Annotated in this window: 48 protein-coding genes (2 of these 48 cut by a window edge); 35 read left to right on the top strand and 13 right to left on the bottom strand. The window is 45.5% G+C overall.

The window, feature by feature from the left end; all coding sequences use genetic code 11:
• Together RIG27_RS26485 and RIG27_RS26490 are read left to right on the top strand one after the other, a co-directional pair.
• Window positions 1-465 carry the end of a methyl-accepting chemotaxis protein gene (locus RIG27_RS26485; RefSeq protein WP_446350166.1) on the top strand. The gene continues 2394 nt to the left of window position 1, outside the view, so the window shows 465 of its 2859 coding nt (coding positions 2395-2859); the start codon falls outside the window, past its left edge; the stop codon is at window positions 463-465.
• 24 nt (window positions 466-489) lie between these two features.
• Complete coding sequence (locus RIG27_RS26490; protein ID WP_446350167.1) at window positions 490-666, top strand: hypothetical protein; 177 nt, start codon at window positions 490-492, stop codon at window positions 664-666.
• Here RIG27_RS26490 and RIG27_RS26495 read toward each other — a convergent pair.
• Window positions 663-842 (bottom strand): hypothetical protein, encoded by a 180-nt coding sequence (locus RIG27_RS26495; RefSeq protein WP_446350168.1) that lies wholly within the window; start codon window positions 840-842, stop codon window positions 663-665. The two genes, RIG27_RS26490 and RIG27_RS26495, sit on opposite strands and share 4 nt — an antisense overlap.
• Between RIG27_RS26495 and RIG27_RS26500 the strand changes: the two genes are divergently transcribed.
• The 3 genes from RIG27_RS26500 (at window position 836) to RIG27_RS26510 (ending at window position 5455) form a co-directional block, all read left to right on the top strand.
• Window positions 836-4240, top strand: a complete 3405-nt coding sequence (locus RIG27_RS26500) for a response regulator (protein WP_446350169.1) — start codon at window positions 836-838, stop codon at window positions 4238-4240. The genes RIG27_RS26495 and RIG27_RS26500 overlap by 7 nt on opposite strands.
• Window positions 4241-4363: 123 nt before the next feature.
• Window positions 4364-4894, top strand: a complete 531-nt coding sequence (locus RIG27_RS26505; protein ID WP_446345334.1) for a chemotaxis protein CheW — start codon at window positions 4364-4366, stop codon at window positions 4892-4894.
• A gap of 204 nt (window positions 4895-5098) precedes the next feature.
• Window positions 5099-5455 carry a hypothetical protein gene (locus RIG27_RS26510; RefSeq protein ID WP_446350170.1) on the top strand — a complete coding sequence of 119 codons (357 nt, stop codon included), beginning with the start codon at window positions 5099-5101 and terminating at the stop codon, window positions 5453-5455.
• A gap of 71 nt (window positions 5456-5526) precedes the next feature.
• Here the strand turns inward: RIG27_RS26510 and RIG27_RS26515 are convergent, their stop codons facing one another.
• From RIG27_RS26515 to RIG27_RS26530, 4 genes are all read right to left on the bottom strand, one after another.
• Window positions 5527-6102, bottom strand: a complete 576-nt coding sequence (locus tag RIG27_RS26515; RefSeq protein WP_446350171.1) for a Uma2 family endonuclease — start codon at window positions 6100-6102, stop codon at window positions 5527-5529.
• 58 nt (window positions 6103-6160) lie between these two features.
• Window positions 6161-7831 (bottom strand): leucine-rich repeat domain-containing protein, encoded by a 1671-nt coding sequence (locus RIG27_RS26520; RefSeq protein ID WP_446350172.1) that lies wholly within the window; start codon window positions 7829-7831, stop codon window positions 6161-6163.
• 257 nt (window positions 7832-8088) lie between these two features.
• A complete protein-coding gene (locus RIG27_RS26525) occupies window positions 8089-8415 on the bottom strand; it encodes a type II toxin-antitoxin system PemK/MazF family toxin (protein WP_446350213.1) in 327 nt (108 codons plus the stop codon).
• Window positions 8416-8432: 17 nt separating this feature from the next.
• Window positions 8433-8684: a hypothetical protein gene (locus RIG27_RS26530; RefSeq protein WP_446350173.1), complete on the bottom strand. Its 252-nt coding sequence runs from the start codon at window positions 8682-8684 to the stop codon at window positions 8433-8435.
• 314 nt (window positions 8685-8998) lie between these two features.
• Between RIG27_RS26530 and mutS the strand changes: the two genes are divergently transcribed.
• Window positions 8999-11719 (top strand): DNA mismatch repair protein MutS, encoded by a 2721-nt coding sequence (gene mutS, locus RIG27_RS26535; RefSeq protein ID WP_446350174.1) that lies wholly within the window; start codon window positions 8999-9001, stop codon window positions 11717-11719.
• Between the two features lie 336 nt (window positions 11720-12055).
• On the opposite strand, the gene RIG27_RS26540 is transcribed toward mutS, so the two are convergent.
• Window positions 12056-12274, bottom strand: a complete 219-nt coding sequence (locus RIG27_RS26540; protein WP_446350175.1) for a hypothetical protein — start codon at window positions 12272-12274, stop codon at window positions 12056-12058.
• 289 nt (window positions 12275-12563) lie between these two features.
• Window positions 12564-12686 carry a hypothetical protein gene (locus RIG27_RS26545; RefSeq protein WP_446350176.1) on the bottom strand — a complete coding sequence of 41 codons (123 nt, stop codon included), beginning with the start codon at window positions 12684-12686 and terminating at the stop codon, window positions 12564-12566.
• Between the two features lie 313 nt (window positions 12687-12999).
• Here RIG27_RS26545 and RIG27_RS26550 point away from each other — a divergent pair, with 313 nt between their 5' ends.
• Window positions 13000-15573: a GTPase gene (locus RIG27_RS26550; protein WP_446350177.1), complete on the top strand. Its 2574-nt coding sequence runs from the start codon at window positions 13000-13002 to the stop codon at window positions 15571-15573.
• Here the strand turns inward: RIG27_RS26550 and RIG27_RS26555 are convergent.
• Window positions 15511-15717, bottom strand: coding sequence for a hypothetical protein (locus tag RIG27_RS26555; protein WP_446350178.1), 207 nt, complete (start codon window positions 15715-15717; stop codon window positions 15511-15513). The genes RIG27_RS26550 and RIG27_RS26555 overlap by 63 nt on opposite strands.
• Here RIG27_RS26555 and RIG27_RS26560 point away from each other — a divergent pair, their 5' ends adjacent.
• The 13 genes from RIG27_RS26560 to RIG27_RS26620 all read left to right on the top strand — a co-directional run bounded on the left by RIG27_RS26560 (window position 15718) and on the right by RIG27_RS26620 (window position 32274).
• Window positions 15718-17391, top strand: a complete 1674-nt coding sequence (locus tag RIG27_RS26560) for a GTPase (RefSeq protein WP_446350179.1) — start codon at window positions 15718-15720, stop codon at window positions 17389-17391. It abuts the gene before it with no gap.
• 207 nt (window positions 17392-17598) lie between these two features.
• Window positions 17599-18207, top strand: coding sequence for a hypothetical protein (locus RIG27_RS26565; RefSeq protein WP_446350180.1), 609 nt, complete (start codon window positions 17599-17601; stop codon window positions 18205-18207).
• A gap of 536 nt (window positions 18208-18743) precedes the next feature.
• A complete protein-coding gene (gene cobA / locus RIG27_RS26570; RefSeq protein WP_446350181.1) occupies window positions 18744-19517 on the top strand; it encodes a uroporphyrinogen-III C-methyltransferase in 774 nt (257 codons plus the stop codon).
• Between the two features lie 22 nt (window positions 19518-19539).
• A complete protein-coding gene (locus RIG27_RS26575; protein ID WP_446350182.1) occupies window positions 19540-20682 on the top strand; it encodes an AI-2E family transporter in 1143 nt (380 codons plus the stop codon).
• Window positions 20683-21328: 646 nt separating this feature from the next.
• Window positions 21329-22930 (top strand): ABC transporter substrate-binding protein, encoded by a 1602-nt coding sequence (locus RIG27_RS26580; RefSeq protein WP_446350214.1) that lies wholly within the window; start codon window positions 21329-21331, stop codon window positions 22928-22930.
• A gap of 590 nt (window positions 22931-23520) precedes the next feature.
• Window positions 23521-24120: a DUF3037 domain-containing protein gene (locus RIG27_RS26585; RefSeq protein ID WP_446350183.1), complete on the top strand. Its 600-nt coding sequence runs from the start codon at window positions 23521-23523 to the stop codon at window positions 24118-24120.
• Window positions 24121-24404: 284 nt separating this feature from the next.
• Entirely contained in the window at window positions 24405-24557 is a 153-nt protein-coding gene (locus tag RIG27_RS26590) for a hypothetical protein (protein ID WP_446350184.1), read from the top strand.
• Window positions 24558-24660: 103 nt separating this feature from the next.
• Window positions 24661-25161: a leucine-rich repeat domain-containing protein gene (locus RIG27_RS26595; protein WP_446350185.1), complete on the top strand. Its 501-nt coding sequence runs from the start codon at window positions 24661-24663 to the stop codon at window positions 25159-25161.
• An 88-nt stretch (window positions 25162-25249) separates the two neighbouring features.
• A complete protein-coding gene (locus RIG27_RS26600) occupies window positions 25250-26467 on the top strand; it encodes an RNA-guided endonuclease InsQ/TnpB family protein (RefSeq protein ID WP_446350186.1) in 1218 nt (405 codons plus the stop codon).
• Between the two features lie 87 nt (window positions 26468-26554).
• A complete protein-coding gene (locus tag RIG27_RS26605) occupies window positions 26555-28711 on the top strand; it encodes a COR domain-containing protein (RefSeq protein WP_446350215.1) in 2157 nt (718 codons plus the stop codon).
• A 322-nt stretch (window positions 28712-29033) separates the two neighbouring features.
• Entirely contained in the window at window positions 29034-30044 is a 1011-nt protein-coding gene (locus RIG27_RS26610) for an ABC transporter permease (RefSeq protein ID WP_446350187.1), read from the top strand.
• Between the two features lie 316 nt (window positions 30045-30360).
• Entirely contained in the window at window positions 30361-31365 is a 1005-nt protein-coding gene (locus RIG27_RS26615; RefSeq protein WP_446350188.1) for a zinc-dependent alcohol dehydrogenase family protein, read from the top strand.
• 129 nt (window positions 31366-31494) lie between these two features.
• Window positions 31495-32274, top strand: a complete 780-nt coding sequence (locus tag RIG27_RS26620; protein ID WP_446350189.1) for a pentapeptide repeat-containing protein — start codon at window positions 31495-31497, stop codon at window positions 32272-32274.
• Between the two features lie 291 nt (window positions 32275-32565).
• Here RIG27_RS26620 and RIG27_RS26625 read toward each other — a convergent pair whose 3' ends face one another.
• Entirely contained in the window at window positions 32566-34662 is a 2097-nt protein-coding gene (locus RIG27_RS26625) for an ATP-binding protein (RefSeq protein ID WP_446350190.1), read from the bottom strand.
• A 285-nt stretch (window positions 34663-34947) separates the two neighbouring features.
• Between RIG27_RS26625 and RIG27_RS26630 the strand changes: the two genes are divergently transcribed.
• From RIG27_RS26630 to RIG27_RS26650, 5 genes are all read left to right on the top strand, one after another.
• A complete protein-coding gene (locus RIG27_RS26630) occupies window positions 34948-36777 on the top strand; it encodes a phage tail protein (RefSeq protein WP_446350191.1) in 1830 nt (609 codons plus the stop codon).
• A gap of 2 nt (window positions 36778-36779) precedes the next feature.
• Complete coding sequence (locus RIG27_RS26635) at window positions 36780-37286, top strand: YbjN domain-containing protein (RefSeq protein WP_446350192.1); 507 nt, start codon at window positions 36780-36782, stop codon at window positions 37284-37286.
• Window positions 37287-37416: 130 nt separating this feature from the next.
• The gene (locus RIG27_RS26640) at window positions 37417-37851 is read left to right on the top strand and encodes a hypothetical protein (protein WP_446350193.1); all 435 of its coding nucleotides are present in this window, start codon (window positions 37417-37419) and stop codon (window positions 37849-37851) included.
• A 127-nt stretch (window positions 37852-37978) separates the two neighbouring features.
• On the top strand, window positions 37979-38146 hold the full coding sequence (locus tag RIG27_RS26645; RefSeq protein WP_446350194.1) for a hypothetical protein: 168 nt from the start codon (window positions 37979-37981) through the stop codon (window positions 38144-38146).
• A 583-nt stretch (window positions 38147-38729) separates the two neighbouring features.
• Entirely contained in the window at window positions 38730-38900 is a 171-nt protein-coding gene (locus tag RIG27_RS26650) for a hypothetical protein (protein WP_446350195.1), read from the top strand.
• Here the strand turns inward: RIG27_RS26650 and RIG27_RS26655 are convergent.
• Window positions 38871-39809 (bottom strand): Rpn family recombination-promoting nuclease/putative transposase, encoded by a 939-nt coding sequence (locus tag RIG27_RS26655; protein WP_446350196.1) that lies wholly within the window; start codon window positions 39807-39809, stop codon window positions 38871-38873. The two genes, RIG27_RS26650 and RIG27_RS26655, sit on opposite strands and share 30 nt — an antisense overlap.
• 375 nt (window positions 39810-40184) lie before the next feature.
• Window positions 40185-41387: an HhoA/HhoB/HtrA family serine endopeptidase gene (locus RIG27_RS26660; RefSeq protein ID WP_446350216.1), complete on the bottom strand. Its 1203-nt coding sequence runs from the start codon at window positions 41385-41387 to the stop codon at window positions 40185-40187.
• A 242-nt stretch (window positions 41388-41629) separates the two neighbouring features.
• Between RIG27_RS26660 and RIG27_RS26665 the strand changes: the two genes are divergently transcribed.
• Complete coding sequence (locus RIG27_RS26665) at window positions 41630-42013, top strand: metal-sensing transcriptional repressor (protein ID WP_446350197.1); 384 nt, start codon at window positions 41630-41632, stop codon at window positions 42011-42013.
• Window positions 42014-42398: 385 nt separating this feature from the next.
• The gene (locus RIG27_RS26670; protein ID WP_446350198.1) at window positions 42399-43895 is read left to right on the top strand and encodes a hypothetical protein; all 1497 of its coding nucleotides are present in this window, start codon (window positions 42399-42401) and stop codon (window positions 43893-43895) included.
• A gap of 94 nt (window positions 43896-43989) precedes the next feature.
• Here the strand turns inward: RIG27_RS26670 and RIG27_RS26675 are convergent, their stop codons facing one another.
• A complete protein-coding gene (locus tag RIG27_RS26675; protein ID WP_446350199.1) occupies window positions 43990-44898 on the bottom strand; it encodes an Rpn family recombination-promoting nuclease/putative transposase in 909 nt (302 codons plus the stop codon).
• Window positions 44899-45339: 441 nt separating this feature from the next.
• Window positions 45340-46743, bottom strand: a complete 1404-nt coding sequence (locus RIG27_RS26680) for a DUF1517 domain-containing protein (protein ID WP_446350200.1) — start codon at window positions 46741-46743, stop codon at window positions 45340-45342.
• A gap of 733 nt (window positions 46744-47476) precedes the next feature.
• Here RIG27_RS26680 and RIG27_RS26685 point away from each other — a divergent pair.
• The 8 genes from RIG27_RS26685 to RIG27_RS26720 form a co-directional block, all read left to right on the top strand.
• Entirely contained in the window at window positions 47477-48616 is a 1140-nt protein-coding gene (locus RIG27_RS26685; RefSeq protein ID WP_446350201.1) for a DegT/DnrJ/EryC1/StrS family aminotransferase, read from the top strand.
• 34 nt (window positions 48617-48650) lie between these two features.
• On the top strand, window positions 48651-49544 hold the full coding sequence (gene crtB / locus RIG27_RS26690) for a cyanoexosortase B (protein WP_446350202.1): 894 nt from the start codon (window positions 48651-48653) through the stop codon (window positions 49542-49544).
• Between the two features lie 159 nt (window positions 49545-49703).
• Complete coding sequence (locus RIG27_RS26695; protein ID WP_446350203.1) at window positions 49704-50411, top strand: cyanoexosortase B system-associated protein; 708 nt, start codon at window positions 49704-49706, stop codon at window positions 50409-50411.
• An 812-nt stretch (window positions 50412-51223) separates the two neighbouring features.
• A complete protein-coding gene (locus RIG27_RS26700) occupies window positions 51224-51769 on the top strand; it encodes a hypothetical protein (protein WP_446350204.1) in 546 nt (181 codons plus the stop codon).
• Window positions 51750-53039, top strand: a complete 1290-nt coding sequence (locus tag RIG27_RS26705; protein WP_446350205.1) for a polysaccharide biosynthesis/export family protein — start codon at window positions 51750-51752, stop codon at window positions 53037-53039. Before RIG27_RS26700 ends, RIG27_RS26705 begins: the two co-directional genes overlap by 20 nt.
• Window positions 53040-53314: 275 nt before the next feature.
• Window positions 53315-55543, top strand: a complete 2229-nt coding sequence (locus RIG27_RS26710) for a GumC family protein (protein WP_446350206.1) — start codon at window positions 53315-53317, stop codon at window positions 55541-55543.
• Between the two features lie 481 nt (window positions 55544-56024).
• Window positions 56025-56750: a hypothetical protein gene (locus RIG27_RS26715; RefSeq protein ID WP_446350207.1), complete on the top strand. Its 726-nt coding sequence runs from the start codon at window positions 56025-56027 to the stop codon at window positions 56748-56750.
• Between the two features lie 184 nt (window positions 56751-56934).
• A protein-coding gene (locus RIG27_RS26720; RefSeq protein WP_446350208.1) for an AbrB family transcriptional regulator crosses the window boundary here: on the top strand, window positions 56935-57671 show its 5' portion. The gene runs 505 nt beyond the window's last position; the window shows 737 of its 1242 coding nt (coding positions 1-737); the start codon lies at window positions 56935-56937; its stop codon lies beyond the right edge, outside the window.

The raw sequence follows: 57671 nt of genomic DNA on the forward strand, positions 1-57671 counted from the left end.
GCGCTGAACGCCTCCATTGAGGCAGCCCGCGCCGGAGAAGAAGGACGAGGGTTCGCGGTGGTTGCGGACGAAGTACGTGCCTTGGCGCGGCAATCGGCAGAAGCGACAGCAGAAATTGAAAAACTGGTGGCGGCGATTCAAGGGGAAACGAATGAAGTGGTTGCGGCGATGGAAGCAGGGACAGAACAGGTGGTCACGGGTACAAAATTAGTGGACGAAACTCGTGCCTCTCTGAACAAAATTGCCACAGCTTCTAACCAGATTAACCAATTGGTTGAAGCGATTGCCAACGCCACAGTTGTTCAATCCCGAGCCTCTGAAGATGTGACCCAAACGATGACCAATGTGGCAGACATTGCTGCCCGAACCTCACAAGAAGCGGGTTTGGTTTCGTCCTCGTTTGAACAACTACGAAGCGTTGCCCAAGCCCTCCAAGCTGACGTGGGTCAGTTTAAGTTGAAGTAACTATCAGTCATTGGTCATTGGTCATTGGTCATTGGTCATTTGTTCATTCATGTTATTAACAGTTTGGACTCATCGTGTAGGGGCGACATTGGTGTCAACTTAAGCGTTAAAAGCTGGGGGAACTGGGGTTGTAGAGACGTTCCGGTGGAACGTCTGGAAACTGGGGAAGCTGGGGAAGCCGAGGTGTTGCCTATTGCCTAGCACGTAGCGCTATAAATTGGGCGCAAGCCTTGCGCCCCTACAGGAGAAACATGACGAATGACAAAGGACAAATGACGAATGACAAATGACAAATGACGAATGACAAATGACGAATGACAAATGACAAATGACAAATGACGAATGACAAATGACAAAGGACGAATGACAAATGGCACTCAACCCCGATATTCGCGATCAAGCCTATCAATTCTTTATTGAAGAAGCACCGGAACTTCTACAAAATATTGAAGCAGGGCTGCTTAACCTGCGCCAGGATCGGAGCACGGCAAATGTCCATGGAATGATGCGAGCAGCTCATTCATTAAAAGGAGGTTCAGCGAGTGTAGAATTGGAGGCGATTAAGACTATCGCTCATCGCCTAGAAAATATTTTTAAGGCACTCTACAACAAAACTGTTGAAATTGATACAGACTTAGAGAGTCAATTGCTGCAAGCGTATGACTGTTTGCGTCTGCCATTGATGGAGCAAATTGCCACCAATCAGTTTGATCAAGAGCAAGCCTTAGCTATTGCTGAACCGATTTTTGAACAGATTGAAGCTAGGTTAGGCGATGCTTTAACTCAGGCAGATAATTTTATCCCGAGTTCATCAGAATTAGGGGTGGATATGGCATTATCCATCTTTGAAGTGGATGTGGAACAAGGATTGGAATTACTGTCTCAAGTTGTGGCAGATCCAGATCATCATCCGGTAGCCGGAGAACTACGGGCGCAAGCGGATGTATTTGCTGGGTTTGCCGAATTTTTAAATCTACCCGGATTTGGCGCGATCGCAAACACGGCAATTACGGCGCTAAATGCCCACCCAGACAAGGCGTTAGAGATTACTCAAGTTGCCCTGGCTGATTTTGATGCAGGCAGACTGGCAGTGTTAAATGGCGATCGCAGCCAAGGTGGTACACCATCGCCTCAGTTAATGGCTTTAGCAGGTGTGGCTGATGAGACCCCTCCTGCAAGGAATAGAGAAGCAGGGGAAGCTGGGGGAGCTGGGGAAGCTGGGGAAGCAGAATTTAAATTTAAAGCTTATCCGGGTAGTATTGAGACCCCTTCCCTTGCAGGGAAGGGGGCTGGGGGGTTAGGTTTTCCAGCATCCGAAGAGTCGCTGTCTACTTCTTTCTTAGATCCTGATACCGAACCGCTTTTAGCCGATTTAGAAGCGGGGGTTCCCTCGTTGGAAGATGTTTTTGGGGAGATAGAAGCCGACACCAGTCAGGAAGAAGAAGAAGAAGTAGAAGTAGAAGTAGAAGTAGAAGTCGTAGTAGAACCCGAACCAGAAGAGGAATTAACAGCAGCGTCGGCATCGAGTCTAAGTATACCTGCACCAGAAACCCTGGAAGAAGCGATCGCATCCATTGGGCAAGTGTATGAGGAATTGCCGGAAGTTGAAGATTTACCTGCACCTGCGGTAAATAATGACACAACTCCCACTGTTACCTCCAGTAACTTGGTTCCCTCTCAATCGGGTTCGAGTGAACTCTCTGCTACTCATCCATCTGCTCAACCCACATCCGAGAACCAAGAACCTGAATCAGTATCGCCGAAACGTTCTAAATCTAAACAAGAAGCGGCGACGCCTCACCTATCGGTACGGGTTGACTCGGAACGACTAGAACGCATGAATAATCTGGTGGGTGAGTTAGCGATTAACCGGAATGGGTTATCCCTGCAACACCAGCAACTACAACGATCTGTGCGAGAGTTATTAGAACGATTTAGCCGGGTGCAAGCCATGGTGAATCATTTGCGGGAACTCTCGGACAAGATGCTGATTTCACCTGAACGTTATAACCCCCAGATCAACATCGCCCTGCTGAATCAATTGACGGAGTTTGTCAGTCGCACCGAAGAGTTTGATTCCCTGGAATTAGATAACTATAGTATCCTCAACTCCCGACTGCAACAACTGATTGAAGATATGGTGCAGGTGGAAGAATCGGTGGATGATGTCGCCCTATTTGCCAAGCAATCGGATCAAACTCTGGAACAGCAACGGCAAATGCTGACCAGTTTACGGGATGAGTTGATGTGGGCGCGGATGTTGCCCTTGGGTGAAGTTCTCAACCGTTATCCGCGTGTGATCCGAGATTTGTCTACGCGGTATGAAAAATCGGTTAATTTGAAACTGAATGGGACGAATGTTCTGGTAGATAAAGCGGCTTTAGAAAAACTCTATGATCCGCTAATGCATTTACTTCGCAATGCTTTTGACCATGGGATTGAATTGCCAGAGGTAAGGCGTCAGCAGGGGAAACCGGAGGTTGGGCAAATTGAGATTCGCGCCTATCACCAAGGCAGTCAAACCATTATAGAGGTGAAAGATGATGGTCAAGGATTGAATATTAAACGGATTGGTCAACAGGCGATTGACATGGGATTGGTGTCACCGGAACAACTGACGACGCTGACGCCGAATCGATTATTTGAGTTTCTGTTTGAACCTGGATTTTCCACGGCGGAACAAGTGAGTGAATTGTCGGGGCGAGGGGTAGGATTGGATGTGGTGCGATCGCAGATGCGTTCCTTAAAAGGGACGATTTCGGTTCATTCATCTCCTGGTGTGGGGACAACGTTTACCTTACGCCTACCCTTAACCCTCACTATTGGTAAATTACTCGTCTGTTTCGTTGGTTCTACGGCGTTGGCGTTACCCTCAGACAGTGTAGAAGAAATTGTTATTCCCAAAGGGAATCAAGTCAAAACCACCGGAGAACAGCGATTTCTACGCTGGCGGGGTCAAATTGTTCCCACCTATCGGTTAACGGATTTATTGGATTATGCTTGTCCCTTACCCGAAACCTGTCCCAGTCAGGCGTTGGTTTCGGTTCCATCACCAACGAATTGGGCGTTACCGATGCTAGTGTTGCGTCAAGATCAATATGTTCTCGCCCTAGAAATTGATCGCCTAGTCACAGAACAGGAGTTAGTGATTAAACCCTTCGGCAGTGCGATCGCGCCTCCTAGTTTTACTTATGGCTGTACTATCTTAGGGGATGGTAGTTTAATTCCAGTGATTGATGGCGCCGTCTTAATGGATCAGCTTTTAGGTCAAAGCAGCCAGTCAATCTCAATTACATCCAGCAACCGCACTCTTGTGAGTATTCCGGAGTCCCGTTCTGCTCACAATAATGAGACCAAAGCTCAAACCGCCAAAGCCCCCACCGTGTTAGTCGTGGATGACGCGGTAGCATTACGGCGAACTCTCGCCCTCACCTTAGAACGAGCCGGCTGTCGGGTATTGCAAGCACGAGATGGACGAGAAGCACTGGAACAATTGCGGCAAAGTTCTGCTGTTGATTTAGTCGTGTGTGATATTGAAATGCCCAACATGAACGGGTTTGAATTTCTGGGTCAACGTCGCCAAGATCCGCAAATCTCAAAGGTTCCCGTGGTGATGTTAACCTCCCGCAGTAACGATAAACATCGCTGGTTAGCACGGCATTTAGGCGCAAATGCGTATTTCACCAAACCCTATCTGGAACAAGAATTTTTGGGTGCGATCGAACAAATTTTGATTCAGGATAAGTCACAACAGCCGCAATTACAACCCTCTTGATGGGGTGAGGGGGATGGGGAAGCCAATTCTCAGTGTAATCAGTGTAACTAACCTCTCACTTCCCTACCCCACTCTCTGCAATAAATCCGTGAAATCAGTGTTTTGACAAAGGACAAAGGACAAATGACAACATTAGTTACTCAATTTCAACCCAACGATACTGATTTATCCCAATCTAGACAGGTTATTCCCTCTCTAAAATTCATTGTCTTCAGCATGGGGAATCTGCATCTAGCCTTACGCATTGAGTCAATTTATAAAGTCGTGGATCACACGCCAATCTACAGTAGTGGGCTGAATCATGTCGGCGTTGCTCATTTAGGCGATCGCGAGGTGACGGTTGTAGACTTGTATTGGCGATTTTTCAAGCAAAGCCCGATTCAGGAATCCAGCACGGGCGGGTATTTAATTGTCGTTAGAAACACGACAGGGGACTTATATGGAATTCCGGTAACTGACACACCCATTTTAATGGAAATACCCTTATCAGCCATTCGCTTACTTCCTGAATCCTATCGTCGAGCCGATACCCTAGAAGTTGCCAGTCATGTAGCGGTTATTCCCCAGGATAAAGAATCGGTTACTGTATTTTTACTGGATGTCGATTTACTAATGCCAATCTTCCAGGAAATTGGCACGTTAACGAACGTATGAAAAAACGAATGTTGATGAACCGCCCACAGTTTCAGGTGAAGACGTGTTACCTGGCTTTATCCTCGATTTAACCATCATCCTGAATCCTTAAATTTATCGTAATTGAGTAAAGGGCGACCCGATCAAATTGAATGGACAGAGTTATTGTTTTGTGGAAGCGGGTCGCCCCTACCCTAAGAATGCGTAACTTTATTAATTAACAATATGGTTCAAAAATCCAATCTTTCACTGGTGCTGGTTGGAAGCGTTTACGGTTCCGTTCACTCCATTGATGCACCTGAGTGCGATCGCACGATTTTCTGGTATACTTTTTACTATGGGAAAATGTGTCCGCCTATAACCTCTTCATCAAACCTTTCCGACCCAGACAATAGACGACGCGATCGCCTAATTTGCCTGTTAATTTTATTCCCTCTAGATTTGACAATTAAACCCAAATATGAGTTAACCCGTAGGGGCGGGTTTTACCGTTATCTGTGGCGAGAAACTTCTCAATTCAATAAACCCGCCCCGCACCCAACCGCTAACTTGTATAATCCAGTTGGTGTGGGTTTGAGGTGAGTGGGTCGAGTTCCCTTAATTCTCTTCGACGTAATTTGTTTAGGGCTAAAGCCCTTACTACGAACTAACTCTCACCAAAGAGAGCTTAAATTCAGGATAAATCCGGGCAAAATATCGTCTCCTGAAAGAGTCGCTGGAGCCTCTAAAACTTCAACAGCTTGCTGAGGACGGTAAATTTCCACTTGTCTCATTCCTGGCGCAATTAACCAACCCAAACGAGCGCCATTATTAATATATTCCTTCATTTTATCCTGGGTATCTTTTAATCTATCCGAAGGAGACATCAATTCCACTACAAAATCAGGGCAAATGGGCGGGAATTTGGTGCGTTGTTCGGGAGATAGTGCATCCCACCGTTCCTGTATCACCCAAGCCAAATCCGGAGAACGATTAGCGCCGTTGGGGAGTTTAAAGCAGGTGGAAGAGTCAAAACCAACCCCTAATCGAGTTTGGCGATTCCATATCGCTAAATCAGCACCAAACTCAAAGTTTTGATTTCCGGTTTCTCCGCCAGTCGGGGGCATAATAATTAATTCTCCTTGGGCATTCCGTTCAAATTTCAGCTCAGGATTCGCCTGACATAATTGATAGAATTGGTCGTCGGTAAGCTGAATGATTGGGTTAAAGTCTATCGTATAAGCGGTCATTGTCGTTTTACCTATTAACTCAAATTAATTTTTGATTCATCCCCTATCCGTGTTAGGGTCAGAACTCGCAAACATCTGGGGAACTGACTGGACAAGTTGGCTGTGGTATGGGATTGTCTCCGAGGTCAAGCAAAGTCAGATTGGTAAGTCCAGATAGAGGACTGACATCTGTTATCTGGTTAGAGAAGAGGATAAGTTCAGTAAGATTGGTAAGTCCAGATAGAGAACTGACATCTGTTATTTGGTTATTGCTGAGGGAAAGCCAAGTCAGATTGGTAAGTCCAAATAGACTGACATCTGTTATTTGGTTGTTGTAGAGATAAAGCCTCCTCAGATTGGTAAGTTCAGATAGAGGACTGACATCTGCTATTTGGTTATAGTAAAGGTCAAGCCTCCTCAGATTGGTAAGTCCAGATAGAGGACTGACATCTGTTATTTGGTTAGAGAAGAGGATAAGGCTAGTCAGATTGGTAAGTCTAGACAGAAGACTGACATCTGTTATTTGGTTGTCGTAAATGGAAAGTCTCCTCAGATTGGTAAGTTCAGATAGAGGACTAACATCTGTTATTTGGTTATTGCCGAGGTCAAGCCTCCTCAGATTGGTAAGTTCAGATAGAGGACTGACATCTGTTATTTGGTTGTTGTAGAGGTTAAGCTCAGTCAGATTGGTAAGTCCAGACAGACTGACATCTGTTATTTGGTTACCGAAAAGGTCAAGCCTCCTCAGATTGGTAAGTCCAGACAGACTGACATCTGTTATTTGGTTAATCCTGAGGTCAAGCAAAGTCAAATTGGCAAGTCCAGATAGAGGACTGATATCTGTTATTTGGTTATGGCCGAGGGCAAGCTCAGTCAGATTGGTAAGTCCAGACAGAGGACTTACATCTGTTATTTGGTTATAGTAAAGGTAAAGCCTCCTCAAATTGGTAAGTCCAGACAGAGGACTTACATCTGTTATTTGGTTAAAGTGAAGGGAAAGCCCAGTCAGATTGGTAAGTCCAGATAGAGAACTTACATCTGTTATTTTGTTGTCGTAAAGGGAAAGCCCAGTCAGATTGGTAAGTCCAGATAGAGGACTTACATCTGTTATTTGGTTAAAGTGAAGGGAAAGCCCAGTCAGATTAGTAAGTCCAGATAGAGGACTTACATCTGTTATTTTGTTGATACTGAGGGAAAGCCCAGTCAAATTGGTAAGTCCAGATAGAGGGCTTACATCTGTTATTTGGTTATTGCCGAGGTAAAGTTCAGTCAAATTGGTAAGTCCAGACAGAGGATTGACATCTGTTGTTTGGTTATTGCTGAGATAAAGTTCAGTCAGATTGGTAAGTCCAGATAGAGGACTGACATCTGTTATTTGGTTAAAGCTGAGGACAAGCCCAGTCAGATTGGTAAGTCCAGATAGAGGACTGATATCTGTTATTTTGTTACTGCCGAGGGAAAGCCCAGTCAGATTGGTAAGTCCAGACAGAGGACTTACATCTGTTATTTGGTTGAGTTCGAGGTCAAGTTCAGTGCGACTTGATAGGTTTTCATCAGCTTGTTTACAGTCACTCGTACCAGCTTCTTCTAACAACACTTCCACTGTTTTCCTTGCCTCAGCTGACAAACTGGTTTTGTTCAGACACCACTCTTGAAAAGAACTCCCCAAGCTAGGGTTAGCCGCTTGAGCCACCTCCCATCCTAATATCCACGTACTAATCGTTAGAGCAATGACAGCAGTTTTATCCATTTCCTTTCTCTCCCTCAAAGATATCGCCATCCTATTTTAGTGTTGACAGGTAAAAATCTTAAAACCCAGGTATATCAAGGAACACAGTTTTTAAAATTGCCACAACCCTTTAATACCAATCCTACCCCGATGATGGTAAAGTGCGATCGCACAATTTCCTGGTATACTTTTCGTCATGGGAAGATGTGCCTGCATATAGCCTATCTATGAAGCCTTTCAGACCAAGACAGTAGACAGCGCAATCACAGATAAGGTAGTTATAACCCTAAGCAATAGCGAGTCTTTGCTTCAACCCTTGCCATAACTTCTTCAGAAAGTAAACCCGCAGGTTGTTTAGGAAAGCGTTTGGAATCCAGGGAGCGAATTTGGAAACATAAGAACACCGTTTCCATGGGCAAACCACTGTTGGCTGGAGAAACCCGCACGTTCGTTGGGTAATCGCGCTGGATATTTTCTCCTTTCGTTCCGACAATAACCGTTACCACTAGCGGTAAACGATTAATGGCATCAATTGAAAGGACAAGCACAGGACGTTTTCCGGCTTGTTCTCTCCCTTGAACTGGGTTGAGATTAACAAAATAAATTTAGCCGCGTTGAATGCTCACGATTCAGTTAATCCATCCATTTCAGTTACGGCAAATTCCTGCTCAATTGCCTTGAGTTCGCCCTGAATCCCTGGGTCATTTGCCATCATTACCAGTTGCTGTTCAACCGTTTTTCCCTGGCTGTCACGATGGTTAAGGGTGCGAGATAGTCTCAAATTGTGAATAATTCTTTCCATTAACCACAGTTGATCTTCATCCGATAAGCAACTGACCATTTTTTCAATCTGGTGTAGGCTGGGAGGGTTCATGATCTAAGATTCTACGGATTGAGTGGCTCTAAGGTCTAGCTTATCCTATAACCTTAGCGGAGAGGGTTCAGGCGATCGCATAATCTGCCTGTTGATTTTATTTCCTCTGAATTTGACAATTTAACCTAAATCAGGACACGATGGTATCGTGTCCCTACCCAATCAATTCTTCCGTAGGGGTACGGCATTGCCGTATCCTGGGTTTAAGGTGACGCTTCGCACCCACGCCCAGGCAATCCTAAGAAACCTTTAATACCAATCCTCCTCAGATTACGGTAAAGTCATGAGTGTTGCTTGCCTATCCAAGACGGTTCATGAGCGGACATCCCAACGCATCTACTCCCGAATCCAACGGTGCTACCGACATTCGCGCTACCGAGAAGGCGAAGCAGGTGGCGGCGGAAAATATGGATCATCGGACGGTAGACCGTAAACAGCTAACGCCGATGATGCAGCATTTTGCTGAACTCAAAGACCAGTATCCGAATGCGGTACTGCTGTATCGAGTCGGCGATTTCTATGAAACCTTCTTCCAAGATGCGCGGCGAGTGGCTGAAGAATTGGAATTAGTCCTCACCAGTAAGGAGGCGGGGAAGGGTGTGGGACGAGTTCCGATGACGGGAGTCCCCCATCACTCGATTGAACGCCATGCGACTCAGTTAGTGGAAAAAGGCTATGCGATTGTTATTTGTGATCAAGTAGAAGATGCATCCATCGCCGCTAAAGAAGGGCGTCAGGTCAAACGGGAAGTCACTCGCATTCTCACCCCCGGTACGTTAACCGAAGCGGGGATGCTAAATGCTAAACGCAATAACTTTCTGGCGGCGGTGGTGATGGCGGGGAATCATTGGGGATTAGCCTATGCAGATATTTCTACGGGGGAATTTTTTACCACTCAAGCCACGGATTTAGAGTTACTGGTACAGGAACTGTTGCGCTTGCACCCCTCAGAAGTGTTGATTCCTACCAATGCGCCGGATTTGGGGAGTATGCTGCGTCCAGGGGAAAAATCGGAGTCGTTACCTGATTGGTTACCCAACTCCTTTTGCTATAGCCTGCGTTCCCAAACCCCTTTCCGTTCCTCAGAAGCAAGAATACGACTCCTAGAACGATTTAAAGTGCGATCGCTAGAAGGGATGGGATGTGAACATTTACCTCTGGGAGTGCGGGCGGCGGGGGGATTGCTGGAATATTTGGAAGACACGCAAAAAGAAAATTATGTCGCCCTGCAACATTTACGCACGTATACCTTAGCTGATTATCTAATTCTCGATCACCAAAGCCGCCGCAATTTAGAAATTACCGCCACGGTGCGGGATAATACGTTTCATGGTTCCCTACTCTGGGCATTGGATCAAACCAGTACCTCCATGGGCGGACGGGCATTACGCCGTTGGTTATTGCAACCGTTATTAGATAGTAAAGGAATTCGGGCGCGACAAGATACGATTCAGGAGTTGACAGAAAATACCGGACTGCGGGAGGATTTACGTCAGTTATTACGGGGAATTTATGATTTAGAGCGATTAACCGGACGGGCAAGTTCCGGAACGGCAAATGCACGGGATTTGGTGGCGTTAGCGGATTCACTATTAAAATTACCCGATTTAGCCGAACTCGCCGCCTATGGGGGTTCTCCCTATCTGAAAGCATTGCAAACGTTTCCCCCAGAATTAGAACAGTTAGGACAAAGCATTCGCGCCCATTTAGTGGAATCGCCGCCGTTACAGATAAAGGAAGGCAATTTAATTCGTCCTGGGGTGAATGACCAACTGGATGAAATGCGTCGCATGGTGGAGGCGGATCAGCAGTGGATTGCTAACTTAGAAGTCACCGAACGCGATCGCACAGGCATTACCAATCTAAAAGTAGGATACAACAAAACCTTCGGCTATTACATCAGTATCGCTCGCTCAAAAGCTGATCAGGTTCCCGACGAGTACATCCGCAAACAAACCCTAACTAACGAAGAACGCTACATTACTCCCGACTTAAAAGAACGCGAAACCCGGATTCTCACCGCACGGGATGATTTAAACCGCTTAGAATACGAGATTTTTGTCGGATTACGCACCCAAGTGGGGAATTATGCCCAGTTAATTCGCCATCTGTCCCGCGCTGTGGCGGCGATTGATGTTTTGTCGGGTTTAGCAGAAATTGCTGTACGCCAGGGCTATTGTCGTCCCACCGTGGTAGAGGGGCGGGAAATTACGATTATTGATGGACGCCATCCGGTGGTGGAAAAGTCTCTGCCGGTGGGGTTTTTTGTCCCCAATTCGGCGTATTTGGGATGGGAGGAGTCCACGTCATCTGCTGAGGAAAAGACAAAGACGGAGAATCAGCAACGTCCCGATTTAATCATCCTCACTGGACCCAATGCCAGTGGCAAAAGTTGCTATTTACGCCAAGTGGGATTAATTCAAATTATGGCGCAGACGGGGAGTTTTGTGCCAGCGACATCGGCGACATTGGGAATCTGCGATCGCATTTTTACTCGTGTCGGCGCGGTTGACGATTTAGCCACAGGTCAATCCACGTTTATGGTGGAGATGAATGAAACGGCAAATATCTTGAATCATGCTACAAGTAAGTCCCTGGTGCTATTAGATGAAATTGGCAGAGGAACCGCCACGTTTGATGGGTTATCTATTGCTTGGGCGGTAGCGGAATATCTGTCTCTGGAAATTCAAGCACGGACTATTTTTGCTACCCATTACCATGAATTAAACGAATTGGCGTCTATTTTAGAGAATGTTGCCAATTATCAGGTTACGGTGAAAGAATTGCCCGATGAAATTATCTTTTTACACCAAGTTCAACCGGGCGGGGCGGATAAGTCTTATGGGATTGAAGCAGGGCGTCTGGCGGGTTTGCCCCCGGCGGTGATTCAACGGGCAAAGCAGGTGATGGGGCAAATTGAAAAGCACAGTAAAATTGCTATGGGATTGCGGAAAGGTATTGGCAAGAAAGCCAAAGATACTAAAACGATTAAGCCAGACACATCCGTACAGCAGTTAGATATTTTTGCCGAATGATAGCCTGATACCAAGTCACACCATGCAAGAGGGGGCGATTGAAATCGCTGCTACACAAACAAAGTCCGCCTACGCGGACTCGGTTATAACGGGGGTAGCTAACCCGGGTTTGGTATTATAGCAATCGCCAAGATATCTATTGGACTTTGGACAAAAAAATAAATTGGCGTAATTTATTTTCCAAGGCATTTAGGGCATAAAAATTAGATGTAGGGGCGGGTTTAGGGACAATTGTAGGGGCGGGTTTAGGGAATCAATCGTACGGGCGGGTTTAGGGAATCAATCGTACGGGCGGTTTTAGGGAATCAATAGTACGGGCGGGTTTAGGGAATCAATTCAGCTAGTCACCACTAACGGAACAACACAACCCGCCCTCCCCACCACTAACGGAACAACAAAACCCGCCCTCCCCACCACTAACGGAACAACAAAACCCGCCCATTCCCCCACCGAACGGCAATCGATTAATCCCAAACTCGACAACCAAACCCACCTTATTCTCAACCGCGATCGCACTTTTTTTGTCCAAAGTCCAGTATCTATATAAGTAACCATTAATTCCCCTCAACTGAAACAGCAAGTTTTGAACAGATAAAACGGATCGTACAGTAAGCAAGTCTTTGTGAATTAGAAAATTACTCGTAGTCGGTTAGTGAATCTAACATTGGCAGATCCCCCCAAACCCCCTTCAAAAGGGGGGCTTACTGTATTCAGCCGTGTAGGGGCGACCCGCCTGCATTAATCAACAACACCAATCTATTCAATTGGCTCGGGTCGCCCTTTACTCAAGTTAGTCGGGTTCTCCTCCAATTTGGTGGGTTACGGCGGATAGTTCATTTAACGGTTATGTGCCATCATTTAGTTCCCGCCTAACCCACCCTACAAATACTTCCCCATCCTGTAACTTGCCGACATCTTTGGCACGCGATCGCGGTGGAAAATCGGGATTGAATCGTGAAGTTAACATTAGCCGTGTAGGGGCGACCCGCCTGCATTAATCAACAACACCAATCTATTTAATTGGCTCGGGTCGCCCTTTACTCAATTTAGTCGGGTTCTCCTCCAATTTGGTGGGTTACGGCGGATAGTTCATTTAACGGTTATGTGCCATCATTTAGTTCCCGCCTAACCCACCCTACAAAGACTGGTAATTCCATCAAATTAATTGGCTTGGTGTAAGATAACCATTTTCACGTTTAGCCATCTCCCCTCGGTGCGTTTGCAGTCAAAGCATCCGGTTCGCGATCGCTTTCGCTGGGAACTGTATAGGAGAACCTATTGTGCTTTCCGATATCATGGTATCCCTAACCCCCAGCATTTACCCCCAGGTAACCCTACCCAACACCACTCCCATGGCTAGCGCATCCCTCGACTACTCCTTTCTCTTACTCACCCATCTGGTTTGTGCTGATCGCCAAATTCATCGGGAAGAGTCGAAACTCTTGCATGAGTTGGCAGATCAAACTCAGGTGGGACAACAGACTATCCAAGAAATGGAGAAAATTCTCGCCCAAGAGAAAACCCTCTTCCCTGTCGAGAACATCGCCCAGCAAATCCCCCCCGAACAGCAACAGGAAGCGATGCAGCAACTCCTGGCGCTGGCTTATGTAGATGGACTCTTTTCCCCTCTGGAACGGCAAATGATCGCACAGGTGGCACAGATTTGGCACTGGGATGCGACAGAGGTGGAACAGATGGTGACTCAAGCCCAAACCCTGCAAGCCAACCGGAAAAAAGACAGGGATTCTCACACCGAGAAACTCTCACTCAGCGCGATTTTACTCATGGGTGCAGAGTCTATCTTATCCCGCACCTTAATCGCCAAACTCGCCACCTTCGCCCCCGAAACTCTGGGACGCCGCATTGTTCAATTACAACGGCAAATCCTCTTAGCTGGACCCGACTACGAAGAAGCGGTACAACGCAATAGCATTATCGCTGGGGAAAATTATCGCTTCACTGAAACCGCACTCACGGATACGGAATCCACGTTAATCGGCTTAAATCAAACCCTAAAACTCACCCTAGAAAACCTCCAGAAAACCATTCATCAGCAGCCGACGAACCCAACCACAACCACGCAAGAACTGATCAATCAATTCAACCAAACCCAACAAACCCTAGCCGCCGAAATTGGAGAAGAACTGAATATTGTACGTGAATCCCTCTGGGCAAAACAACGCGCCTTGCACCATTTTAGTCTGGCGGTTATGGGAAAAACCAAAGTCGGCAAAAGTACCCTCCATGCGATTATTATTGGTGAAGGCTGGGAAGCGATTGGTAGTGGAGGACAACGCACGACTCGCTTTAATCGAGTGTATGATTGGAAAAATATTCGCATTATCGATACCCCCGGAATTGGCGCACCAGGGGGGAGAACAGAAGAGGAAATTCTCGAAAGTGTGATTGAAGAATCCGATCTCATTTGTTATGTCGTCACTAATGACAGCATCCAAGAAACCGAGTTTCAATTCTTGCAGCAGTTAAAAGCCAAGGCAAAACCCTTAATTATTCTGCTCAACCTGAAATATAATCTGCGTGATCCGCGTCGCTTAGACTATTTCTTAAAAAATCCCGATAAACTCTTTACCCTAGAAGGAAGTAGTGGGATTGGCGGACATATCGCTCGCATCCGTCGCTATGCCCAAAACCATTATGCCAACGACTATTTTGATATTATTCCCGTCATGCTGCTGGCGGCGCAAATGGCAAGCGAACCCGAACACCAAGCTAATCAGGATAAACTACTCAAAGCCAGCCGCATCCAGGACTTTTTAGACTCCATCCGCGAATCCCTAGTTAAGCATGGCGCGATTCGGCGATCGCAAACGCTTCTGGGTTCGACTGTGGGGACAATTGAACGCCCCTACCACTGGATGAGTCAGAAACGTCAAAGCTATCAACAATTGAGTGCTACTCTCACCCGTCAACGGGAAACCTTGCAGGCGCAAATCAAAACGGCGGGTAAGGATCATCTGGAATTCCTCCAGTATCAAATTGGCAGCATTTTTCAAGATGTTTTCAATAGTTTACCGGATTTTGCTGAATCCAATTGGAACTTCAGTCAGGAAAGCTTGAAACAAAATTGGGACTATAAACTGCAAGCGCTGCAAATTGATGATCGCCTGCAATATGCCTATCAAACGACGGTGCAAAACTTCAATCGTGATGTAGAAATTGCTTTATCTGAACTGGGAACCGATTTACAATTAATGGCTCATAGTGGTGGGCATGATTTCCAATTTTTTCCGAATCCTGCTGATCTGTACAGTGATAATGCCGCACAAATTGGCGGGAGTTTCTTGAGACTCTCCCAAACCCCGGTGACTCATTTTAGTCCCCCGGTGAACAAAACGGTGATGATGGGAGCAGTTGTGCTGAATAGCATTTTAGGTATTTTTACAACCCGCGAACAAAAACGCCATTTTGCCGTTCAACGGTTGTCTAAGTTATTAGCCCCTCAAATCAGAGCCAGTCAGCGCCAAATTGAGGAACAAGTAGCTAATAATTTCCGCGAGTATTATCGCCATGCAGCGGGGAGCATTATGCGGTATATCGAGGGGCTGATTCAAGAGTTTGAGCTAATTTCTCAGCAGTTTAATCAGCCGCAGCAACAACTCAGCCAGACGATTAATTTGCTTAATCTGGCGTATAGCAAGCGGATTGTTGATTGGTGTCAAAGCCACTATGAACCCTTAACTGAAGCCGGAATTAATAAAACAGTTACCCAAGTGAAACGGGAGTTTGCTAAACAGATTGATATTCAAACTAAATTTCAAGTCCGATATCATCTAGACAGCCAGGAAATTAATCGGATTTTGCAAGAAGATGTGTTGATGCATCGGCTTCAGTAGATCAGGGAGCAATGTAGAGACGTAGCATGCTACGTCTGGGAGCAGGGGAAGCAGGGGGAGCAGGGGAAGCAGGGGGAGCGGATTACAAATGACAAATGACAAATGACAAATGACCAAGGACAAATGACCAAGGACAAATGACAAATGACAAATCAATTTAAATCAGCGGTTGTCGCATCTAAGTTAACGACAGCTTGTATGAAATTTGACAAATACCTGGCGAAAATAAATCGAACGCCTCTAACTAAAATTCGTCAAAAACTACGCCAGGAACTTAATACCTATCGCCATCAGGGAATGCTGAGTGTTGTCGTAGTTGGACAATATGGGGCGGGAAAATCTACCCTGATTTCGGCGTTGACAGGGCGACGAGATATTGCCATTCATTCCGATATTACAACGGAGCAGATCAGCCGTTATAATTGGCAGGGAATTGAGGTCATTGATACACCTGGACTCTTTACAGAACGGCAGGATCATGATCAAATAACCTATAGCGCGATCGCGAAAGCAGATTTGGTGATTTTCTGTCTCACCTCGATGCTGTTTGACGCGATAACGGTGGAAAATTTTAAGCAGTTAGCCTACCATCAGGGCTATCGCTGGAAAATGATGCTGGTGATTAATAAAATGTCCGAGGAAGCGGGTGAGGATAGTGAAAAAATGGTGAACTACCGCCGCAGTTTAGCTGAAGCTTTACATCCCTATAATCTGGATGAATTTCCGATCTGTTTTATCGATGCCAAAGACTACTGTGAAGGAATCGATTCTGGGGATAAATTTCTCAGAGACGTGAGTCGTTTTTCCACATTCATTCAGACATTGGATACCTGGGTCGAACAGCGAGGGTATTTGACTCGCTTTGATACCCCGATTCGCATCGCTTTAAGCTGTGTAGATGACGCGCAATTTGATATCAGTCGTACTACTCCCCAAGACTCCTTATTCTTAGAACTACTCACCCGCCTAACTCGTAGTCTACACCAAGAACGCGATCGCCTGCGGACTAAAATTCAGGGGATAATTCTGCACCTATCTGCTACGATTACTCAAGAAGGCGATATCCTGCAAGTAGCCTTGGGTAGTCAACTGAACTTTGAACAATTGACTCAACGAACTGAACTGAATATCCAAAACCATTATGAACAAGCCGGCGAAAAAATAACCAATACTCTAAACCAGGCGATGATATCCCTACACCAAACTATCGTAACAATACTAAAAGGAAATCTGGTGCAACTATTACTGGAATCGTGGGAACAGGCTAAACCGGATAATCACAATCCAGGTAATTCTAAAAAGTCACAACATATCCATCGTCAATTGTATTGGCTGAAAACCTTTAGGGATACCGTTAAGGCAATGTCAGAAGACTATCCCCAAAATTTAGCCGAGTTTCAAGTTAAACCTTGGCAGTCGGTAGAAGCGATGACTCCAATTATCCATATTTCCCACTTCTTAAGTTCGGCAACAATCATTTTCTCGGAAAAACCTGAACCAGATACTGGGGAATACCCAGCGGATAGAGAAAAGCAAATGAACGATATTATCCGTTATATTACCAGTCAATTTAAGGCAATTGCTAAACATCTAGAGAATCAAATTAATCTTCAACTCTGGACTGTAGAACAACAAACCTATCGAAAAATTGAGCAACAGATTAGTGTCAGACGTCAGCAGGAACTAGACGCGATCGCGGGTTCTAATAAAGAGGTGAAACAATTAGCTGAAATTCGTCGTGACTTTGAGCGAATTTTGCAGTATATTAGCAAGGCGACAGCCAATTCCTCGGCTTTCCCAGGAACGGGGGGCGGGTGATAGGTGTAACGTTGAATTAATTTTTATACAATAATTTACCTCCTTTTTACGTAGATAAATTGGGGCAATTATCGCGGTTGGTTGTAGGGGCGAGTCGCTGCTCATCGTAGGCGGTGTTAGAATTAACCTGTCTCGACTCGCCCTTGTCTAAATGTAGGCTGTGTCGCGGTGTCAGATAATTATTGATATTAGTTCTGAATTGCTACTATGGCATACAGCGATTTTTCATTGAATCAGGTCAAAAAGGTCTTTGGACTAACAGAACAATCTGTTCAGCTTTTCAGTAATGTTGCTACTTTAGAACCAAGTAACTGGCTAGAGGAAACCCTTAGCTACAGCCTTAAGTTAGCCCTGGCTTCGTCCAGTGAAAAAGCAAGATCAGAATTTATTATTGCCCCAATTTTAATTGAGCTAGAGCGACGAAATCCGAATAAACTATCTATCTATTCTGGCGAAAAGCTCGATGTAGACGAGGAACAGGGGTTGAAAGGAGAATGTGATTTTATCTTGGCTAAAAGTCCGGTTTCTCTGACAATGCAGGCTCCGATTATTTCTTTGGTAGAAGCGAAGAAAAGCGATATTAAAGGGGGTTTAGGTCAGTGCATTGCTCAAATGTTGGGAGCGCAACGCTTCAATGAGCTAGAAGATAACTCAATTACTGGGATTTACGGCTGTGTGACTACGGGAGAAGACTGGCAATTTTTGAAGCTAGAGGGCAGTTGTGTTTTTGTGGATAACCAGCGATATTACATCAATGAACTGGAAAAACTGCTTGGCATTTTCCAATTTATTGTGGATAGTTACGAAACATATTGACAACCGTAGGGGCGGGTTTAGGAGTTAAAACCCGCCCGACTCAGAACTAACGGAACAACAAAACCCGCCCTGCCTCACCACTAATACTTTTGCCACGGCGATTAAAGCGGAATGTGGCTTACCACAGAAGAAACGGTTTTGACCTTTATGCTCAATGCTCACAAAAGCGAGATGGCTGACCGATTTGTAATATCATGTTCGGTGATAAATGTTAATGTCGCATGGTTGATATGTAAAAATGTCATTTGTGTGCGGATTATGTATCCTAAGTAACGAGATGAATTGGGTAGTCCCCATAGATTATAGGGATGAAGGATGAGATAAGTAGGTCGGCACAATAAAAGGCGGGCGGTGGGGAACTCGCGTTCGCTCCAAGCAAGCTACGTCCTTTGTCATTTGTCCTTTGTCAGGGGAAAGAGGTCTATTTACATCACTTAACATAGTTGAGTTTATTTCCACCAACCTACTTATGAGATCCTTAAGCCTGGAACATGAGCGCATAGATTAATTGAAATAAATGGTTTTATTGAAGGGTCATGAATCAACCTAACTATCTCGGTAAAGTCTATTTAGTCGGCGCGGGTCCCGGAGATCCTGGATTATTTACCCTGAAAGGTAAAACCTTGTTAGAATATGCCGATGTGGTAATCTACGACGCTTTAGTCAGTGCGCCTATTTTGGCAATGATTAACCCCAATGCGGAAAAAATTAATGGCGGAAAACGGCGGGGGCGTCATTCCTTACCCCAGGAACAAACCACACAGTTGCTGATTGAAAAAGCCAAAACCCATGCCGTTGTGGTGCGCCTTAAGGGGGGTGATCCCTTTGTCTTTGGGCGCGGCGGGGAAGAAATGGAGGATTTAATCCAGGCGGGTGTATCGGTGGAAGTGGTTCCCGGTATTACCTCTGGGATTGCAGCACCTGCATACATAGGAATTCCCCTGACCCATAGACAGTATAGTTCATCCATTACCTTTGTCACCGGACACGAAGCGGTGGGTAAGTATCGCCCTGAAGTTAATTGGCAGGCGATCGCTCAGGGAAGTGAAACGATTGTAATCTATATGGGGGTGCATAATCTGGGCAATATCGTGGCGCACGTTATCGCGGCGGGACGTTCTCCAGACACCCCCGTGGCTTTAATTCGCTGGGGAACTACACCACAGCAAGATTACTTAGTCGGCACCCTGGACACCATTGTGCAGCAAGTGGACGCCACTGGATTTGAAGCCCCTGCGATCGCGGTTATTGGTGATGTGGTTAATTTACAGCAAATTTTGAGCCAATGCCAACCTATAATTCTTAGTTAGGATCACTGCATCGTGGAAATAGATGGTCAATTCCGGGTCATCCACACCCAAAAACAGATTAATGCGCTGGTGGGAGTCCTTAACTCTCCCATCACGGTTATTGGTAATCGCCTTGGCTGCACCCTTGACGGTGTTGAATGCCTGGGCATTTTCGGAAATTTTCGCCTATTTTCAATCCCTACTGGTCACGGTGTTAGCGGCTTCCCTGTTAGCGTTCCTATTAAACTATCCGGTAAGCTGGTTAGAAACCCTGGGAATTAAGCGAGGATTAGCCGGGTTATTCGTGTTTTTAGTGGCGCTATTGCTGTTGTTTGCGATTGGCGTGACGCTGTTTCCCTTGGTGATTACTCAAGCCCAACAATTGGTGAGTCGTTTACCCGAATGGTTCGATTCCGGGCGGCGCCAGTTGATAATGTTGGATCACAGGTTGGAAGATTTAAACTTACCGATTAGCCTGGATGGTTTAATTATTCAAATCAATGACCGCTTGAAGGGACAACTGCAAGTTATTGCCTCTCAAACCTTGAACATAACTCTAAATTTAGCGGTGTTTACGGCAACTAAGGTTTTGGATGTGTTATTAACGATTATTTCCACATTCTATTTACTTCAGCATGGTCGTGAAGTCTGGCGTAGTTTAATTGAATGGTTACCCAAGAACGTCCAGGAATCGGCGTCAAATACCCTACGGTTAAGCTTCCAAAACTATTTTATCGGGCAGATTATTATTGCCACTTGTATGGCGTCGGGGTTAATTTCGCTATTTGTCTTGCTTAAAGTTCCGTTTGGGTTGTTATTTGGCTTTACAATTGGAGTTATGGCACTGGTTCCCTTTGGCGGTTCGGTGGGGATAGCTTTAGTGACGCTACTTGTGGCTTTGCGAGATATTGGTTTGGGGGTTCAAGTATTAGCAGTGGCGGTGGTTTTTCAGCAACTTGTGGAAAATTTATTAGCGCCGAGAATTTTTGGTCGTGTTACGGGATTAAATCCGTTTTGGGTGTTTATTTCTCTGTTAATTGGGGTAAGAGTGGGGGGATTGTTGGCGGTGATTGTGGCGGTACCCACGGCTGTTGTGGTGAAGGAGGCGTTGATTGAGGTAAGAAAGGCGAGAAAGGATCGGAATATTGAGGTGATTCCATCGCCTGAGTTGGTTCAAGATGTGTAGGGGCGCATTGACGTGATTGGTATTAACTTAAGCTAGAAAGCCCTCACCCCCAGCCCCTCTCCCAAGCTTGGGAGAGGGGAGCAAGAGGGGAGCAAGAAAGGTGTTATATTGCAGGCGTAGCCACCTACATTTTTCTTCATTAATTGTTCCAATTCCCCTTCTCCAAGGAAACAAAAGCTCCCGCATCCTCTGTCATCCCCCCTTGCCAAAAAAGCTCCCGCATCCTTAGTCATCCCCCCTTGCCAAAAAAGCTCCCGCATCCTTAGTCCTCCCCCCTCTTGTAGGGGGGAATGAGGGGGGTAGGGGGGAATGAGGGGGGTAGGGGGGAACGAGGGGGGTCCGGAGTTGGGGTTAGGGGATGAGGGTAAAAAGCTCTACCTGTTCTTATTTTTACCTTAAGTTGATACGGATGATTGACGTGCGCCCAAAATAATGTAATATTTATTCCACTACTTGAGTTGGATCACGCCAGTTGACCCCAAACAACTTCATCGGATCTAGGGCTAAAGCCCTTACTACGAACATCGGATCTAGGGCTAAAGCCCTTACTACGAACATCGGATCTAGGGCTAAAGCCCTTACTACGAACATCGGTGCGATCGCATTGCCTAAACGATCGCTGATTCGGTTTATTCTGTTGGTTATTATGGGCTTGGCTTTGGCGTTAGGGTTGGCGAATTGTGATACTCCTTCTAGCCAAACTAGCGAGAGTTCCGCGATTCCGGCGGATACGCTGGTTTATGGTTCCGGTGGACAACCGGTGAATTTGGAACCGGGGAATATTACGGATGGTAATTCGATTGTTGTTCAGCATCAAATCTACAATACGCTGCTGGGTATTAAACCGGGAACGACTGAGTTGGAACCTGGGTTGGCGACGGAGTGGACAGTATCTGAGGATGGGAAGACGTGGACGTTTAAGCTACGCGAGGATGTTAAATTTCATGATGGTAGTGATTTTAATGCTGAAGCGGTAAGGTTTAATGTAGAGCGTTGGTGGAATCCCGACAGTGAGTTTGGCTATCGGGATGCGGGGAAAAATTATGAGATTTGGGCGAATTTGTTTGGCGGATATAAGGGAAGTCCGGATTCAATTTTGCAAGATATTGTGGTTGTGGATGATAATACGATTGAGTTTATCCTTCAGCAACCGTTTGCCGCATTTGGCGCGGCGATAGCTTCGGGTTATTTTGGGATTGCCAGTCCCGATGCGATTAAACAAGCTGGGGCAGATTATGGTACTCCGGCATCCTTGGCAGTGGGGACGGGACCGTTTATGTTTAAAGAATGGCAGACTGGCGATCGCATTGTTCTGGAAAAGAATCCGAATTATTGGAAACTGGATTTACCGAAGTCTGATCAGGTGGTGATTCGCTTTATTACTGATCCGTCAGCACGGTTGGCACAATTACGGGCGGGTACGATTAATTTTACGGTAGATTTATCCCCCGATCAACTCCCAGAAATTGAAAATGATGCCAATTTAGACGCCGTATTTCGTCCCTCATTTAACGTCGGCTATCTGGCGCTAAATCCCAGCTATGAACCCCTTTCTAAGGTAGAGGTGCGTCGTGCGATCGCGCAAGCTATTAACACCTCAGAAATTGTCCCCGCCTTCTGGGGAGAATTGGGTCAACATGATAATCATTTTACCCCATCGTCTCTCTCGGAGTATCAGTCTGAGCAAATTATCAATTATTCTTACAATCCCCAACAAGCCCAACAACTGATCGCTGATGCCGGGTATCCTGATGGCTTTGACCTAGATTTGTGGTATATGCCCGTCAGTCGTCCCTATTTTCCCACACCCAAACCCATCGCTGAAGCGATAGCCGCTGAATTAAGTGCGATCGGCATTAACGTCAACTTACAAACCAAAGATTGGGCTGCCTATTTAGAGGATCGGCGAAAATCACCAGGATTTCAGGCTTTTATGTTGGGATGGACAGGGGATTATGGTGATCCTGATAACTTTTACTATGCCCATTTTGGTCCCGGCGCAACCGAGGATTTAGGCGGCTGGAAAAATGAGGACGTTCTCCAGCTTTTAGAACAGGGAAGGGCGACAACTGATCAAGCTGAACGAACTCAAATTTATGCCCAAATCGATGAAATTTTAGCCCAAGAAGCCATCCGATTACCCATCGTTCACTCCCAACCCTTATTAGCCAAACGCAAAACGGTTACTGGGTGGACACCCAGTCCCTTAGGTTCAGAACCCTTTGAGACAATAAGCCAAGGTTTTTAGTTGCGCTTGTAGTTGCGCTGTCTTCGCCATTAAAAGTATAGCGTTGACCATAAACCCTTAATTCACTCAATCCCTATTACTCTTGTAGATTGACTTGAACGAAAAAGATGATTAAATTTTTGAGGAAATTATTGAATTCTCTGTGTCAATCTGTGTCTCTCACTATTCAGGCTTCTGTCTGCATCATCCCTTCTGTGTCATCTGTGTTTTTGTCAATACTCAGTCATAATTTTTATCTAAAGTTAAAAAAAATACATGCATCCAACGAGACATGGGGGGTGAGGCGAAAACTATGAATTATACAAAGTTTTACGATTATTCAAGGGATTTAGCTGTGTCAAAATTAATTTTGCCCACAAAAAACCCACCATAGATAGTATACATGAAAACCGCACAAGCCTCTCACAATCGCTGTAACCCCTGAAAAATCGTAGCGTTTTCCCAAAAAGAGGTAAAAAACGAGCAATTATGACGTTTTGTTGAGACGAGACTCTGATTGAAAAAATTAAACCGTTCTGGGGGAAAGAATAGTTTAACTTATTATAAGTTGACAAATTGAGGTGAAACGACATTGAGTCAAGGGGAAGGAAATGTCAGTAGCGAAGGAGGAAGAAAGAGCCAAGTGGTATCTAGTGAATAGTGGGTATCAAAAGAAGGCAAGAGCAATGGTTAGTCGATACAGTATCGTCCAATACGTTCCCAATCCGATTGCTGATGAGCGGATCAATATTGGTGTGCTTGCCTTTGATGATGATCGGGTGCGTGTTCGGTTTTTAAGCCATTGGGAACGGGTAAAACGCTTTGGAATGGAAGATATTCATTTCCTCAAAGATTTCGCTAGTCGCATGGAGGATGCGGCTGCTGATGGATTATTGCTTCCGGGGGATTCGTCAAATGAGACTCCCAAGCAGGAACGTTTAATCAGAGTCGCTCAGAATTGGTTTAATAGCATTCAGTTGACTGAACCGCGTGGTTCTCTAGACGATGTAGACAGCCTTTTAGTAGATATTGCTGATACCTGTTTACTTGAGCCACCGGAGAAGCCAAAGCCGCGCGATCGCGCTTTTGCAGTTCAAATGACCAGAAGGAAAATTAAGAAGGTTCTTGGAGATCGAGCAAAAGATCTAGTAAAAAAAATATTCAAGGATCACCTTAAGCCTATAGACACTACAACGATGGAGTTTATTTGAGAAAATAAAAGGATGCTTCGTTTTTTGGCTACGGAAGGAGGAGAATTCATACCAAGTTGCAGTCAAAGAGGTAATCTGTCATGCTGAGCGTAACGGAGTGTAGCGAAGCATCTATCCAGATTCTTCGCTTCGTTCAGAATGACATATTAGAACACAACTCGGTATCAAAGCCTCTCAAGAGCAGGAGAGAGGTTTGGATAGAGGTTTTCTAAATTCCGGCGAACCGAACAGTTTACTCGGCAATTGGGTCTTATACCAAGTTGCAGTCTAAGATAGAATTTGTCATGCTGAGCGTAACGGAGTGTAGCGAAGCATCTATCCAGATTCTTCGCTTCGCTCAGAATGACATAATAGAACGCAACTCGGTATTATCGGTGCTGGGGAAGACTCGAAGGCGCGTAACGGGGAAGATTCCCATTACCGAATTTATCGGTTAAGGTGGTAGAGGTGGAAAGCTGCGAGAGACTAGCTTGAGTTGTGCCAAGTGAAGAGATGCCATAATTCTTTTCGGGTGGCTTTGAGTGAGGAAGACAGAGGAAGATGGATAGAGCAGAATTAGTCGAAATTATTGATAAGGCAGCCCGTGAAGGAGTAACACAGCTGGATTTATCGGGGAAAGGTATCACAGAGATACCGGAATGTATCGGTCAATTAACCAACCTTAAATGGCTGTATTTGTCTAAAAATAAAATAACAAATATACCGAAATGTATTGGTCAATTAAATAATCTTAAATGGCTGTTTCTAGATGGAAACAAAATAACAAATATACATGATTTAACGGGTCAATTAAATAATCTCAAATGGCTGTTTTTAGGGGGAAATCAAATAACAGAAATACCGGAATGCATCGCTCAATTAACTAACCTGCAAAAGTTGGATTTAGATAATAATCCTCTCAACCCTGTTGTCAAAAGTGCATATCAAAGCGGACTAGACGAACTCAAAGCCTATTTAAGAAGTATACAACAACCCGACCAACGCGAAGAATTTTACCGGACAAGCGATGGTGAAAGCCCTCGCGATTTATCCGAGGGATGAAACCGAGCGATGCGTCCAGCACAGCAACTTTAGTTGCGAGTGCTAATCAGCTTGTGTTATGATTCTACCATAATCTCAACGCGGTAAAATGATTGTCTACGAGGGTAAGTTAAAAGGGAAAGAGTATCAGTACAGAAGGCTTGATGAAGCCATTCGTACTGGTCTGTTTATCCGTAATGCTTGCCTTAAATATTGGGAAGATGGTCAGGCTAAGACCCGCAATGATTTTTCCAAGTATTGTACGATTCTTGGTAAAAGTAAAGAGTTTCCCTGGGCGGGGAAATTAAACTCTCAGGCTCGACAAGCCATGTCCGAGCGTGCTTGGGCGGCTATTTCAAGATTCTTTGATAACTGCAAAAACCAGATTAAGGGGAACAAAGGCTACCCCAAGTACAAGAAAAACCGTCCTAATCATGGTTCCGTAGAGTATAAGACATCTGGCTGGAAACTATCAGAGAATCGTGACTCAATCACATTCACCGATGGATTTAAAGCCGGAGAATTCAAGCTCTACGGTACTCGCGACTTAAACTACTATCAACTAAATCAGATAAAGCGAGTTAGGGTAGTACGCCGTGCCGATGGATACTATGCCCAATTCTGTATTGACCATGACAGGACTGAAGATAGGACTCCGACAGGTCACAACGTAGGGTTAGATGTTGGTTTAAACCATTTTTATACCGACTCAGATGGTCAGACAGTTGACAATCCGAGATTCTTGAGAAAGTCAGACCAAGCACTGAAACGACTTCAAAAACGAGTATCCAAGAAGTTTAAGAAAGGTCAACCACAATCTAACAACTACAAAAAGGCTAAGCAAAAGTTAGCCAAAAAGCATTTGAAAGTCAGTAGGCAGCGTAAAGACTTTGCGGTAAAGACTGCATTGTGCGTAGTCCGGTCTAACGACTTGGTAGCTTATGAAGACTTGCAAGTACGAAATATGGTCAAAAACCATCACCTAGCCAAATCGATTTCAGACGCGGCTTGGTCAGAATTTAGATGTTGGCTTGAGTATTTTGGCAAAGTGTTTGGTGTAGCGACGGTTGCCGTCAAACCACACTATACTTCTCAGAACTGTTCCAATTGCAGTTGTGTTGTGAAAAAGGCACTTTCAACACGAACACATAAATGCAAGTGCGGATGTGTCTTAGACCGTGATTGGAATGCCGCGATAAACATACTCAAGGAAGCACTTCGTACTGTAGGGCATACAGGAACATTCCAGGAATACTGGATAAACGCTTCGGGACAACTCGCCCTCTGGTGTATTGATGAAAATCAATATTCTAAGGTGATTGGATGAACGAAGAATCCCCCGCGCTTTTAGCCGGGGGAGTGTCAAGAAGCAAAATTAGTCTTAGTTGGTGAAGGGGGAGTAGGCAAAACCACCCTGCTTAAAGCACTAACGGGTAAAGACCCTCAAACCAATGAACCAACCACTCATGGAGTTGATATTGCCATTCAAGCGCTCCATTTACCCCATCCCCAAAAAGAAAACGTTGAAATTAAACTGAATGCTTGGGATTTTGGCGGTCAGGAAGTCTATCGCGTCACGCACCAATTTTTCTTTAGTAAACGTTCCGTCTACTTACTCGTTTGGGAACCACGCCGAGGTGTGCAGCAATGCCAAGTGGAAGACTGGCTAAAATTGCTACAGATGCGAGTTGGCGATGAAGCGCGTGTAATTATCGTTTCGACCTATTGCCAATCCGGTCAACATATTGCGCGAATTGATAAACCAGTCCTAAAACGTGATTTTGGTGACATGATTGTTGGCTTTCATGAGGTGGATAGTTTAGTCGATGACCCCGCTACTGGGGAAAAAGTGGGTATTACACAACTCAAACAAATCATTGCTGAAACCGCTCAAAACTTTGACCAAATGGGAGTGGTGCTAAATACAGCATGGCGAGAGTCACGGGATGAACTCTTGGCAATCGATAAACCTCGGATTTCCTACACAAAATTTACCACAGTCTCCTCGGCTCATGGTTTAAATGATATTGCCACAAAAACCCTGGCTGACCTAATGCATGATTTAGGGTATATCGTCTACTACAGTGAGGATGAACGGTTGCAGGATGATGTCGTATTACAGCCAGAATGGTTAACCAAAGCCATTGGTTTTGTTCTAGAAGACCGCACAACTCAAGAAATGGATGGTATCTTATCGGATAACCGATTACTAGAGGTATGGTGGGAAAATCCAGCCGATGGTAAAACACGCTATCCCTCAGAGTTGTATCCCTTCTTCCTGCGACTGATGGAAAAATACGATGTCTCCTACCGTTTGGAAGATGGAACCGCCAGTTTAGTCGCGCAACACGTACCCCAAATTCGTCCCAATCTCCCCTGGCTACCAGAGGAGGAACCCGCGAATAATCGGCGTCGAATTGCTACCGTTTGTGTGATGGAAGAATCGCCACCGGGACTAATTCCCTGGATGATTGTTCGCACCCATGACTATATCTATCAACGCCATGAAGCCGATGGGAAAATCCATCGATTACACTGGCAAAAGGGGATGTTCCTGCGGAATAAAACCCATGGTGAGGCGATGCTGGAATTGCGAGACAGAGAACTTCATCTGTATACTGAGGCGGTGTGGCCCGAATACTTTACCAATATCCTTCAGCAAACCCTACAAAAGCTGATTTCTGACACTTGGCCCGGATTGGAAGGTCGTTATTATTTTGCCGTTCCTTGTCCCACCAAAAACCAAGGGAAAGCCTGTATGGGACGGTTTGAAATTGGTGCATTACGCCAGTTTCTGGAGGAAGGGGATACTCACTATCCCTGTCAGTTTTGTCGCACCCGCCACAAAATAGTTGATTTACTCTTCGGTTTAGAAGAGGAAGACACCAGAGAACAATTAAGTCGCATTGAAGTTAAAGTTGAGCGCGGCTTTACTGAAATTCAGCAGAATCTACAGGAATTTGAAAGCCGCATCGCCAACTCTGTGATGGGGATTATGCAAGCCGTCGCCAGCGAATCTAAACGGGGACCGCGACTATTTACCCTGGAACTGAGGGAGGGAAACTGGCGACGGTTGACGAGTAAAAAGTATCGGCTACATTTGTGGTGTGAGGAACCGAATTGTCAGCATCCTGTCCATGATATCGATAAAGGCGTTTATGAGTTTAAAGCGTCTCGTGAGTGGGTGGAAAAAGTTGCTCCCTACGCTAATTTGATAGCGGGGGTGTTGAAAACCTTAACCCCAATTACTGCACCCGCCGCGAATATGTTTTTTTGCGAAGAGTTTATGAAAGTCAGTAATCTTCAATCTCAATTGGAGATGATGAAGGAGTTAACCAATACGATTCTCAGCGATAACAAACTCCTGATTGATGGAACCGCCGGGATGCGAGATGGCTTACTCAGTCAAGCGGAACGTTCGGGGATTTTGGCGTTACATTCTTTCTTAGATGAGGAAGACTCCCATCATGAAAGATTGGGACTTAAGCGACTGCCCACCTATACCGGGGACTATCTTTGGTTATGTGAAAAACACTATCAGAATCGTCAGTCGAAAATGCCGCAGTTCTAGCTAACTTTTTACGCCATCTAGAAAAATTGATATCAAATCGAATCCCAAGGGTACTGACTTTAGAGTGTGTAGTCAGCGATGCGAGCGCTTATGGCACTAAAGTGCCTACTACAAAACCAGCTTAAGTCAGCGACATTCGACTTAAGGCTGGTGGGCAGTGCCCACCCTACTTTTTTGGCACGGAAGGGGGAGAATTCAAAGCCTCTCTTCTTATAAAGGATGTAGTGGCGTGACCCAGCTTATTTGGTGGGTTGTGTACCCATTTTAACCGTAAAAACCATTATAGGATAAAAAATTGAGGTGAAAAACTTTAAACCCGAAGATGACTCACTATATCATCAAGCGTCTACTCAACCTGTTACCTGTTCTCCTCGGTATTACCCTGTTAGTCTTCCTCTTCCTGCACCTAATCCCCGGTGACCCAGCAACGGTTATGCTAGGAGAACGAGGGACTCCTGAACAGGTAGAAGCCTTACGGGAACAACTGGGTTTAAATCAACCCCTACCCCTGCAATACCTCACCTTTATCAACAATCTACTCCATCTCGACTTCGGCACCAGTATTATCAGCGGTATTCCGATTATCGATGAAATTAAAACCCGCTTTCCCGCCACATTTGAATTATCCTTAGCCGCCATGATAGTCGCCGTCATTCTGGGAATCCCGGCTGGCGTTTTAGCGGCGGTTTACAAGAATCGTCCCGCCGATAACCTAACCATGATTGGCTCATTACTGGGAGTTTCCATGCCTGTATATTGGCTAGGATTGCTCTTAATTTACCTGTTTGCCATTACCTTGAACTGGTTTCCCCCCAGTGGACGAATTAGTATTGAAGCAGGATTAACCTTTCAACCGATTACCGGATTTTACATCTTAGATGCGATTCTAAAATTAGACATCAACGTATTGCAAGATGTTCTATCTCACCTGATTTTACCTGCTTTAACCCTCGGCACAATTCCTTTAGCCATTTTAGCGCGGATTACTCGTTCTTCTCTGTTAGAGGTTCTATCCCAAGACTATATTCGCACCGCTAGGGCGAAAGGCATTCCCGAACATTGGGTGATTCTTCGCCATGGATTAAAAAATGCTCTATTGCCTGTGGTAACGATAATTGGGTTGCAGTTTGGTACACTTTTAGGTGGTGCTATTTTAACCGAAACCATCTTCTCGTGGCCCGGAATTGGCTCCTGGATTTATGAAGGAATTTTGGCGCGAGACTATCCTGTGGTACAAGGTGGAGTTGTTGTCGTCTCGATTATCTTTGTCTTGGTTAATCTTGTAGTTGATATTTCCTATGCGTTAGTTGACCCGCGAATTAAATATAAATAGCGAGTAATGCTAGGCTAAAGTCACCAGTTATCCTGACTTTTGACAGTCTGTGACGCAAAGTGAGTGTGAATTCTGTAGGGGCGAGTTTCACCACTATCTTTTCGGTTGCAACCTGATGTAACTAAACCCGCCCAGACGCGCCATGGCGCGTCTCTACAATAGTTTTTAGACTTCCCGTGAAAAGTAAGATAAGTTATCAGGCATTAAAGGAGATTTTTGTATCTCCATGTTACCGTTTTTGAAAAAAATTCTCTATTCCTTGACAAAGGACGAATGACAAAGGACAAATGACAAAGAACAGACAAAGGACAAAGAAATGAAAGCCGTAGTCATGACTACTCCGGGTAACCCAGAGGTGCTGCAATTGCAGGACGTACCCGAACCGAAACTGCAAACCGATAGAGACATATTAGTGCGACTCCAAGCCGCAGGCGTTAACCCCATCGACACCAAACTGCGAAGCCGTGGCACATTCTATCCCGAAGAAATGCCTGCCATTTTAGGTTGTGATGGCGCGGGTGTTGTGGAAGCCGTGGGTTCTGCTGTCAGCCGATTTCAGGTTGGCGATGAGGTGTATTTCTGTGCGGGCGGATTAGGAAAATCGGGTACAGGGAATTATGCCGAACTCACAGTTGTGGATGAACGTTGGGTCGTCCGAAAACCCCAATCCTTATCCTTTACAGAAGCCGCAGCCGCGCCATTAGTGCTAATTACCGCCTGGGAAGCCTTATATGACCGAGGGCGCTTAGAAGCCGGACAAACAGCGCTGATTCATGGCGGTGCGGGTGGTGTGGGACATGTTGCGATTCAGCTTGCCAAAATTAAAGGGGCTAATGTTTGTACAACAGTAAGTTCTCAAGAAAAAGCCCGATTAGTGCGTCAATTCGGCGCAGACCAACCTATTCTATACCCACAAACCGACTTTGCCCAAGCTGCATTAGATTGGACAGAGGGAAAGGGTGTAGATGTCGCCTTTGATACTGTGGGGGGTCAAACCTTTTACGATACCGTTCCCGCCGTGAAAGTCTACGGGGATTTGGTCACCATTCTCGAACCTGACTATAGTATCGGGAAATTGAAAACAGCGCGATCGCGAAATCTGCGGATTAGCTTAGAACTCATGCTAACGCCGACACTCCAAGGATTAGTAGCGGCGCAGGAACACCAAACGCAGATTCTCGAACAATGCGCCCAATGGATAGATGAAGGCAAACTAAATATTCACCTCGGTCAAACTTTCCTCCTCCCCGACGCCATTAGCGCTCATCAAGCTATAGAATCAGGATCAACCACTGGAAAAATCGCCTTGCAGACGGCATAAAAAATAGTAGCTCGGCACACCTAATTTGATGGATTAGCATCTCTTGCTCCCCTCTCCCAAGCTTGGGAGAGGGGTTGGGGGTGAGGGCTGTAGCCTAAGTTGACACCAAGACACCAATCATCAGTAAAAATGGACAAAGAGAACCAACTGCTTCAGCAATATAGCCAAAATCAACGCAACTTTTCGGGGATTAACTTACAGAGTGCAACACTCATTGCTGAAAGACTCCAAGAGGCGAACTTTAGCCATGCTGACTTGAGCAACACACTTTTATTCGGCTCAAACTTAAATCAAACCCTATTCCTGAATACTAACCTCAGTGGCGCTATCTTAGTCGCCACCAATTTAACCGATGCTATCCTGATAGAAGCCAACTTAATTAACGCCAATCTCAGCGGGGCAAAACTCATCGGCGCTCAATTAATCGGCGCTCAATTAACTGGCATTACAATAGTCGGAGCGAATCTGAGCAATGCCAACTTAATTAACGCAGATTTGAGTCAGACCAATTTATATAAAGCCAACCTCAGTTGGAGTGAATTGAGTCTGACAAATTTAAGCTCGGCGAATTTGAGTGAAGCAGACTTAAGTCATGCGCGTTTAGTCGGCACTAATTTAAGTGGAGCAGATATGAATGGTGCTAATTTACAGGAGGCTAATTTCATTGGTGCTAACCTGAGTGCAGTTAACCTCAAAGATACGACATTAAACTTAAATTCGCCAGAATTATTAGCAGAAATTATCCGACAAGCGGCTGGTGACGACAAAGACAAACAAAATCTTGCTGAATTACTGCTCATGTATCGCCAAGGATGGGACTATTTAGCCACCCTAAATCACCCCTTAGCCGAATGGGGAATCGAGACGATTAAAGCCCTAGCCTCATCTGAGCAAAAATTTCCTAAATAGACCTGTTTGTAGTAGGCACTTTAGTGCCTTAAAATGCTTGATTGTCAACCCCTAAAATTATTCCTATTGTAGGTTTCTATACTATCGTGTTCTCCTACATCTTGCGGGTTGTCTGATACTACCCGATATACTATCATGCCCTTCTACCTTGCATCCTTACCTGGCGTTTCATGCCAAATCCGGATTAGCCACCCCCTTTATAATCTAGTCCGCGCAGGCGGACTTAGTTTGTGTAGCAGCGATTTCAATCGCCTCCTCTTGCATGGGGTTTCTCTGCCTCTTTAGATACCATCAAACCCAGCCACTGATTTCTACATCGGTCAAAATTCTCCCCAACTTAAGAGATTCACTTTTCGTTGACTGTAAAATATGTTTCATCATCACAGCTTCTCCCGCATCAGCAGCTAAAAACGCTGCATTTAGGGCAATATTGCGGATATTTCCACCCGCCATATTAACCTTACCCAACTTTTTCATATCTAACCTTTTCGTCGGCGTCTCTTCGGGAAAAATGTGCTGCCAAATCTCGGCTCGCGCTTCAGCATCAGGAAACGGAAATTTAACCGAAAAATTAATTCGACGCAGGAAGGCTTGGTCTAATGATTCCAACAGATTCGTCGTTAAAATTGCTAATCCCTGATAGGCTTCCATCCGTTGTAGTAAATAACTCACTTCCACATTTGCATGGCGGTCATGGGAATCTTTAACTTGAGTCCGTTTTCCAAACAAAGCATCCGCTTCATCAAACAGTAAAATCACCCCACCCGTTTCCGCTGCATCAAAGATTCGCCGTAAATTCTTTTCTGTTTCACCAATATATTTACTCACCACCGCACTCAAATCAATCCGATAGACATCAATGCGTAATTCCTTTGCTAATACTTCCGCCGCCATCGTTTTCCCCGTACCACTGGGTCCAGAAAAGAGAGCGCTAACTCCTAAACCGCGACCCCCTTTTCCCGCAAATCCCCACTCTTGATAAACTTTCGCTCGTTGTCGAACATGAGCCGCAATTTCCTGTAATGTATTTTTTTCCCGTTCAGGTAGAATCAATTCCTCCCAAGTCGCTACAGCATCAATCCGTTGCGCCAAATCATCTAATCGGGGACGCGCTTGAGTGCGACAAAAATCCCACAAGTGAGTTTGCAGGGGAGAGAAAGGATTCTCTATTTTTGGTTTTGACGTTTGGCTTTTAGATTTGCGAGTACGCCTTGAAGAGGAAGCAGGTTTCTCCGGTTCTGTCTCCTTAGGTGGCTCGGTTTTGACTGGAGGAAACTCCATCCCTTCCAGTGATAAACAAGCCGCTTGAATGGCTAGAGGATTGAGATTAAAATGAGACACTAGCGTATCGAGTTGTCCATTTAATTCTGACGCCGTTGAACCGAGATACGACTCCCAAATTAACTTTTGTTCCCTGTGACTTAGTTGACCCACATCCAACGTAATCATCGGGCGCTGGTTTTGTGGTTGTCGTTCTTGAGTGCTAAGAATTAAAGGCAGATTTAAATCTTCAACGAACTGAGAGATAGCCAACTCTCGCATCCCATCAGTTTGATTCAGTTCATCGCAGGTGAGTAAGAGGGCGCTGTTGGTTAATATGGCTTCTCGTAAACACCGCTGTTTTAATTGATAGAGTTCATGGGGATTAAGGGGAAGTTGGGACGCTGAAATGAAGTTCAGATGCAAACCCAAAGCACTACAGCCAGCAGCAGCAATGGTATGTTTAGCACCGAGTTCTGCACCACACAATTGAACGATAGGAAAGATAGATGTCGGTGTTTTTTGAGACCAAGTAGCGATGAGTTGCTCGGTGAGTTGTTGGTAGGACGGGGGAAGAGAAGATGGAGGAAAAGGGGGTATAGGTTTGAGGATACCAATCAAGTCATCATCCTCACAGGGTTCACCTAAAAGATAGCAGAAAATACGGGAGTTAATTCTTATCGGAGATTTGGTTAAAGTTTGCCCCTGTTCGATTTCAAGGAGGTTCCACGTCTGCAAGGGGGATTTTGAGGAAAAAATACGCCAATTGATTTCCGGAAAAATAGATAAGGCTAAACCGAGAGTGGGATAATTTCGTTTTAAAGAACCTTGGGCTTTAGTACACAGTTCTTCAAAATAGGGATTTAACTCCATACCAGCACACAAGAGGAGAATATCCCGCTCAAAGCTAGATAAATTGAAGAGATTACAGAGTTGATCTAAAGTTGAGGGATTGTTCTGTAAAACGGCTAAAGCTTCTGGAGCTAATTTGGGAACCGATGGGATTTGGATGGGTGATGATTGCAAGCGCGTGATGTAATCGGCTAACGCCTGATTCACTCGATGTAATGATGCTAGCAAGTATTGTAAGTTAGCCTGATGCCAGGTGGGAAGTGCTGAGACAGCCATAATTAGTCTATGTGGTATCCAAATGTTGCCAAATGTAATGTGATTCGCCGTAATGTTAAGGACTGTTTCAAGTCTGACTGATATAGGGGATGTGTATCATATTATAATTACCACACTATAAAATATTTGGGTTGACATCTCGCACGCATTACGACAACTTGTCAGAGAATTTATTCTCTAGCTATCCGCTTAAGTCCGTTGAAATACCCTAAACGGAAACGTACAGCAGGAGACAGTTTCAACCAATTTTACCTCACTTCCGAGTTTCCCCAACCGAGGTTGTCTATGTATAAACCATTACAAAAAAAAAGTTCTTCGTGGACTCCAACTTCGATTCAGAAAAAGAGTAAGAACTTTTCCAAACCTGGCAGTTCGGCTGTGCAGCGGAAACGGGAGACACAATCTGACTTTCAGGATTTACCAAGCCACTCCGCCGCCGCCGCCGATTTGTTAACGGCGAACATTATGCGCTCTCTGGACACAGAGCCGGAGAATGAACAATCAGGGGAGATATCTAACCAGGAGGTTAACAATACAGCGCCGAGAGTGACGTCAGTATCAGCACCTTTGAGCAACTCTCCACAAATTCAGCGTCAAGAGGAAGAGGGAGAGCCAAATGAAAACCTATTGCCTGCTCCCGTGCTTGGTAGAGCTGGCGCTCAGGGTGCCGAAAACTTTTTGTGGAATTCCGAAAGGCATTTTCAGCAGGCTGGACTCCAGCAACTCCTAGGGGTAGAGTTGAATCGTACCAACCACACAAATATACCGTCAAGAAAGTACAAAGCACAGCCCGGACCAGGAGCAAGACAAGGCGCTCCACGAGCTAATAATGGTAACGTTTCCTATCATCTTCCTGGAATGCAAGATCCCCTTGCCCAAAACATTAACCAGCAAATGCAAAACCTGGATTATAACGACATCAGATTCAATCAAGCCCAGGTTAATGCTCAAGGTAATATGGTAGGGAGAAACCGACCAGACAATGCTGGCATTAACCCAAACACTGACAGACGTTGGAATTTAGAGGTTGATACTCAATCTGGACAGAGCTTGCATCATGAACAACATATTCCCATCAGAGATCCTGACGCAGTGAACAGTTTTGTTCGCGTTGATCCTAATAGTGGAGATTTCAGCAGTGCTAGAACCTACCAACCTAAGCCTCAATGGATGGGAAAAGCTGGAACTGGGGCTTTAGCCGCAGGTGGGATGGCGGCTGTTCAAAATCTGATGGATGGGGAGTTGAGCGCAGAAGACGTTGGCAGCATAGGCCTCAACGCTGGATTTGGTGGTTTGTCTGGTTATACTGACGATTTGCTTACCCCACGCCTAGGAGGAGGAGTTGGTGGTGGTCTCAAGGCTGGAGCCATTATCGATGCTGCAACTAGCGGTTTGTTTTCTACTTGGGATAATGCAGGAGCCTACGAGCAGGGCGATATTGGTGCTGGACAGGCTACAGCTAATGTTGCAGTTGATACAGGTGTTGGTGTAGGTTCTGGGTTAGCAGGCGCAGCGGCTGGAGCAGCTATTGGCTCAGTGATCCCAGTAGCGGGTACGGCTGTAGGAGCTGGCGTTGGTTTTCTAGCCGGTATGGCAGGAAGTTATTTAACTCACGAACTAGCCAATCGTAGCGGTTTTACAGACTGGGCAAAGGAGGGATTGGGCGGTGCGCTAGGTAACTACGACGAAAATCTTGCTGGAGTATGGGATGGCATTGCTGGGGCTAGGAATTCTATTTCCGAAGGCGTCGGTAATACTTGGAATGGTATCCAAGAAGGGGCGGGTAATCTCTGGAATAATGCCTCAGAAACCGCAGGTAATACTTGGAATGGTATCCAAGAAGGAGCGGGTAATCTCTGGAATAATGCCTCAGAAACCGCAGGTAATACTTGGAATGGTATCCAAGAAGGAGCGGGTAATGCCTGGGATAATGCCTCAGAAACCGCAGGCAATGCTTGGAGTGGTATCAAAGAAGGGGCTGGTAATGTCTGGGATAATGCCTCAGAAACTGCTGGCAATGCGTGGAGTGGTATCCAAGAAGGAGCTGGTAATGCCTGGGATAATGCCTCAGAAACTGCTGGCAATGCCTGGGATGCTGTAACAAGTTGGTGGTAAAAATGACTATTAAATCTGATGAATCAAAGCTACTCGCAAACTTTCAGGATTTACTGAATCTGTTGAAAGAAGATAATGTACCTCACCGCGCTAACCCAGAACAACAAAGCGTGGAACTTCCCACTCAATCTGGAGATCTCGAAGGGGAGATGCTAATTCTATGGGATGCAAGAAGCTCATTAGTGCAATGCATCCATCCTTTACCTTTTGAAGTGCCAGAAGACCGAATTCCTGCTGCTGAAAGCGCGATCGCACGGATTAACCATGCATTAACATTACCAGGCTTCGGGCTAAATCATGTCAGTCGGTTGCTATACTATCGACTTAGTGTTCCCCGTCGGGATGACGGGACTTTATCAGTTCAGGAACTTCAGCGTTTGTTCCGCACTACTGTCAAGACAGCAGCAGACTTCTATCTACCGTTGTCAGGAGTGGTACGAGAGGGCAAAAATCCCGAACAAGTGATAGCTAATGCTTCATCCATATCTGGTTTTCCAGATTCCCGGTAATCTTTCCTATATGAAGTTCAATATGTATTTTGAACTCAGATATCAAAGGTATTTTTGCTGGTTAGTTATTTCAAATACCCGGCAATAGTATCCACCAGAAAAATCTGTACAATGAAGCGATAAAAATGAAATGGGTAAGCGTGAAGAACTTATTGAAAAAATTCGAGCGCAAGGATTTGTTTTGCCTATTGCACAAAACCCTCCCTTTCCTCTTGTTTCATTGGAAGATTTTTTCCTAGGGAACGAGGATGATGGATCAATTGGTTGTAACTTGCTAGAACATCCAGGGCTTGAGCAGTTTTTTGAGCGTCTAAAGTTCATTCGTGAACGTCAAGATGTTCAAGATGTATTAGTTGCAGTTATTGAAATAGAGGAAGATTTTCCAGATATGTGGCCCTTTTCTGATCACATATATATAATCACCTCGGCTTCAAGGACAGAAGTTGAAAATTGGTTAGCTGAACTACAGCCAGATGAGGTTGTTGAGGGATGGGCAACAGAAAAACCATCCAATGCGCCCGAAATACTTCCGGGTTTTAATATCTTTCATGCATGGTGGGATTAAGTAATCCTTGATTACCTCTAATAATCAGGTGAAAGTGATGAGTACCACTATTTCTACGGGAAATTTTGATTCCGCTTTTTATTAGTCGCGGATAGAACTATGCCTTCGTATAACAAAAAGCGATGTATTGCGAAGTATTCCTCTGAGTAAACTCTCGGTAGAGTTACTAGAGCAGGATTTACAGTTGGGCAGCAAACTCGTTCAGGTGGAAAGTTCTGTACGAACAACCGCTTGGATGATAGATTACGACGCTCTCGAACCGTGGAAACGTTGCCTAATCGATAATGGTGATTGATTACCGTCTTGGACATACTGGTGGTCAACCCTGACAGCCGAACTTGTTTACAATGCGTCTTGGAGCAACTATTCTGCCTTAATTATTCAGAGGACAAACTCTGATACTTTTGCCTGTGGTAGATGGTATGAGAGTTTTGTGGATGACTACAGATGAAGATCGTAGGTTGACGAAGGAAACCCAACTAATCCAGCTTAAAAGCTAGCTTTTCCTCCAATCAAGCTAATCGCTACACACATAAGCAAAATTTATCACACCATGTACGGGAGAGCCATTTCAGTGGTGCTAACCTGACTGAAGTTAACCTAAAAGATACTACATTAAACTTAAATTCGCCAGAATTATTAGCAGAAATTTTACGACAAGCGGCTGGAGACGACAAAGACAAACAAAACCTTGCTGAATTACTGCTCATGTATCGCCAAGGATGGGACTATTTACTCACCCTCAATCATCCCTTAACTGAATGGGGAATTGAGACGATTAAAGCCATAGCCTCATCCGAGCAAAAATTTACTAAATAGACCCGTTTGTAGTAGACACTTTAGTGCCATAAAATGCTTGATTGTCAACCCCTAAAGTCATGCCTATAGCAGATTTCTATACTATCGTGTTTTCCTACATCTGGCGGGATACCGTACCGGATATGATATGGATTGTGATGTTGGGTTTCGTTCCTCAAGCCAACCTACGAGGTGAGCGATCGCACTCCTGTAACATCTGCTTAACGCGATCGCACTTCCAGCCAACTTGACAAATCTTCCCAACTTTTAAAATCAAAAAGATCTTCTCCTAAACGTTCCAACTCTTCAATAGATAAATCTTCCACTTGGCTGCTGATTGTCACCGGAATATCTCCAAAACGCTTTTTCAGTTGGCGCATGATTAAGGCGATCGCCTCTTTAATTCGTCCTTTTTTCTCACCTCGTTCTTCACCTCGTTTTTCACCTTTTTCTTCAGCATAAGCAATTCGCCCTTTTTCATCTTGCAACATCATCCCTCGGCGATCCACGATATCTAATTCTTCCACCGTCATGTTAGCTTGGTTAGCCAGTTGTAAAGCAAATTCTATCTCAGAGATGGCTGCCAAACTCTCCGGAATATTATCTAAATGTGCCGTCTCTTTCAGGAAATAAATCCATTTATCTGTCAAACTATGTGACTCCGAGATGGTTTTATTAAACTTCGGCAATTCTACAAAAATGAGTCGCAATTCATTTTCCAAGATTTTAAACTTTTCTTCTTCCTCATGAAAAGCAAACTTACTAATTATTTTCTCCGTATCGTTAAATAGGATGAAATCGGTAATTGTCACCGCGATCGCTGGATTGAGTAGTGGATAATCTTCCCCTTTGACCAACTGATTACTATAAGCTTTTGCCAGGTTATACGCCACCCGTTTGTTAAAAGCCACCATAGACGCGATTTGCATCTCTATGATCACAATAGAACCATCTGCTAATACAGCTTTTACGTCCAAAAACGTGTCTTTTAAGGTGAACACCTGACCGGGATTATAAGGATTGACAATCGTTAAGGATTGAATCACCTTATCGCCGCCATAAATTATGGCATTAAGAAAGCTAATTAAAATCCTTTGGCTTTGTTCAGAACCGAATATTTTTTTAAAGGCATAATCGACCTTAGGGCTGATAAATCTCATTGGTTTCTCCCGTTTTAGCCTGAAATGATAGAAGACATTTTAATTGTAACATCAATAAACAATCCCTTGCCCATACCTATTATTAAGATCAAGTCAAGAATAAAACATCATATTTTTGAGATATTCGGCAATATTTAAAACGCCACTCGTCACATTTTATCAGAGCTTTATTGTCTAGGTTTTCGCCAACATAAATCTTATTGATTCAACTCTCACAGAACCAACGGTTCCCATCCCTTCGGAGGAAATATAAGGTGAGTTAGAAGCTGTGCGATCGCGGTTAGGAATTTGTCCTGGAAAGCCCAATATAACGTGATGGATTGGAATTGTAGGGGCGCACAGACGTGCGCCCTTTGATCACACCGATATGTTTCGTTACGTTGTTTCTCGCATTTCGCTGGTGCGTACTGATAAAGTTTTCGTCTGATTCCCCCGCACGACTTTGATTTGAAGAACTTGATTCACACCACTATTCTCAACCAAACGTTGTAACTGTTGTGCACTCGTCACCGATTGTCCATTAATGGCTGTGACGACATCCCCACGACGCATACCCCCTGATGCGGCTGGTGAATCTGGCACAACTTGCACGACTAAAACCCCATTCACTTCCGGTACCATAAACGAGGAATTGGGATCGCGATTATTTTCTTGCGCCAGTTGCGGGGTTAGGGTAGTCATGCGAATACCGATAAACGGGTGGACAACTTTTTCACCCCGCATTAATTTGGCGGTAATTTCTTTAGCTTTATTGATCGGAATGGCAAACCCAATCCCCATCGCATCCGGACGAATGGCGGTATTAATGCCAATGACTTGTCCCTGTTGGTTTAACAGTGGACCACCAGAGTTACCGGGGTTAATCGCGGCATCAGTTTGAATGAAATCAAGTCGTTTTTCGGGAATCCCAGCTTCTGCACTGGATCGCTGAAGGGTACTAATAATTCCTAACGTCACTGTATTATCTAACCCCAAAGGATTACCCACCGCGATCGCCCAATCCCCGACTTGGAGTTTACCAGAGTCTCCCAATGTGACAACGGGCAAGTTGTTGCCATCAATTTTGACTACCGCTAAATCGGTGATTTCATCGACACCCTGCACATTTCCTTCAAACTGGCGTCCGTCTTTGAGAATCACCGTTACCTTATCTGCCCGATCTACCACATGGGCATTGGTGACAACCACACCACTCGAATCAATAATAAACCCAGATCCTTGACCCCGCAGACGGCGTTCTTGGGGCATTTGGGGAAACGCATCCTCCCCGAAAAACCGCCGGAAGAAGGGATCATCAAAAAATGGATCGAGGCGGCGTGTCACTGTGCGTTCCGTGTCAATTCGTACCACAGCCGGTCCCACTTGATTCACCGCCGCTGTAACAAAACTGCCGCCGATGTCGGTAACGGGTTGGCGTTGGGCGAGAACTATTGGGGATTCGGGTTCATTTGTCAAGAGCGGTTCAGCGTGAGAGGGTGAGACATTATAAAACCCAACCGTCAACAGAACACCTGTCGCGATCGCAATCAGATAAGCGCTGATTTGGCGTAATCGAGGGAACAACGTTGTCAATCGCATAGCCTTAGTCTTGAGTTCAGTCATGATATATCTATGATCATCTATCAAAATTATTGTCAAAATGGCTTAACATTGGCTGATGGCTCCAGGACGTGTTTCCTCCCAAGTCTGTTTCGGTGATTAGCCCTATCTGAGGGAGTTGACGTAGAAAACCTTGCTCCCAAAAATCTCGACTCTGAATTAGGATGAACAAAAGAACCAATCCATGAATCGTTACCCATCCCGACACTGGAGTTAAGCCATTGATTAATGAAACCTATACTCGGTCAGCGTCAGACCCAGATGCCCTAAATCAATCCTTCCACACCAGTCATGGTGAGCATGAGCATGATCATGCTGGATCAACCCACACCCATGTTCACGATGAGGAGTCTCTGCGGCGAATTATCAATCGGCTTTCTCGAATTGAGGGGCATATCCGAGGGATTAAGACAATGGTACAGGAAAGTCGCCCTTGTCCCGATGTGTTGGTGCAAGTTGCCGCCGTGCGAGGCGCATTAAATCGAGTTGCCCGGATTATTCTAGATGAGCATTTAAGTGAGTGTATTGGTCGGGCGGCGGAGGAAGGTAACATGGAAGCGGAAATTGAACAATTAAAGACAGCGTTAGATCGATTTTTGCCGTAGTTCTTTGGGTGGGAGTTTTGAGTTTGTGTAGGGGCGGGTTTCACGACTATCGTTTCTGACTTCACCCAGATGGCATTAAACCCGCCCGTGTGTAGGGGCGGGTTTCACGACTATCCTTTCTGACCTCACCCAGATGGCATTAAACCCGCCCGTGTGTAGGGGCGGGTTTCACGACTATGGTTTCTGACTTCACCCAGATGGAATTAAACCCGCCCCGATTAAGTGCGAGAGTGTTGATGTTGGACGGGTGGATACATTAAGAAAGTTTGATCCATTGCGATCGCGATTCTCTCGCATAATGAAGAAAGGATAAAACTCTCTGACCATAAGTTCCTGCTGAATATTGTTCTCAGCACAAGGTTGAAAATTAGAGTGCGATCGCCTTATGGCTAATTTTTACTGGAAACGTCCCTATACCGCCCTTGCCGCGTTATTGGTGGGGGTAACTGGCTGTTCCTGGAATTCACCTCCCGATACGGCTGAAAGTCAGCATTCCCCATCTCAAGCTGACTCCCCGGCTGAATCAATTCTCGCGGTGGAAAATGCCCCATCCTGTCCGCCCCAAGTTGATCCCTTTACCAAAGCGATTGACAAAGCGATGGGGGCGGCAAATCTTGCCCAATCTGCCCAATCCCCCCAAGATTGGGATTTGGTTGTATTAGGCTGGATTCAAGCGATTGAAGCGATGCAGTCGGTGCCACCGGATAGTCCGAAACGAGCATTTGCTCAGAAAAAGGTGGCAGAATATCTAAACAACTTAGATGTTGCCCAACAAAAAGCGACGACAAAAACGTCTCCTCTACCCTTTGCCAGCTTTAATAACCCCATCTTTGAAGAACAACTCCTGCTGTATCTGTCTTACGTCGCCGCCGTTGGTCCTCCAGATGTCCTGATTGTGGGCAGTTCACGGGCATTAGTTGGTGTTGATCCCCAACAACTGCAACAAGTTCTGGCGCGTTACGGTAAAGGGGGGTTAAAAATTTTCAACTTTGGCGTGAATGGGGCGACGGCTCAAGTGGTTGATTTTCAACTGCGGCAACTTTTAACGCCGGAACAACTCCCGCGCCTGGTGATTTGGGCAGATGGCGTGCGGGCGTTTAATAGTGGGCGAACGGATAAAACTTATAATAGTTTGGCAACATCGGCGGGATACCAACAGGTAATGGCAGGGAATCGCCCCAAACTACCGGAATCGACGACCAAAACCCCAAATACTTGTGAAGAAATTCCCGCATCGATTACCCAGAGTCCCGACTCAGAGAAATCAACACAACCGGGAAATACTATACCTGCTAATGACACGGCTGAAAGTTGGCGATTAACCCGCGTTTCCTTTGAAACCAGTAGCAATCCTGTCACCACTCCAGAGACTCGGTTACTCTTAACTCAGTTAGGGGGAAGCCAACCGCAACGACTAGCATTGGCACGTAATACTACAGGGTACAGTGCGATCGCGATGGATGCCAATGGCTTTTTGCCCATGGATAGTAAATTTGACCCGAAAACGTACTATCAGAAAAATCCGCGTGTGGCGGGGCGTTATGATGCGGATTATCAACCGTTTAGCTTTGCCGGTTCGCAGGCGGTGGCGTTGAATTCGATTCAGGCATTTTTAGCCCAGCAGCAGATTCCTTTGGTGATTGTGAATTTGCCTGTAAGTGATGATTATTTAGATTCGGTGCGTTTAACTCGTGAACAGCAATTCCGCAAGCGAATGCAGCAGAAGGCGGCTCGCAATGAGTTTGTTTTTGTGGATTTAGGAGAACAATGGAAAAATCAGAATCAGTATTTTGCTGACCCCAGTCATCTTAATCGGTATGGCGCGGCGGCGGTGGCGAGTCTCTTAGCTGATAAGTCTGAGATTCCTTGGTCTCAACGTTGAGAGGAGATGAGGGTAGGAAAAGGTCAGCGAAAGCACGTAAAATTCAAGTCGGTTGGCTAGAGCAAAAAATTAGGACAATTATCAGTCTCCTAACTTATTCCGCCGATGTATCTTGTTCCAGCCAACTCGACAAATCCTCCAGACTATTAAAGCTTAAAATTGTCTGGACTAAGCGTTCTAAATCTTTCCCAGACAAACCTTCAATTTTCCGGCTAATATTTTTAGGAATTTCGCCAAAACGCTGCTGGAGTAAAGCTATTACTACTCCGAGCTTTCCCTGTAGAATTCCTTCATCTTTAGCTTGAATGATTCGCCCTGTTTCATCTTGTAACATTATTGCTCGCCGCTCCAATTCCTCCAATTCTTCTACGGTGAGATTCGCTTGATTCGCGATATTTAGCGCTTTCTCTATTGCAGATACTTCCGCTAAGGAGGCGGGAATGCTTTCCCAGGTTGCTGCTTCTTTAATAAAATAAATCCACTTATCCGTCAAACTGTTTAACTCAGACAAGGTTTTATTGAATTTCGGTAATTCTATGAAAATGAGTTGTAATTCTACGGCTTTATACCTAAATGACTCTTCCTCTTCTTTGAAAATAAACTTTGTCACAACTTTAGAGGTTTCTTGAAACATGATAAAATCAGCAATATTGATAGCAATTACTGGATTTAACAGCCAGTAACCTTCGCCAACGCCTAACTGATTTGCGTAAGTCTTAGCGAGGTTGTAAGCGACCCGTTTATCAAAAGCTTTTGTGCTGGATACTTGCATTTCAATAATAACAGTCGAGCCGTCATACAAAATGGCTCTCACGTCCAAATAGCTCTCCTTTAACTCTCGAACTTTACCAGGATTGTATGGATTGAGAATAGTTAAAGAACGAATAACGTTTTTGTTACTATAAATAATGGCATTGAGAAAGCTAATTAGTATTTCTTGGCTTTGGTCAGAACCAAATATTTTTTTAAACGCATAATCGACTTTAGGACTGATAAATTTCATATTTTTTTCTCATCGATGAGTAGGATAAAATTAAATTTCACGAGATAGGGGTATGGGAAATAGGAACGGGAGCATGTCGCCTTTTGTATTTGTGTAGGGGCGACCCGCTGGCACAAATCAACAACTTTATCCCCTCAATTTGCTCGGGTCGCCCTTTATTTAGGGTTTGCTGCACAACCCACAAACCATTAGCCATCAATATTTTGAGTAGCATTGACATTGGTTCATCTTCCAGGAAAGATAATAAAACTCATCAAAACCCTTGCACCGCTATCAGGAAAAATGTACCCTTGCTCCCCCAGCTCCCCCTGCTTCCCCCGCTCCCCCCGCTCCCCCTCACCACAACACTTATTCAGCAGCCCCTATTTAAAACCCCCTGTGTTAGTAGAGACGTTGCATGCAACGTCTCTACATTTTCTCTTGAGCAGTCAATTCCCTTGATTAAATGATTTGAATCATATCTGTATATTCGGTCAACAATTCATCATAAGTTAGGCTATCGTCTTGACTCTGAGGACTCCAAAGCAGTTCCACGGTCATCAAATACTCAGGACGCACTGACGCGACTTTATTTAATGCCTGATTTAGTGCCTCGACTGAACGAATGTCATCAAATAACGGGTGATCATCTGCTGTTCCCACTAACAGCGTCACGACAATATAAGCCGCTGGGTCTTCCTGAGCATCGGGCATTACCGGAACTTTTTGTCGCACTCTTCCGCCAACATTGCTGAGGGTTTCGGCACTAAATTTGCTGCGTTCTGCTACCGAAAGTTTGGTAAATAGTGTTTTGGCTTCCTCGATATCAACGCTTTGCGAACTGCTGGAAACATGACTCCAGGTATCTGAATGACGTAGCAAAACTAACGCCGATTCTTGCAGCAGTTCGAGTAAGCCTTCGGGAGTCGTTGTATCGACAGTTAAGGCGAGTTCCGATAACTCTGATTGCAAGTTTGGGGTGTGAGCAAATAAGGCTACCTGTAATTTACTCACCGTAACAATATCATTTTCTAGTTCATTAGTGGCGGCTTTTCGGCGTTTGAGGAGAGACAAAATTAACCGGATTAGCAGATAAACAACCAGGAAAATACCGACACCAAAAAATAGTAAAACGATGAAGACGGGTAACGGGTTCGCTGATTTCGTGGAGTTCACCGCTTGAGTTGAATTCGTGGCTGGTGCGGTAGCTGGCTGTGGAGTTGTACTATTAGTTGAGCCCGGATTGATCCGGCTTTGATTGAGTTGGGCGGGGGGGGCTGAATCCGTTGTCGCTGAATCCGGAAGGGTTGGATTTGGGGGAGGCGGTGCTGAAGTTGTCCCTGGATAGGATGTTGAGGGATAATCCTGGAAATCGTTATCGTCATTTTCGATTTCAATTTCCACTGAACTATGTCCATGTCCATAAGCCGGGTGAGAGGTACGACTGGGATGGGTTGATGAGGAACTCGGTTGATGAGGCTTGGTTTGAGTCGGAGTTGGAGATGTGGGTTTCTCTAATGTCCCGCCACTAGCTCGTCCCCCCGTTGTTCCCCTATTGGTAGGATTAGATTGAGATGGAGATGTTCTCGACGATGATGGAGGAGAGGATGAACGGCTAGGGGAGGATGAACGGCTGGGGGAGGATGAACGGCTAGGGGAAGATGAACGGCTGGGGGAAGATGAACCGCGACTAAAGGAACCGCCACCGCTGCGTCCCCCACTGCTTCTAGCATAGGCGTCATTACGGAAATCGAGCAATGGGCTGATGCGATCGCGCGATACCTCTAGGTCTACACTGTTAATTAGGCTTAAACAAAGAGCGGTAGCCAATAACGTCTTAAAGTTCATCCGTTGTAGCCGATTCATCGAAAATTAGAGTTGGTAAGAGGGCGAATGGAAACCCCTGTCATTTATGTATGGGGAGGAATTCGCCCTCTTACATAAATAGCAGTCCGACAGGACTCCCTTTTTTAGAAAGTGCATCGGCTCCATTTCCCATGTACAAAACTGAATTTAAGAAAAAGTTAAAACCCCTACCGCCTTGGATTTAATTACTTCGGTGACACTTTGCATTTGTCTTTCGCTTGGGCAATTACAAGCTCAAAGCTTTCGACCTGTACGCATAGGGGTGGGGTATGGTTGCCCCTAACTCCCGTTTCCGGGGTGACGTTTGCCTCGCCAATGTTAACGGTCGGTACTTTCCAAGTAGCACTAGCTTAACCCTTGTACACCTGTTTAACCACTCGGTTCTAGAGCATGGGACTGGCACGCATCCCAAGGTAGGAACTTTAACGCTTACCGTTAACGTAGTGCGCTAAGCACTTAGGCTGGTCAGGTATAGACTTTATTCAAGCCTCCGGCTTATAGCCGTGGGGTTCCTGACGGTAGAGAAGGGCGGGTTTAGTTACATTATCGGTTGATTCCCAAATGTTATCGGTAAAACCCGCCCCTACAGCTTGGCTACCAGACGTAGGTTAACCGGAAACTTTACCAAAACTTGACAATTCTAGGGTAGGCATTAGCACCTAAATCGGACATAAATTAAATAAGGGATAAAATAACCTAACTCAGCAAACTCCTATTCTTTCCCAGTGTATTCATGAACCCCTTACCCCCAGAAACCATCCCCTTTGTTGATCTAACGCTGCAACACCAGCCGATTCAAGGGGACATTGAACAAGCGATTCAGACGGTTATCCAGCGCGGCGATTTCGTTTTAGGTCAAGCATTAGCCGAGTTGGAAGCAGCATTTGCGGCGGCGTCTGGTGCAGAGTATGGTGTCGGTGTCGCTTCCGGGACAGATGCGATCGCGCTAGGATTACAAGCAAATGGGATTGGTGTCGGTGATGAAGTGATTGTTCCTGCCAATACGTTCATCGCCACTCTCATTGGTGTGCTTGAGGCAAAGGCGACGCCCGTCTTAGCCGATTGTGACCCCAACACCGCCCTGATTGACTTGAATGCAGCGCAAAAAGCCATCACTCCCAAAACCAAGGCAATTATACCCGTTCACCTCTATGGTCAGATGGTATCACCGCCGCAATCACTCAACTTTGCCCATAGCCATAACCTGTTACTCTTTGAAGACGCCGCCCAAGCCCATTTAGCCCAACGGGACGGGTATCGGGCGGGTTCGGTGGGTAAAGCCGCTGGCTTTAGCTTTTATCCGAGTAAGAATTTAGGCGCGTTTGGCGATGGCGGAATCGCCCTAACGAGTGATCCCGATGTCTATCAAACCTTGCGAGCGCTGCGGAATTATGGCGCACCCCGTAAATATTATCACTCAGAACTGGGCAAAAACAGTCGCTTAGATTCCATCCAAGCAGCGGTTCTCAATGCCAAGTTACCCCATTTGTGCCAATGGAATCAGTCTCGCAACGCCGCCGCCCACTACTATGACCAATTATTAGCACCGCTAGCCGACAAAGGGATTATCCCCATCCAAAACCAAAGCGGTACCGGTCATGTGTATCATCTGTACGTGATTCGGATTACCGCCGCCTGTTCCCTGACTCGTGAAATGGTGCAAGAGAAACTCAATGCAGCCCGGATTCAAACGGGTATCCATTATCCCCTCCCTTGCCATCTCCAACCCGCTTATCACTATTTGGGCTATCAAGAGGGTGATTTCCTCCACGCCGAGACCCTGTGCCAGGAAATTTTATCATTGCCTATGTATCCTGGAATAAGTAACGCTCAAATTGAGCGAGTGGTTGATTGCTTAAATAGCCTGTTGTAACCGCATCCGGCGGCTGTAATTTCGGGGTAAGATCATGCAACTTGGACAAAAGATTCCCATTGCCATTGACCGTCACCTGTGGGATGGTGCGATCGCGGCTTTACTGATTATCCTTTATGCGCCCCTACTCATCCACTGGTATGATGGCTGGCTAAATAAAAGTATTAGCATTGAACATGAATACTTTAGCCATGGTTTAATTGGACTGCCTTTTGCCGCCTACATCGCCTGGACTAACCGCCAGCAGTGGCAAGCCATACCCGATAAATCGAATTATGTCGGGTTAGGATTACTGGCAGTTGGTGGCGTCTTTTATCTGTCGGGTCAATCGGAACTGGTTAATATTTCCTTTCCCACGGTTTTAGCCGGACTTTGTTTGTGGTTTAAAGGGATTCCGGGTTTACGCTTACAAAGCTTTCCCCTACTTTTGGTAATTTTAGCAACACCAACTGCCTTTCCTTACTTAATCGAACCTTACGCCTTACCCCTACAACGTTTTATTGCCGGAGTTGCCGGATTTCTTTTGATTCAATTTGGCATTGATGTTAATGTTGTCGGCATTAACTTATTTGTCGGCGGACGAATTGTCGAAGTCGCCCCTCACTGCGCTGGATTAAAGATGCTGTTTACCAGTTTATATGTGAGTTTAATGCTGTTGTACTGGAGTGGGGCGTGGATATCACGACAGAAGACCACATTGTTGCTCATTGGTGCGGTGTTGGTTAGCGTGATTGGTAATATTATCCGCAATACCCTACTCACATTCTTCCATGGCACTGGGATGGACGGAGCATTCCATTGGCTGCATGAAAGTTGGGGCGGGGATCTATATTCGGCGGGAATGTTAGGAATTCTGGTGGTTTTGCTGAAAGTCATTGAGCGTTCTGTTGATGCCGAACCTCAAACTCCTGATTCTGTATCTGAGTGAGATTAAAAAACGTTTGTATTTAGTCAGGGCGGGTTTTGTAAAAACGTTACCATCAATAGCCAAGCCTAAAATCCCTAAACCCGCCCCTACACAAAATTAAAGACGCGCCATGACACGTCCGGAACACTCAAAACTCTTGCGCCCATGAAGGCAAATCTGATGAAATCCTCAAGACTGCGCCAGGTGATTAAACGCCTGCAATTCAACCGCGCGATCGTGTTACTGTTGTTGTTGGTTATTGTCGCGATCGGGGCATTACCGAGTTATTTTACAGGCAACTGGTCGTGGATTGAGCCACCCAGATTTGCTAATTTCAGTAGCATCAAAGTGGTGCAAATTGAGGGGTTAGAGATTCCGGGCTGGGAAACCCTAGAGCAACGAACTGTTACCTTAGGGGGGCATAAATGGTCCTATCAGGAAATTCAGGGCGACTTAGATAAACCTGTATTGTTATTATTACGTCCTCCTAATGGTCCGATTGATCAACCTCAGGTTGAATGGATGGATATTAATGGTGTCTTTCAATGGAAGACAGATTCCCATCAACGCTTAAACTTTACCGTTGAAACCCAATCCCAGCAGGCGCAAGTAAATGCCCGTCTCTTTCGCGCTTGGACTCAACAGCAAACCTTCGCCGTTGTTCAATGGTACGCTTGGGCGACAGGGGGTCATCCTGCTACCCGACAATGGTTTTGGGTTGACCAAATTGCCCAGTTAAAGCGTCAGCGAGTACCATGGGTGGCGGTTTCTCTCCAGATTCCGATGGAACCGTTAGGGGATTTGGCAGACGCCAAACCTATCGCTGAATCTCTCAGTCAAACTGTGCAAAAAACGTTGATGACAGAACCGTTGGCGGGAGAGGATTAAGGGGCGCAGAGGGAGCAGAGGGAGCTGGGGGAGCTCTTGAAGCTGGGGGAGCAGGGGGAGCTCTTGAAGCTGGGGGAGCTCTTGAAGCTGGGGGAGCTGGGGGAGCTGGGGGAGCTCTTGAAGCTGGGGGAGCTGGGGGAGCTAGTTGGGCATAGTGCATGTGTAGGGGCGGGTTTCACCATTATTGTTTATTCCCTAACCCAGATGTGACTGAACCCGCCCCGACCAAGGGTTAACATGAACAAGGGCAGGTTTTTTTGAGCCATTATTCGGTGGGGAGGGCGGGTTTTGTTGTTCCATTATTGGTGGATATTTGAATTGAGTCCCTAAACCCGCCCCTACAATTGTGGCTAAACCCGCCCCTACAATTGTGGCTAAACCCGTCCTGATAATTGAGTGATGTGGAGGGAATAATTTTGAGTCAACAACCCACGCTTCATCCTTAACGGATAGAAGCGGGGCGTGTGAAAAGCGCCCTTGTTGATTAGCCTCAGCTAGAAATAGCTACGTTATCTCAGAATATATAGGCACTTCAGAATGCTTCACCAGTTCTGTGACACTGCGGTTTTACATTAAACATCTGTGATGGGTAACAGAAGTGTGTAGAACGTACAAAACCTGAGATAACTTTGGCGAAGTGAACCACTCGCAAGAGACGAACTTGATCTAGTTCAAACCAATGCAAAAAGTACTCGTGCTCGAAGTGTCATACACCTGCAAATCATAAAAAAGGCAAGTCTCTGTTTGGATGGGAACCAAAACTTGACGCTTCGGCTTCGCTCAGCGTCAAGTCATTTAAAGCTGAAACATTTATGACGATAGTGTACAAGAAGTTAGTTGAAACTTTAAATGCTCAAGAAACTTATGGCTACATTACTGAAGCGGATAGAGAAGCTTTGGAGTTGCCAAAAACGCATCAAAACGATGCTTTTGTTATCGCAGGTGGGACAAATCAGATACGATGCCAAGTACTTAACTTAGAGCAAACACGGAGGAATAGACGCTCTCTTGAGCAGTTCTATGATGCCAAATATATTGATGTAAGAACCGGGAAAAAAGTTGCAGGTTCAGCCTTGTTTTCTGGTAGACGGACTCGAAATAAAAACTTAAACAGTGAGAACCTTAGAATTTATCGAGGGCAAAAAACAAGCAAGGGGCGACGTTCAATCAGAAAGTCTCGATATCCATACCAACAAAACGATTTAGTGATATTCGACGGGGAAGTGTATCGCGTTAGAGGTATGCAAAATTTAGGTGCCATCGTTGCTTTGTATGCAGATAAAAACTTAACGGCTGATGTCAAAAAAGTTCAACCTTATTTATGGAGGAAGGGAGTCTGTGAACAACTTACATCCTGACTCGCATTCATCTACGCTTGATGCTACGCATACAAGACGTAGGATTCTGCGAGATTTTGCTAAAGTTAATTGGTATGCTGTCGGCACATTAATCGCAATTGGCTGGTTAGGGCAAATTAATTCAATTGCTTGGGCAACGTCTCAGAGAATAACAGAACCTTCAGTTCCAACTCCCCAAAGAGAACATGCCCAAATTCCCACCTTGCCACCTCCACAAGACATTAATAGTCCGACAGAGGGAATAAATATTAATGTTCCTGATCCCTTTGCGCCACCGCCACCTCTCGGTTACCCAGAAGAATCGCCTCAAAGAGTCCCGGATACTCAATTTAATGAATATGTTCTCGGTATTGGCGATTCCATCGCAGTTACGGTAGAACGTTTTCCTGACCTTAATTTTTCCGGCACAATTGATTTACAAGGGAATATATTAGTTCCCTTAGTCGGTAAAATTAACGTCCTCGGACTTACTCCCGACCAAGTTGAAGCGAAACTAGCCTCTGCCTTTAGTGAATTTGTGGTTGACCCTGATGTAACGGTGGTTCTAGCCGGATTGCGTCCCGCTACAGTCACCATTGCAGGTGAAGTAACTCGACCCGGTTATTATTCCCTAGCGCCCGGTTCCCAGCTTACGGCGGCTCTGCAAGCGGCTGGCGGAACCACGAATCTGGCTGACTTGCGTACTGTCATCGTGCGTCGGCGTTCTCCTGCGAATAATTCGATTATTGAACAACAGATTGATTTATTTACACCGCTGCAAAATGCGACATCCTTACCGGATGTGCGTCTCCGAGATGGGGATTCTGTCGTCGTATTGGAATTAGAAACGGGTACAACGACGGATTATGACCGCAGTCTCGCCTCTCGCTCGACGCTAGCGACACCACAAATTACGCTGCGAGTCTTGAGTTATCCCAATGGTCGAATTGGCAACCTGAATTTGCCCAATGGCAGTAATTTTATGGATGCGTTGACATCGCTGGCGCCAAGTTTGGAAGATGCGAACTTAAGTGAAATTGCCTTAATGCGGTTTGATCCGGAACGGGGTAAGGTGGTGACCCAGGAGATTGATGGGAAGGCTGTCCTCATGGGTGATTTGGCGCAAAATGTTCCCTTGCAGAATGAAGATGTTATTGTGGTTGGTCGTAGCTTTATCGCTAAAGTCAACTATGCTTTGCGTTTAGTGACTCGACCCTTTAGCGATTTTCTGGGATTTCGCAACTTTTTTGAGAATGTCGGGAATGTGTTTGGCTCAGGGAATAATAACTAGGGCTTGCTGAATCAGCATTGTGGTGAGTGTAGAGACGTGCCATGGCACGTCTCTTAGCAGGGAAGAGATGCAATTTGTTATCCGGACAAGACATTGCTCGGTAGTTTGGTTAAATCGCTGTGCGATCGCATGTCTTCGGCTATCCTCATTACAGAGGTGCTGAGCTAGAATACAAGCACAGACACTTTGACATGAGTTGCCTTAATTTAGTATACCTCTATTCGGCGCATCCTCTCCTAGACTCCGCTTGCACGACTCGTTAGCCTGAAATTGCTATGACTATCCCCTTAATTAAACGCTATTTAATCGCCCTTGATCGTTATAAATTCATTGGCATCGGTGTTTTTGCGCTAATTACTGGCGGAGCGGGCGTTGTGGCGATTATGCCCTCTCCCCCCAGTGCTGTGTCTTATGAGGGTTGGGGAGATTTGGCGGTAACTACTCCTGCAAAAGTCTTTTCGACAACGGGAGGGGAAATTCAGCAGCAGGGACTGCAACGGCTTACAGAACAAAATCTTTTAGCAGAGAATGTGATAAAAGCTACGGCAATAGCTGTGGGTTCTAATCCAAAAGAAATCATTGAGAATTTAGAGTGGAAGTCCGATAACTCAGGAAAAGACGGAGAAGCCTCGATTCCATCAATAATAAGAGTGATTTACACTGATGACGATCCGGAGCAAGCTATCAAAACGGTAGAAGTGCTGATGCAGAAGATGATCGAGCAAAGTCGTTTGATTAATAGCGAACGACTGCAAGCGATTATTGAGTCCATTGAAACACGCTCAGCCGAGGCGGAAAACGAATTAAAACAGGCACAAGAAGAACTAGAAACCTTTAACCGGATTGAGGGCGCCGCCTTAGCCTTAGCTGAAGATAACAGCTTGCTGGCACAAATTAGCGGCAACAAACAACAGCAACGCCAAGTGCAACAGACTCTAGAAGGAATTGAGAGTCAGATGGCGAGTTTGCAGAGGCGGTTGGGTTTGACGGCTGACCAAGCTTATACGAACTCAGCCCTGAGCGCTGATCCCACCATCGCTGGCTTGCGCGGACAACTGCAACAAATTGAAACTCAGATAAAACTGCTCAAAAGTCAAGGGTATAGAGACCAACATCCCAATCTCGAAGAGTTACAGCGACAGCAACGGACTTATGAAGCAATGCTAGGAAAGCGAGCGGCTGAGGTGATTGAAGGGAATGGTTTGGGTGAAGCCTTAACCCCCAGCCGTATCCGAATTGGTAGCAGCCTTGACCCAACCCGGCAACAATTAGCCAATCAATTGGTGTCATTATCGACTCAACGCGATACACTGCGAGATCAACTGGAAACCACGAACAGAATTGGCCAGGAACTACTTCAGGAATATCAACAGATTCCGACTAAGCAGCTTGAGCAGGTACGCTTAGCACAGAAGTTTCAAATAAAACAAGACTTCTATAACACATTACAGGCATCACTCATTGATGCCAAAGCCGCTGACGCAGAAACCGTGAGCTATCTCAGCGTTAGTCAGACTCCTGGCGTCCAGCAGAAGGGTGGGAAAGAATCAACCAATCCCATTGTCATCCTCGCTGGGGGAACCTTTGTCGGCTTAATTGCGGCGGCTGGTGTGATTCTCATCTTAGCTATCTTAGATAGCAAACTCTACGCAGCCAAAGAAATCCAGCAATTGCTGGCACAACATGATGTCCCTGTCTTGGCAGAATTGCCTGTAGTGATGAGCATTGACCCAGATTTGGGACAAACAGGTATTTTACTCAAGTCAAGTTCACCCTATTTAGAGGTGTACGAACGGTTCCGCAGTAAGCTTTGTAGTGGAGAGCATAAATCCTTGAAAGTGGTGTTAATCGCCAGCACGGTTAAGGGAGAGGGTAAAAGCACCACCGCTTATAATTTAGCGATCGCGTCAGCTCATGCGGGTAAGCGTACTCTATTAATTGAAGCCGATTTACGCTCATCCTCCCAAGCGCATTTCCACCACGTCACCCCTGAACCGGAAGCGAAGACCCAACCCTTACCGTACTACGGCTCTAAGAGTGCTTGCATTCAGTTAGCCCCAAATATTCAGAATCTCTATATCGTACCCAGTCCCGGACCCCAAAAACAAGCCGCTGCTATCCTAGAATCGCGAGAGTTTCAACAGCTTATCCGCGATGCTCGCAATCGCTTTGACTTTGTAGTGATTGATAGTCCGGCGCTCTCCCTGTCCAATGATACTCTGTTACTTGAACCCCTAGCCGATGGGATGGTACTTGTCACCCGTCCGGGTTACAGTGAGAAATCAATCCTGAATCTGGCAGCTCAAGAATTAACCGAAACCGAGCCATCACCGCTCTTAGGGGCGATTATCAATGGTGCGGATACCTCGATTCCAGTCAGCGCTACTGAGGTTGAGGAGGATATTGAACTGGAGTATGAAGACGAAGACGAAGATGCCTTTGAAGATGAGGAATTAGAAGAAGAACAAGAGGAGCCAATTCCAACAGGCGCGACAAGGTATTAATTGTCATTTGTCACTTGTCATTTGTCACTTGTCATTTGTCATTTGTCATTTGTCATTCGTCATACTCGCTTTCATCGAGAAGCAAGCTACGTCATTTGTTGATTGGGGACGTCACCTTGGTAGGGGCGCTTTCGCTTTGCGCCCGATTCAATGGTAAAGTCTAGTCCACAATTTTAGCTGTGTCACTCCAGTGGGCAGAACCGTCTCGTACTCGCCTAGGATATCGGTCAAGAAACCGGGTTTCTTGGGGTTAAAGGTTGATATTGCGTTGTCATCCTGACGAGAAACCCGGTTTCTAGGAATACTTGACCGACGCTCTAGGAGAACCCGAAGGGTAGAGGAATCCAATTGCCAGTTAACCTGTTGGGTTTCGCGATCGCTCTACCCAACCTACAACTTTGTCAAGCTACCTATTTTGTCCGGATATTCAATGGAAATAATGTATGTGTAGCCTGGTAGAGTTCAAAATGAGCAATTATTTATGAAAGATAAGTTTGGTTTTGTGAATTTTACTATAAGTTCAGGCATAAAAAATTGGATTAAGCTATTTTATCTTCTTACAATTAAACTGACAAAAAATAAAAAATATTATAAACCCCCAAAATCCCCCCATTTGCTCAGGTTTGTCAGTAGTTTATGCCTCATCCTAGTATTCGGATTGCAACAGACGCCAGCAGTAGCTCAAGTTACTCAAGCTAAAGTTGTGGAAATTTTAGGAGGAAATCACGTTTATATCCAAAATCAACCCGTACAAATCAATGCCATCGCTACTCTGGGACAAACTATCACAACCAAGCAGGCGCGGGTGAATTTGCAGTTTAACAACGATGCGGGTGTCCGACTCGGACAAAATTCTGCGATCACTGTCGGTAGTCGCTGCGCCCGAGTCCGAAATGGAAAAGCCTTGGTGTATGGTATTCAGGGGTGTGTAAATTCAATAGTGGCGACAACACGGGGGACGGTTTATCTAATGGAATTGAATGAAATGGGTCAGGGACAGATTAAAGTAATTTCGGGTGCAATCGAACTAAGAAAACGGTATAGTTTCTTGAGTTCAGAATCAGTTGGAGTGAATCGCGGGGAAAAAATTGATATTCATTCGGATGGGGATTTAGCGGAAAGTCGATGCTTTTCACGAGAAGAAATTGAACAGATTATCCAAGGCGAATTATTTGAAGGATTTCAGACCGAAATTTCGGGGCTATGAAATGCTCATACCCAATCCGGGTTGACTACTCCCTTTATAATCCAGTCCGCGTTGAGCTAACCGCGGGGTTCAATTTTTGCCGACGCCCCACACCCTACCTACTATATTTTTGCTCTCTTCCTCCCTCATACTATGGAGATGATATAATGGAATTATTAAGTTTTGTATACTTGTATCAATCTCTGTGGTTTGGCAACTTTCCTCGTTCTCAGAATCCCTATCGACACCCAATCAAGACAGCCTTTATCTTTGGAGAAAGAAACTCATTGACAATTTGCCCCAAACTAAAAGAATTACCCAGCAGATCATCACCGCAATTGGCGTTGGCTTACTCTTTAACTGGCTGAATGTCCCCGTCGGTTGGCTGCTGGGTCCGATGCTGGTAGGAATTGGCTATGCTATCAGTTTAGGACGCCGCCAACCCTTACCTTCAAACTTTAAACTCATCGGACAAATTGTTGTCGGTTTGGTAACAGCCACTCGCTTTTCTCCAGAAACCATTAGTGTGGCAACAACCTACGCCGTACCTTTGTTACTTTGTGTTTTGCTCACCGGGAGTCTGAGTCTATTTAATGGGTATCTCTTAAGTCGTTGGGCTGGGATTGATCGCACCACCAGTTTACTCGGATTTATACCGGGTGCAGCCTCCAGCATTGTGGTTATGAGTGAAGAAATGGGAGCAGATGCGATCGCGGTTGCTCTACTTCAATATATCCGAGTTTTGCTGGTTGTGTTAATCATGCCTAGCGCAGCTATCCTTCTGGTTCCCGCCAACCTGGATACGCCAGTCACCACCACTGTCGCCACAGCCAACACCTTAACAACTCTACCTATGGCATTGAGCCTTTTAATTCTCGCCGGGTGCGGTATCCTGGGGGTTTGGGCAGGAAAGCGATTCCGTCTACCTTCCCCTGGATTTTT

Source organism: Coleofasciculus sp. F4-SAH-05 (assembly GCF_040222985.1).
In the GTDB taxonomy this organism is placed as follows: domain Bacteria; phylum Cyanobacteriota; class Cyanobacteriia; order Cyanobacteriales; family Coleofasciculaceae; genus Coleofasciculus; species Coleofasciculus chthonoplastes.

Excerpts from the sequence above, each read along its gene's own strand:
- RIG27_RS26500 (WP_446350169.1), top strand. The coding sequence starts at position 836 with ATGGCACTCAACCCCGATATTCGCGATCAAGCCTATCAATTCTTTATT.
- RIG27_RS26505 (WP_446345334.1), top strand. The coding sequence starts at position 4,364 with ATGACAACATTAGTTACTCAATTTCAACCCAACGATACTGATTTATCC.
- RIG27_RS26510 (WP_446350170.1), top strand. The coding sequence starts at position 5,099 with ATGGTTCAAAAATCCAATCTTTCACTGGTGCTGGTTGGAAGCGTTTAC.
- RIG27_RS26515 (WP_446350171.1), bottom strand. The coding sequence starts at position 6,102 with ATGACCGCTTATACGATAGACTTTAACCCAATCATTCAGCTTACCGAC.
- RIG27_RS26520 (WP_446350172.1), bottom strand. The coding sequence starts at position 7,831 with ATGGATAAAACTGCTGTCATTGCTCTAACGATTAGTACGTGGATATTA.
- RIG27_RS26530 (WP_446350173.1), bottom strand. The coding sequence starts at position 8,684 with ATGAACCCTCCCAGCCTACACCAGATTGAAAAAATGGTCAGTTGCTTA.
- mutS (WP_446350174.1), top strand. The coding sequence starts at position 8,999 with ATGAGCGGACATCCCAACGCATCTACTCCCGAATCCAACGGTGCTACC.
- RIG27_RS26540 (WP_446350175.1), bottom strand. The coding sequence starts at position 12,274 with ATGGTTACTTATATAGATACTGGACTTTGGACAAAAAAAGTGCGATCG.
- RIG27_RS26545 (WP_446350176.1), bottom strand. The coding sequence starts at position 12,686 with ATGTTAACTTCACGATTCAATCCCGATTTTCCACCGCGATCGCGTGCC.
- RIG27_RS26560 (WP_446350179.1), top strand. The coding sequence starts at position 15,718 with ATGACAAATCAATTTAAATCAGCGGTTGTCGCATCTAAGTTAACGACA.
- RIG27_RS26565 (WP_446350180.1), top strand. The coding sequence starts at position 17,599 with ATGGCATACAGCGATTTTTCATTGAATCAGGTCAAAAAGGTCTTTGGA.
- cobA (WP_446350181.1), top strand. The coding sequence starts at position 18,744 with ATGAATCAACCTAACTATCTCGGTAAAGTCTATTTAGTCGGCGCGGGT.
- RIG27_RS26575 (WP_446350182.1), top strand. The coding sequence starts at position 19,540 with ATGGTCAATTCCGGGTCATCCACACCCAAAAACAGATTAATGCGCTGG.
- RIG27_RS26580 (WP_446350214.1), top strand. The coding sequence starts at position 21,329 with ATGGGCTTGGCTTTGGCGTTAGGGTTGGCGAATTGTGATACTCCTTCT.
- RIG27_RS26585 (WP_446350183.1), top strand. The coding sequence starts at position 23,521 with ATGTCAGTAGCGAAGGAGGAAGAAAGAGCCAAGTGGTATCTAGTGAAT.
- RIG27_RS26590 (WP_446350184.1), top strand. The coding sequence starts at position 24,405 with ATGCTGAGCGTAACGGAGTGTAGCGAAGCATCTATCCAGATTCTTCGC.
- RIG27_RS26595 (WP_446350185.1), top strand. The coding sequence starts at position 24,661 with ATGGATAGAGCAGAATTAGTCGAAATTATTGATAAGGCAGCCCGTGAA.
- RIG27_RS26600 (WP_446350186.1), top strand. The coding sequence starts at position 25,250 with ATGATTGTCTACGAGGGTAAGTTAAAAGGGAAAGAGTATCAGTACAGA.
- RIG27_RS26610 (WP_446350187.1), top strand. The coding sequence starts at position 29,034 with ATGACTCACTATATCATCAAGCGTCTACTCAACCTGTTACCTGTTCTC.
- RIG27_RS26615 (WP_446350188.1), top strand. The coding sequence starts at position 30,361 with ATGAAAGCCGTAGTCATGACTACTCCGGGTAACCCAGAGGTGCTGCAA.
- RIG27_RS26620 (WP_446350189.1), top strand. The coding sequence starts at position 31,495 with ATGGACAAAGAGAACCAACTGCTTCAGCAATATAGCCAAAATCAACGC.
- RIG27_RS26625 (WP_446350190.1), bottom strand. The coding sequence starts at position 34,662 with ATGGCTGTCTCAGCACTTCCCACCTGGCATCAGGCTAACTTACAATAC.
- RIG27_RS26630 (WP_446350191.1), top strand. The coding sequence starts at position 34,948 with ATGTATAAACCATTACAAAAAAAAAGTTCTTCGTGGACTCCAACTTCG.
- RIG27_RS26635 (WP_446350192.1), top strand. The coding sequence starts at position 36,780 with ATGACTATTAAATCTGATGAATCAAAGCTACTCGCAAACTTTCAGGAT.
- RIG27_RS26640 (WP_446350193.1), top strand. The coding sequence starts at position 37,417 with ATGGGTAAGCGTGAAGAACTTATTGAAAAAATTCGAGCGCAAGGATTT.
- RIG27_RS26650 (WP_446350195.1), top strand. The coding sequence starts at position 38,730 with ATGCCTATAGCAGATTTCTATACTATCGTGTTTTCCTACATCTGGCGG.
- RIG27_RS26655 (WP_446350196.1), bottom strand. The coding sequence starts at position 39,809 with ATGAGATTTATCAGCCCTAAGGTCGATTATGCCTTTAAAAAAATATTC.
- RIG27_RS26660 (WP_446350216.1), bottom strand. The coding sequence starts at position 41,387 with ATGCGATTGACAACGTTGTTCCCTCGATTACGCCAAATCAGCGCTTAT.
- RIG27_RS26670 (WP_446350198.1), top strand. The coding sequence starts at position 42,399 with ATGGCTAATTTTTACTGGAAACGTCCCTATACCGCCCTTGCCGCGTTA.
- RIG27_RS26675 (WP_446350199.1), bottom strand. The coding sequence starts at position 44,898 with ATGAAATTTATCAGTCCTAAAGTCGATTATGCGTTTAAAAAAATATTT.
- RIG27_RS26680 (WP_446350200.1), bottom strand. The coding sequence starts at position 46,743 with ATGAATCGGCTACAACGGATGAACTTTAAGACGTTATTGGCTACCGCT.
- RIG27_RS26685 (WP_446350201.1), top strand. The coding sequence starts at position 47,477 with ATGAACCCCTTACCCCCAGAAACCATCCCCTTTGTTGATCTAACGCTG.
- crtB (WP_446350202.1), top strand. The coding sequence starts at position 48,651 with ATGCAACTTGGACAAAAGATTCCCATTGCCATTGACCGTCACCTGTGG.
- RIG27_RS26695 (WP_446350203.1), top strand. The coding sequence starts at position 49,704 with ATGAAATCCTCAAGACTGCGCCAGGTGATTAAACGCCTGCAATTCAAC.
- RIG27_RS26700 (WP_446350204.1), top strand. The coding sequence starts at position 51,224 with ATGACGATAGTGTACAAGAAGTTAGTTGAAACTTTAAATGCTCAAGAA.
- RIG27_RS26710 (WP_446350206.1), top strand. The coding sequence starts at position 53,315 with ATGACTATCCCCTTAATTAAACGCTATTTAATCGCCCTTGATCGTTAT.
- RIG27_RS26715 (WP_446350207.1), top strand. The coding sequence starts at position 56,025 with ATGAAAGATAAGTTTGGTTTTGTGAATTTTACTATAAGTTCAGGCATA.